General features: G+C 56.9%; 63 protein-coding genes and 1 tRNA gene (2 of these 64 only partly in view). 21 read left to right on the forward strand and 43 right to left on the reverse strand.

Features of this window, described 5'->3' with window-relative positions:
* Both ACP5PX_RS00350 and ACP5PX_RS00355 read right to left on the reverse strand, forming a co-directional pair.
* Positions 1-127: the 5' portion of a FaeA/PapI family transcriptional regulator gene (locus tag ACP5PX_RS00350; protein ID WP_428082830.1), read on the reverse strand. The gene continues 80 nt to the left of window position 1, outside the view; 127 of the gene's 207 nt are visible here — the first part of the coding sequence; its start codon is at positions 125-127; the stop codon falls past the left edge of the window.
* Between the two features lie 4 nt (positions 128-131).
* Positions 132-452, reverse strand: a complete 321-nt coding sequence (locus ACP5PX_RS00355) for an Sjogren's syndrome/scleroderma autoantigen 1 family protein (protein WP_428082832.1) — start codon at positions 450-452, stop codon at positions 132-134.
* A 67-nt stretch (positions 453-519) separates the two neighbouring features.
* On the opposite strand from ACP5PX_RS00355, the gene ACP5PX_RS00360 reads away from it, so the two are divergent.
* Together ACP5PX_RS00360 and ACP5PX_RS00365 are read left to right on the forward strand one after the other, a co-directional pair.
* Entirely contained in the window at positions 520-783 is a 264-nt protein-coding gene (locus ACP5PX_RS00360) for a UPF0147 family protein (RefSeq protein ID WP_428082834.1), read from the forward strand.
* A gap of 72 nt (positions 784-855) precedes the next feature.
* The gene (locus ACP5PX_RS00365; protein ID WP_428082836.1) at positions 856-1203 is read left to right on the forward strand and encodes a hypothetical protein; all 348 of its coding nucleotides are present in this window, start codon (positions 856-858) and stop codon (positions 1201-1203) included.
* A 5-nt stretch (positions 1204-1208) separates the two neighbouring features.
* Here the strand turns inward: ACP5PX_RS00365 and ACP5PX_RS00370 are convergent, their stop codons facing one another.
* Genes ACP5PX_RS00370 through ACP5PX_RS00385 form a run of 4 tightly spaced genes read right to left on the reverse strand, consistent with a single transcriptional unit; the run spans position 1209 to position 3883 of the window.
* Positions 1209-1790, reverse strand: coding sequence for a DUF655 domain-containing protein (locus tag ACP5PX_RS00370; protein WP_428082838.1), 582 nt, complete (start codon positions 1788-1790; stop codon positions 1209-1211).
* A 25-nt stretch (positions 1791-1815) separates the two neighbouring features.
* Positions 1816-2154 carry an RNA polymerase Rpb4 family protein gene (locus ACP5PX_RS00375; RefSeq protein ID WP_428082840.1) on the reverse strand — a complete coding sequence of 113 codons (339 nt, stop codon included), beginning with the start codon at positions 2152-2154 and terminating at the stop codon, positions 1816-1818.
* On the reverse strand, positions 2151-2447 hold the full coding sequence (locus ACP5PX_RS00380; RefSeq protein WP_428082842.1) for a 50S ribosomal protein L21e: 297 nt from the start codon (positions 2445-2447) through the stop codon (positions 2151-2153). The genes ACP5PX_RS00375 and ACP5PX_RS00380 overlap by 4 nt, the downstream gene beginning before the upstream one ends.
* Before the next feature lie 56 nt (positions 2448-2503).
* Positions 2504-3883 carry a signal recognition particle protein Srp54 gene (locus tag ACP5PX_RS00385; protein WP_428082844.1) on the reverse strand — a complete coding sequence of 460 codons (1380 nt, stop codon included), beginning with the start codon at positions 3881-3883 and terminating at the stop codon, positions 2504-2506.
* 52 nt (positions 3884-3935) lie between these two features.
* Between ACP5PX_RS00385 and ACP5PX_RS00390 the strand changes: the two genes are divergently transcribed.
* On the forward strand, positions 3936-4970 hold the full coding sequence (locus ACP5PX_RS00390; RefSeq protein WP_428082846.1) for a sugar phosphate nucleotidyltransferase: 1035 nt from the start codon (positions 3936-3938) through the stop codon (positions 4968-4970).
* 239 nt (positions 4971-5209) lie between these two features.
* Positions 5210-6514, forward strand: a complete 1305-nt coding sequence (locus ACP5PX_RS00395; protein ID WP_428082848.1) for an HD domain-containing protein — start codon at positions 5210-5212, stop codon at positions 6512-6514.
* A gap of 15 nt (positions 6515-6529) precedes the next feature.
* On the opposite strand, the gene tmk is transcribed toward ACP5PX_RS00395, so the two are convergent.
* From tmk to ACP5PX_RS00450, 11 genes are all read right to left on the reverse strand, one after another.
* On the reverse strand, positions 6530-7120 hold the full coding sequence (gene tmk, locus ACP5PX_RS00400) for a dTMP kinase (protein ID WP_428082850.1): 591 nt from the start codon (positions 7118-7120) through the stop codon (positions 6530-6532).
* A 46-nt stretch (positions 7121-7166) separates the two neighbouring features.
* Positions 7167-8336, reverse strand: a complete 1170-nt coding sequence (locus tag ACP5PX_RS00405) for a site-2 protease family protein (protein WP_428082852.1) — start codon at positions 8334-8336, stop codon at positions 7167-7169.
* Positions 8337-8353: 17 nt separating this feature from the next.
* Positions 8354-8917, reverse strand: coding sequence for a UbiX family flavin prenyltransferase (locus ACP5PX_RS00410; RefSeq protein WP_428082854.1), 564 nt, complete (start codon positions 8915-8917; stop codon positions 8354-8356).
* 48 nt (positions 8918-8965) lie between these two features.
* Positions 8966-10108 carry an isocitrate/isopropylmalate dehydrogenase family protein gene (locus ACP5PX_RS00415; RefSeq protein ID WP_428082856.1) on the reverse strand — a complete coding sequence of 381 codons (1143 nt, stop codon included), beginning with the start codon at positions 10106-10108 and terminating at the stop codon, positions 8966-8968.
* 40 nt (positions 10109-10148) lie between these two features.
* The gene (locus tag ACP5PX_RS00420) at positions 10149-10664 is read right to left on the reverse strand and encodes a 3-isopropylmalate dehydratase small subunit (protein WP_428082858.1); all 516 of its coding nucleotides are present in this window, start codon (positions 10662-10664) and stop codon (positions 10149-10151) included.
* Complete coding sequence (locus tag ACP5PX_RS00425) at positions 10664-11920, reverse strand: 3-isopropylmalate dehydratase large subunit (RefSeq protein ID WP_428082860.1); 1257 nt, start codon at positions 11918-11920, stop codon at positions 10664-10666. Before ACP5PX_RS00425 ends, ACP5PX_RS00420 begins: the two co-directional genes overlap by 1 nt.
* Positions 11921-11996: 76 nt before the next feature.
* Entirely contained in the window at positions 11997-13649 is a 1653-nt protein-coding gene (ilvD, locus tag ACP5PX_RS00430) for a dihydroxy-acid dehydratase (protein ID WP_428082967.1), read from the reverse strand.
* Between the two features lie 78 nt (positions 13650-13727).
* Entirely contained in the window at positions 13728-14714 is a 987-nt protein-coding gene (gene ilvC / locus ACP5PX_RS00435; RefSeq protein WP_428082862.1) for a ketol-acid reductoisomerase, read from the reverse strand.
* Positions 14715-14724: 10 nt separating this feature from the next.
* Positions 14725-15207, reverse strand: a complete 483-nt coding sequence (gene ilvN / locus ACP5PX_RS00440; RefSeq protein WP_428082865.1) for an acetolactate synthase small subunit — start codon at positions 15205-15207, stop codon at positions 14725-14727.
* Positions 15208-15216: 9 nt separating this feature from the next.
* Positions 15217-16890, reverse strand: coding sequence for a biosynthetic-type acetolactate synthase large subunit (gene ilvB / locus ACP5PX_RS00445; RefSeq protein ID WP_428082969.1), 1674 nt, complete (start codon positions 16888-16890; stop codon positions 15217-15219).
* 51 nt (positions 16891-16941) lie between these two features.
* Positions 16942-17697 (reverse strand): NMD3-related protein, encoded by a 756-nt coding sequence (locus tag ACP5PX_RS00450; RefSeq protein ID WP_428082867.1) that lies wholly within the window; start codon positions 17695-17697, stop codon positions 16942-16944.
* A 102-nt stretch (positions 17698-17799) separates the two neighbouring features.
* Here ACP5PX_RS00450 and ACP5PX_RS00455 point away from each other — a divergent pair, with 102 nt between their 5' ends.
* Together ACP5PX_RS00455 and ACP5PX_RS00460 are read left to right on the forward strand one after the other, a co-directional pair.
* A complete protein-coding gene (locus ACP5PX_RS00455) occupies positions 17800-19659 on the forward strand; it encodes a threonine--tRNA ligase (RefSeq protein ID WP_428082869.1) in 1860 nt (619 codons plus the stop codon).
* 2 nt (positions 19660-19661) lie between these two features.
* Positions 19662-20846, forward strand: a complete 1185-nt coding sequence (locus tag ACP5PX_RS00460; protein ID WP_428082871.1) for an MFS transporter — start codon at positions 19662-19664, stop codon at positions 20844-20846.
* Here the strand turns inward: ACP5PX_RS00460 and ACP5PX_RS00465 are convergent.
* The 3 genes from ACP5PX_RS00465 to radA all read right to left on the reverse strand — a co-directional run bounded on the left by ACP5PX_RS00465 (position 20803) and on the right by radA (position 23880).
* The gene (locus tag ACP5PX_RS00465; protein WP_428082970.1) at positions 20803-21996 is read right to left on the reverse strand and encodes a cofactor-independent phosphoglycerate mutase; all 1194 of its coding nucleotides are present in this window, start codon (positions 21994-21996) and stop codon (positions 20803-20805) included. The genes ACP5PX_RS00460 and ACP5PX_RS00465 overlap by 44 nt on opposite strands.
* An 8-nt stretch (positions 21997-22004) precedes the next feature.
* Positions 22005-22859 (reverse strand): ParB N-terminal domain-containing protein, encoded by an 855-nt coding sequence (locus ACP5PX_RS00470; RefSeq protein WP_428082873.1) that lies wholly within the window; start codon positions 22857-22859, stop codon positions 22005-22007.
* A gap of 88 nt (positions 22860-22947) precedes the next feature.
* Complete coding sequence (radA, locus tag ACP5PX_RS00475) at positions 22948-23880, reverse strand: DNA repair and recombination protein RadA (protein ID WP_428082875.1); 933 nt, start codon at positions 23878-23880, stop codon at positions 22948-22950.
* 136 nt (positions 23881-24016) lie between these two features.
* Here radA and ACP5PX_RS00480 point away from each other — a divergent pair, with 136 nt between their 5' ends.
* Positions 24017-24253 (forward strand): LSM domain-containing protein, encoded by a 237-nt coding sequence (locus ACP5PX_RS00480; RefSeq protein ID WP_428082877.1) that lies wholly within the window; start codon positions 24017-24019, stop codon positions 24251-24253.
* Here the strand turns inward: ACP5PX_RS00480 and ACP5PX_RS00485 are convergent.
* Both ACP5PX_RS00485 and ACP5PX_RS00490 read right to left on the reverse strand, forming a co-directional pair.
* Positions 24250-24519, reverse strand: a complete 270-nt coding sequence (locus ACP5PX_RS00485) for a hypothetical protein (RefSeq protein ID WP_428082879.1) — start codon at positions 24517-24519, stop codon at positions 24250-24252. The two genes, ACP5PX_RS00480 and ACP5PX_RS00485, sit on opposite strands and share 4 nt — an antisense overlap.
* 18 nt (positions 24520-24537) lie before the next feature.
* Complete coding sequence (locus ACP5PX_RS00490) at positions 24538-26301, reverse strand: ribosome biogenesis/translation initiation ATPase RLI (RefSeq protein WP_428082881.1); 1764 nt, start codon at positions 26299-26301, stop codon at positions 24538-24540.
* 67 nt (positions 26302-26368) lie between these two features.
* Between ACP5PX_RS00490 and ACP5PX_RS00495 the strand changes: the two genes are divergently transcribed.
* Entirely contained in the window at positions 26369-26638 is a 270-nt protein-coding gene (locus ACP5PX_RS00495; protein ID WP_428082883.1) for a hypothetical protein, read from the forward strand.
* Between the two features lie 66 nt (positions 26639-26704).
* On the opposite strand, the gene ACP5PX_RS00500 is transcribed toward ACP5PX_RS00495, so the two are convergent.
* The gene (locus ACP5PX_RS00500; RefSeq protein WP_428082885.1) at positions 26705-26959 is read right to left on the reverse strand and encodes a hypothetical protein; all 255 of its coding nucleotides are present in this window, start codon (positions 26957-26959) and stop codon (positions 26705-26707) included.
* Positions 26960-27014: 55 nt separating this feature from the next.
* On the opposite strand from ACP5PX_RS00500, the gene ACP5PX_RS00505 reads away from it, so the two are divergent.
* On the forward strand, positions 27015-27536 hold the full coding sequence (locus ACP5PX_RS00505; RefSeq protein WP_428082887.1) for a nitroreductase family protein: 522 nt from the start codon (positions 27015-27017) through the stop codon (positions 27534-27536).
* 7 nt (positions 27537-27543) lie between these two features.
* Here the strand turns inward: ACP5PX_RS00505 and ACP5PX_RS00510 are convergent, their stop codons facing one another.
* The 9 genes from ACP5PX_RS00510 to ACP5PX_RS00550 all read right to left on the reverse strand — a co-directional run bounded on the left by ACP5PX_RS00510 (position 27544) and on the right by ACP5PX_RS00550 (position 34692).
* Positions 27544-28317, reverse strand: a complete 774-nt coding sequence (locus tag ACP5PX_RS00510) for a pantoate kinase (RefSeq protein ID WP_428082889.1) — start codon at positions 28315-28317, stop codon at positions 27544-27546.
* Positions 28318-28480: 163 nt separating this feature from the next.
* Entirely contained in the window at positions 28481-29686 is a 1206-nt protein-coding gene (coaBC, locus tag ACP5PX_RS00515) for a bifunctional phosphopantothenoylcysteine decarboxylase/phosphopantothenate--cysteine ligase CoaBC (RefSeq protein ID WP_428082891.1), read from the reverse strand.
* 63 nt (positions 29687-29749) lie between these two features.
* The gene (locus ACP5PX_RS00520) at positions 29750-30232 is read right to left on the reverse strand and encodes a phosphopantetheine adenylyltransferase (RefSeq protein WP_428082893.1); all 483 of its coding nucleotides are present in this window, start codon (positions 30230-30232) and stop codon (positions 29750-29752) included.
* Positions 30233-30246: 14 nt separating this feature from the next.
* Positions 30247-31584, reverse strand: coding sequence for a glutamate-5-semialdehyde dehydrogenase (locus tag ACP5PX_RS00525; RefSeq protein WP_428082895.1), 1338 nt, complete (start codon positions 31582-31584; stop codon positions 30247-30249).
* On the reverse strand, positions 31581-32378 hold the full coding sequence (gene proB / locus ACP5PX_RS00530) for a glutamate 5-kinase (RefSeq protein ID WP_428082897.1): 798 nt from the start codon (positions 32376-32378) through the stop codon (positions 31581-31583). Before proB ends, ACP5PX_RS00525 begins: the two co-directional genes overlap by 4 nt.
* Positions 32379-33575, reverse strand: coding sequence for a nicotinate phosphoribosyltransferase (locus ACP5PX_RS00535; RefSeq protein WP_428082899.1), 1197 nt, complete (start codon positions 33573-33575; stop codon positions 32379-32381).
* On the reverse strand, positions 33572-34114 hold the full coding sequence (locus ACP5PX_RS00540; RefSeq protein ID WP_428082901.1) for a cysteine hydrolase family protein: 543 nt from the start codon (positions 34112-34114) through the stop codon (positions 33572-33574). The genes ACP5PX_RS00535 and ACP5PX_RS00540 overlap by 4 nt, the downstream gene beginning before the upstream one ends.
* Positions 34115-34183: 69 nt before the next feature.
* Complete coding sequence (locus tag ACP5PX_RS00545; protein WP_428082903.1) at positions 34184-34387, reverse strand: DUF2283 domain-containing protein; 204 nt, start codon at positions 34385-34387, stop codon at positions 34184-34186.
* Entirely contained in the window at positions 34375-34692 is a 318-nt protein-coding gene (locus tag ACP5PX_RS00550; RefSeq protein WP_428082905.1) for a hypothetical protein, read from the reverse strand. The genes ACP5PX_RS00545 and ACP5PX_RS00550 overlap by 13 nt, the downstream gene beginning before the upstream one ends.
* Positions 34693-34786: 94 nt before the next feature.
* Between ACP5PX_RS00550 and ACP5PX_RS00555 the strand changes: the two genes are divergently transcribed.
* The 5 genes from ACP5PX_RS00555 (at position 34787) to ACP5PX_RS00575 (ending at position 38578) form a co-directional block, all read left to right on the forward strand.
* On the forward strand, positions 34787-35851 hold the full coding sequence (locus ACP5PX_RS00555; RefSeq protein ID WP_428082907.1) for a M24 family metallopeptidase: 1065 nt from the start codon (positions 34787-34789) through the stop codon (positions 35849-35851).
* A gap of 52 nt (positions 35852-35903) precedes the next feature.
* The gene (locus ACP5PX_RS00560; RefSeq protein ID WP_428082909.1) at positions 35904-36110 is read left to right on the forward strand and encodes a DUF6485 family protein; all 207 of its coding nucleotides are present in this window, start codon (positions 35904-35906) and stop codon (positions 36108-36110) included.
* Positions 36111-36159: 49 nt separating this feature from the next.
* Positions 36160-36585: a CBS domain-containing protein gene (locus ACP5PX_RS00565; protein ID WP_428082911.1), complete on the forward strand. Its 426-nt coding sequence runs from the start codon at positions 36160-36162 to the stop codon at positions 36583-36585.
* An 81-nt stretch (positions 36586-36666) separates the two neighbouring features.
* Positions 36667-38100, forward strand: a complete 1434-nt coding sequence (gene proS / locus ACP5PX_RS00570; protein ID WP_428082913.1) for a proline--tRNA ligase — start codon at positions 36667-36669, stop codon at positions 38098-38100.
* Positions 38101-38332: 232 nt separating this feature from the next.
* A complete protein-coding gene (locus tag ACP5PX_RS00575) occupies positions 38333-38578 on the forward strand; it encodes a hypothetical protein (RefSeq protein WP_428082915.1) in 246 nt (81 codons plus the stop codon).
* On the opposite strand, the gene ACP5PX_RS00580 is transcribed toward ACP5PX_RS00575, so the two are convergent.
* The 3 genes from ACP5PX_RS00580 to ACP5PX_RS00590 are packed head-to-tail and all read right to left on the reverse strand — an operon-like array spanning position 38563 to position 40905.
* Positions 38563-39447, reverse strand: coding sequence for a carbohydrate kinase family protein (locus ACP5PX_RS00580; protein ID WP_428082917.1), 885 nt, complete (start codon positions 39445-39447; stop codon positions 38563-38565). The two genes, ACP5PX_RS00575 and ACP5PX_RS00580, sit on opposite strands and share 16 nt — an antisense overlap.
* Positions 39447-40520, reverse strand: a complete 1074-nt coding sequence (locus ACP5PX_RS00585; protein WP_428082919.1) for an inositol-3-phosphate synthase — start codon at positions 40518-40520, stop codon at positions 39447-39449. The genes ACP5PX_RS00580 and ACP5PX_RS00585 overlap by 1 nt, the downstream gene beginning before the upstream one ends.
* Positions 40521-40524: 4 nt before the next feature.
* Positions 40525-40905, reverse strand: coding sequence for a hypothetical protein (locus ACP5PX_RS00590; RefSeq protein ID WP_428082921.1), 381 nt, complete (start codon positions 40903-40905; stop codon positions 40525-40527).
* 79 nt (positions 40906-40984) lie between these two features.
* Between ACP5PX_RS00590 and ACP5PX_RS00595 the strand changes: the two genes are divergently transcribed.
* The gene (locus tag ACP5PX_RS00595) at positions 40985-41296 is read left to right on the forward strand and encodes a PadR family transcriptional regulator (protein WP_428082923.1); all 312 of its coding nucleotides are present in this window, start codon (positions 40985-40987) and stop codon (positions 41294-41296) included.
* On the opposite strand, the gene ACP5PX_RS00600 is transcribed toward ACP5PX_RS00595, so the two are convergent.
* Positions 41293-41889, reverse strand: a complete 597-nt coding sequence (locus ACP5PX_RS00600) for a CDP-alcohol phosphatidyltransferase family protein (protein WP_428082925.1) — start codon at positions 41887-41889, stop codon at positions 41293-41295. The genes ACP5PX_RS00595 and ACP5PX_RS00600 overlap by 4 nt on opposite strands.
* Positions 41890-41944: 55 nt before the next feature.
* On the opposite strand from ACP5PX_RS00600, the gene ACP5PX_RS00605 reads away from it, so the two are divergent.
* Positions 41945-42778, forward strand: coding sequence for a TIM barrel protein (locus ACP5PX_RS00605; protein ID WP_428082927.1), 834 nt, complete (start codon positions 41945-41947; stop codon positions 42776-42778).
* Here ACP5PX_RS00605 and hisS read toward each other — a convergent pair.
* Genes hisS through ACP5PX_RS00620 form a run of 3 tightly spaced genes read right to left on the reverse strand, consistent with a single transcriptional unit; the run spans position 42761 to position 47617 of the window.
* Complete coding sequence (gene hisS / locus ACP5PX_RS00610) at positions 42761-44029, reverse strand: histidine--tRNA ligase (protein WP_428082972.1); 1269 nt, start codon at positions 44027-44029, stop codon at positions 42761-42763. The genes ACP5PX_RS00605 and hisS overlap by 18 nt on opposite strands.
* A gap of 2 nt (positions 44030-44031) precedes the next feature.
* A complete protein-coding gene (locus ACP5PX_RS00615) occupies positions 44032-47298 on the reverse strand; it encodes an STT3 domain-containing protein (RefSeq protein ID WP_428082929.1) in 3267 nt (1088 codons plus the stop codon).
* Between the two features lie 58 nt (positions 47299-47356).
* Entirely contained in the window at positions 47357-47617 is a 261-nt protein-coding gene (locus ACP5PX_RS00620) for a hypothetical protein (RefSeq protein ID WP_428082931.1), read from the reverse strand.
* 85 nt (positions 47618-47702) lie between these two features.
* Here ACP5PX_RS00620 and ACP5PX_RS00625 point away from each other — a divergent pair.
* Positions 47703-47777: transfer RNA gene (locus ACP5PX_RS00625), tRNA-Arg, on the forward strand.
* Between the two features lie 515 nt (positions 47778-48292).
* Positions 48293-48556, forward strand: coding sequence for a hypothetical protein (locus ACP5PX_RS00630; protein WP_428082933.1), 264 nt, complete (start codon positions 48293-48295; stop codon positions 48554-48556).
* 123 nt (positions 48557-48679) lie between these two features.
* Here the strand turns inward: ACP5PX_RS00630 and ACP5PX_RS00635 are convergent, their stop codons facing one another.
* Together ACP5PX_RS00635 and hsp20 are read right to left on the reverse strand one after the other, a co-directional pair.
* Complete coding sequence (locus tag ACP5PX_RS00635; RefSeq protein ID WP_428082935.1) at positions 48680-49324, reverse strand: MBL fold metallo-hydrolase; 645 nt, start codon at positions 49322-49324, stop codon at positions 48680-48682.
* A 147-nt stretch (positions 49325-49471) separates the two neighbouring features.
* Positions 49472-50023, reverse strand: coding sequence for an archaeal heat shock protein Hsp20 (hsp20, locus tag ACP5PX_RS00640; protein ID WP_428082937.1), 552 nt, complete (start codon positions 50021-50023; stop codon positions 49472-49474).
* Positions 50024-50190: 167 nt separating this feature from the next.
* On the opposite strand from hsp20, the gene ACP5PX_RS00645 reads away from it, so the two are divergent.
* Positions 50191-51288, forward strand: a complete 1098-nt coding sequence (locus ACP5PX_RS00645; RefSeq protein ID WP_428082939.1) for a DegT/DnrJ/EryC1/StrS family aminotransferase — start codon at positions 50191-50193, stop codon at positions 51286-51288.
* Entirely contained in the window at positions 51269-52309 is a 1041-nt protein-coding gene (locus ACP5PX_RS00650) for a Gfo/Idh/MocA family protein (protein WP_428082941.1), read from the forward strand. Before ACP5PX_RS00645 ends, ACP5PX_RS00650 begins: the two co-directional genes overlap by 20 nt.
* 212 nt (positions 52310-52521) lie before the next feature.
* Here the strand turns inward: ACP5PX_RS00650 and ACP5PX_RS00655 are convergent, their stop codons facing one another.
* Entirely contained in the window at positions 52522-53292 is a 771-nt protein-coding gene (locus ACP5PX_RS00655; RefSeq protein WP_428082943.1) for a hypothetical protein, read from the reverse strand.
* The gene (locus ACP5PX_RS00660; protein WP_428082945.1) at positions 53292-53909 is read right to left on the reverse strand and encodes a type IV toxin-antitoxin system AbiEi family antitoxin; all 618 of its coding nucleotides are present in this window, start codon (positions 53907-53909) and stop codon (positions 53292-53294) included. Before ACP5PX_RS00660 ends, ACP5PX_RS00655 begins: the two co-directional genes overlap by 1 nt.
* A 203-nt stretch (positions 53910-54112) precedes the next feature.
* Here ACP5PX_RS00660 and ACP5PX_RS00665 point away from each other — a divergent pair, with 203 nt between their 5' ends.
* On the forward strand, positions 54113-54687 hold the 5' portion of the coding sequence (locus ACP5PX_RS00665; protein WP_428082947.1) for a class I SAM-dependent methyltransferase. 118 nt of this gene lie beyond the right edge of the window; 575 of the gene's 693 nt are visible here — the first part of the coding sequence; it begins with the start codon at positions 54113-54115; the stop codon falls past the right edge of the window.

The following is a 54687-nucleotide window of genomic DNA, read 5'->3' on the forward strand; positions in this document are numbered from 1 at the left end:
CCTCAGAGAGGTGGTAAAGATCGACGCGCAGCCTCACGATGTCGATGCCCGTCATTCGGGACAGCTCCTCAGTGGTAACCGGCGTTCCCGCTTCCTTCAGCGCCCTCAGGATCAACTCCTTTTTCACCCCATCACCCCTCCTTAAGCCTCTCCAGCGCCTCCAGGGCTGATTTTATTCTATCCAGCAGTTCTAAAGTCTTAGCGTGATCCGTCTCCTTGGCAAGCTGTTCAGCGAGGGCATCTATCTTTGCCTGCAGCGTCGCCCGGACCTTATCGAGCGCCTGGTCCTTGGTCTCAGCTACAGATTTCTTCGCCCGGCCACCGCAAACGGGACAAACCACCCTTCCCTGGTACTCAAACAGGGGACTCATGCAGCTGCCGCAGTGGACCGCCAACATCTTGCCTCCGGCCATCAGCATCTCCACGACCTTGGGTATGTCCTCCTCCTTCATGCTCTACCCCAAAACCCTTTATTTGGGCCCGGGATTAAAATTAGATGATTGAGCATGTGGCGGGGTGATGTCCGTGTCCTCAGAGGAAAAACTGAAGCAGGTTGCAGAGATGATGTCGCGTGTGGCCGAGGACACTACCGTTCCGCGGAACATCCGCAGGGCCGTTGGCGAGGCCAAGAATGCCCTTTTGAACAAAAGCAACGACGCCATGGTCAGGGCTTCAACTGCCATCTCGATCCTTGATGAGATAAGCAATGATCCCAACATGCCCGTTCACACCCGCACCCTGATCTGGAACGCCATCAGCATTCTAGAGACCATTCGCGAGTGAGGATGAAATTTGACAGCCCTTATCTGCACCTGCGAAAGAAGATAGGGCAAATGCCGCCTGAGGTGTTTAGTTATGACCATCGACATCAAGCCGCTGGTAAAACTAATGAAAAAGAGGGACCTCAAAGGCGCCAGAGACTGGCTCGAGGCAAACCGAGGCAAAATCGATCCCAATGATGAGTTCGCTAGGGGCTACCTGCTGGCGCTGCAAGGAATGGTCTCCGCGCTGGAATCCGGTGGCGAGCTCGCCGCCATCAACAAGGTGCTGGAGAAGAAATATTCTGGCGAGCAAATAGCCGAAATCATAAGCGAGACGAGGAGTAGGATCGCGCAAAAGTTCCGGCCGGCTGACGAACGGGGTTTCAACACCGCCTGGGTAGATATCCTCAGCGAACTTTCGGTTAAAAACCCTGAGGACTAAGTCCGCTAATCCTCCGTGGATTTCTTAGCCGGAGGACGGACGAATATCCGGTATTTGTCGACGCCCTGCAGCTCCATCACGATCCTCTTGGCGATCAGCGATTTCACGTTCACCAGACCTTTAACCCGGTTCTCTATATCGGCAAAGTCGACGAAGGGGCTCTTCTTCCTCTCTTCGATTATCGCCCACATCAGCTTCTTACCTATCCCAGGAATCAGCTCCAGCTGGTGGAAGCGGGTTGTCAGCGGCCCCGCCCTGTTGAAGAACTCGACAAAACGCTCGGGGTTTTCCTCGAGTAGGCTTTCCACCGCCGGCTGGAGCTCGGCCTTGGCTGCGGCGGTTAAGTCCTCATAGCCGATCCGGCGTTTTATCCTCTCGACCTTGTCCCGCTCACCCTTGCCAATGGAAACCCTTTCGTGCGGCACAAAGGTCACTCCCTTGAAGGGCACCACCTCCAGCAGCGTGAAGAAGGTGTCGCCGAGTATCTGGGCTATGGGCTCCCTCAGGTGAATGGGCCTGGGATCGTTAGGGTGGCCCTGAGGGAGAAAATCCAATACTATTCCCCGGTCCTCGTACTTTTTCTCCAAAAAACACGCCTCCGAGCCCGTTTCTTTAACCACTATACTTCTTAACTAGCTCGAGAACCTTGTTCGCTTCGTCGTCTTCGAGTTTAACCCTCTCCTTGGAAAAAATCAGCTCCAAATCCTCCTTGGTCTCCGGCATCAGGTCAACGATCGCCACGGCCAAGTGCTCCTTGATTTTATCCATCTTCAGAAGCTCCTCCTTAAGCTCTTGGGCCTCTTTCGGCTTGAGTTTGGCGAACTTTTGAGCATAATCATAGGTGAGCCTCTGCCAGTACTCCAGCTCTCCCTCCTTCTTGACCTTCTCCAGAATGCCAAGGACCTCAGGAAGGGACACCGGTTTCTCCTTCACCACACGTTTGCCGATCATGCCTCCACCAACCTAAGGTGTTCGGGACGGGAAATAATCTTTTTTATTGAGCCACCGTCGCGGACGTCCACAACATAGGCCCGGCCCCGCCTCTCGCTGATAACTCCAGTCCTGCCGTGGTAGCGCGGATGCGGCTGTCCCTTGACCACGCCGGGGTCCAAAATTATGGAAACCTTGCTGCCCACGGGAAGGTCCTGAACTGCACGGCTGACAGGAGATAGCCCCTTCTCACGGGGGTGTTTGGTCAGCTTCTTCCGACTCTTGCTTCTCAATCCCTTGGAACGCCCGGACATCTTCAATCACATAAGACGATTTTTTCCTGTCTAATTAAGTTGATTGTCTCGCCCGTTTAAGAGCCTTTTCCAGGGCCCTTCTCACCCGGCCCGTAACCAGACCGGAACAGCTTCCCCAGCTGTCCCATCCTCGGACCCCGGCCCTTGGCAAAGGCCTTGAGGAATCGCTTCATCAGCTCATACTGCTTCAAAAGCTCACGGACCTCGGTCTCGGTGGTTCCCGAGCCCCGCGCCACCCTGCGGATGCGGGAGGCATTCAGGATCTTGGGGTCCTCAAGCTCCTGCGGGGTCATCGACTGCATGATGTACTTAAACTTCTTCAGCTTCTCCTCCCCCACCCTCATCTGCTCCTCGGGCAGGGAGACCCCTACTCCGGGAATCATCTGCATGATCTTTCTCAGCGGTCCCATCTTGCTCATCGCCTCCAGCTGTTCGTAGACGTCGCGGAGCGTTATCTTGCCCGCCATCATCGCCTTCACGTCCGCTGGCTTCAGCTTTTCCTCCTTGGTCACCTCCTCGATTTTCTGCAGCAGGGTTTCAAGATCACCCATCCCGAGCAACCTAGCCACGAATTTCTCCGGCACGAATGGTTCGAGGTCTTCTATGTGCTCCCCGACGCCGATGAACTTTATCGGTGCCCCGGTGGCCGCGACGGCAGAGAGGGCGCCGCCGCCCTTGGCCGTGCCGTCCAGCTTGGTTACCAAGATAGACCCGATGGGAGTGGCCTGCTTGAACGCCGACGCCTGCTCCTTCGCCTGCTGTCCTATGGTGCCGTCGATGACCAGCATTATCTCATCTGGTTCCACGGCACGGGCAATCTCCTGCATCTCCTGCATCAGCGCCTCCTCGCGGCGATGTCTGCCCGCGGTGTCGACGATGATGAGCTCCGAGCGCTCCTTCTTGAAGCGCCTGACTCCCTCCTTAGCCAAGACTATCGGATCCGTTGACTCCGGATCTCCGAAGACCTCGACGCCTATCTGCTGGCCGAGCTGCCTCAGCTGCTCATAGGCCCCGGGGCGGTAGGTATCGGCACAGACTATCGCCGGCTTGTATCCGCGCTTCTTGAAGTAGGCAGCAAGCTTGGCAACGGATGTGGTCTTGCCGCTGCCCTGGAGGCCGACCATGAGGAGGACCTTCGACCTGCCCGCCTCAAGCTGGAGCGGCGCGGGTTTTCCCAAGAAGGCTGAGAGCTCCTCATAGACAATTTTGATAACGTGCTCCTTGCGGCTCATCCCTGGAGGCAGCTTTTCCTCAAGCGCCCTTTTCTCTATCCGCTTGGTGAGGTCCAACACCAATTCAACGTTGACGTCAGCTTGAAGCAATGCCCGCTGGATCTCTCTGACCAGCTCCTTAACCGCCCGCTCATCCACATGCGCCGCGCGAGTTATCTTCTGCAGGGCGCCATGCAGTGCCTTTCCCAGCTGTTCCAGAACCATCGGCTCACTTCTCTAAATTCTCTCATGAAAGATAAATAAACATAGCAACTAAATGTTTCCCGGTGATGGCACGAAGGCGCTGATCCTCGCCGGCGGTTTTGCCAAAAGGCTGGGTACCATTGGAGAGCTGATGCCAAAGGCGATGATCATTGAGAAAGGGGACACCATCCTGAACCATTTGGTCAATAAAATCCGCGCCGTGAATCTGGAACCGATTATCTCGACCAACAAAAAATTTGAGAAGTTTTTCTCCGGGTACCAGAACGTCATCGTCGAGGATGCCATGGCCGAGGAGCAAAAACTCGGGGCCGTCTCCGCAATCTGGAACGCGATTGAAAAGATGAAGATTGAGGAGGACCTCATGGTGGTCTGTGCTGACAACTACTTCTCCTCCAGCTTCGAGGGCTTCGTCTCTAGCTATACAGGAGAGCCACTCGTGGGCATTTACTACGTGGGGCGGAACCCGGAGATGAAGCCTGAAGAAATGGCCACGGTAAAATTCAATGGCAGTGAAAATTACCCACCGCCTGCGTCCAGCTTTTTCTTCACCGATTTTAAGGAAAAGGTCACCCCGCCCCTCAGCAGTTACGTTAGCACGGGTGCCTATATCTTTCCCAAGCGCGTCTTTCCCGTCCTCCGCGAGTTCTGCCGGAGCGCCAAACAGGACGCACCAGGATTCTTCATCCAGCACCTGATGCAACGAGGGGAGAGGGTCAGGGGCTATCTGTTCGGGGGCGAGTGGTATGATGTTTCCCACAAGAGCTACCTGCAGGCATTTCGCGAGGCGAGGGTGGTGAAAAACGACGACCGCTACATCGTCTGCGACCGGCCGCTCGGAGGCAATCTGGTGCTCTCGATTACCATTCTCCACGCCGGCAAACAGACGACGGGCCACTCCCATCCCGTGGGTGAGGTTTACTTCTTCATCGAGGGTGAGGGGGAGCTAGAAACCAACGGAAACAGACGGCGGGTGAGAGAAAAAGATGTGGCGACCATTGCCCCGAATGAGTTCCACCGTGTCTACAACACGCGGGACAAGGACCTCGTTTTCATCTCGGTTTTTGAGAAATACGGTGAAAGAGGATAAAATTGTCTGTGGCAAAAATATCTTTTGAAAAATGGTCTGAAAATCTCGAAGATCCGTAGGAAGGGCTTTGGCCCATCTGCCAGGTGATGGAATTAAAAAGGATTCCTTGGTCGAAAAGAAATTATTTCCTTAACCTAATGTGTGCAGAATCCGACTTAACTATTTTTAAATCGGAACAACCGGCCCCGCTCAAGTTCTCACAGATAGCTAAATAGCTCCAGCAATAGAGAGAATTTCATATGATGATCAAGTACATCCGGGACCCGATACACGGTTACATCGGCATAACTGATGTGGAACGCCGGATAATTGACACCTGGCCTGTCCAGCGTCTCCGCGGGATAAAGCAGCTCTCAATCGCATCGCTCGTCTATCCCGGCGGCGAACACACCAGGTTTTCTCACTCGCTGGGCGCCATGCATGTGGCGGGCCTGATCGCTGACTCGCTGAAAAAAAGCGTTGAAATCTCAGAAAATGATTGGCAGCTTGTCAGGCTCGCCAGCCTTCTTCATGACGTTGGTCACGGTCCCTTCTCGCATTCCTACGAAGAACTGATTGCGGAAAAGCGCGGCCTCAATCACGAGCAGATGGGAGCAAGAATCGTGAAGGAGAGCGAACTCGCCGACGTGCTGAAGGACTGCGGCTACAGCCCGGATGAAATCGTCGATCTCGCCTTTGGCAAGGCGAGGAAGCGAAGCGACTATCTGCACCAGATAACGGCCAGCCAGGTTGATTCTGACAAGCTCGACTTTCTGGTCCGGGACTCCTACTACACCGGCGTCGAATACGGTCGCATCGACATCAACCGGCTGATTCAGGCGATGGACGTCTACGGCAACGACATCGCCATTGACCTAAAGGCGCTCTATGCGCTCGAGGCATTCATGATAGCAAGATACGAGATGTTCCTCGCCGTCTACTACCACCACGCCGTAAGATCCGCGGAGATCATGCTCCACAAGGCGATGGGCCACGCTGATGAAATCATCGGGCTGACTTCATTCACCGATGTTAACGAGTTCCTGAAGATGGACGACGGCTATGTGGCAACCAAACTGAGGGAGCTTAACCCCGCCGACTTTAACGATCCTGAAAAAAGACGGCAGGTCGAAAAGGCCAAGGAGATAATGAGGATGCTGGACAACCGAAAGCTCCTCAAGGTAGCCTACCAGCGAGATGTTCACGTCAAGGACGCCTACGTGGCAAAATTGCTGAGCGACAAAAACGTGAGGCGGCAGAAGGAGCAGGAGATTGCGAGGCTGGCTGGCGTCGAGAACGATGATGTGGTGGTGGACGTGCCAACGCTGGACTCCATTCCTTATTATCCTCGTGAAATCGATCCTATGGAAATCCCTGTTTTCACCTACATCGGCGGAAACAAGGAACTAGTGCAGCTCTCAAGGTACTCGCGGTTGATCAACGTGCTGAAGGGATACGTCGACATAATCCGGGTCTACACGAGCCCCAGCCACAGAAATAACGTTGAAAAAGCCGCTGGCGAGGTCTTCAAGACGCTGCCCTTTTCCGCCCAGATAAACATGTAGTTTGTCTGAAAAAGGTCAAAGCAGATTTTCCACCAATTTTCTAATTTCCGCCTGGACCTCCCCGACGGGGCGGTTGCCATCGACCACCTTCATCCGGTATAACTTAGCGATGCTCAGATAGGCCTGCCGGACCCTTCGCTGGAGCTCAAGGTTGCTTTCAAATTCATCGAGCCTGCGCGAACGATTAATTCTCTGACTCGAAACCTCCGGTGGAACGTCTATCAGTATCATCAGGTCCGGATCCGGGGCCATCTCGTTTATCTTCATTACCCACCTGAGGGGAAGCCCACGGGCCGACTGATAGGCCAGCGAAGAGGCCTTGTATCTATCGGAAATAACAATCTTGCCCGAATTCACAGCCGGAGCTATAACCTGCTCCACATGCTGCAACCGGTCGGCGGCGAAGAGAAGGGCCTCAGCGGCCACGGGCAACTTAAGATTCCCTCGCAGGGCCAACTTTATTATTTTCCCGATCGGGCCTCGAGTGGGCTCTTCGGTGACCAAGACCCCATGACCCATTCTTCGCAACCAGCTGGCGAGCAATCTTGCCTGGATGCTCTTACCGCTTCCGTCCAAGCCCTCGAGGCAAATGAACTTCCCCTTCACCCAAGCACCAGAGCAAAGTCTTCTCCGAGGGATATGTATTTATCGCCTAAGCCACGGGCAGAGGCAGGCAGAGGACAAACACCACCAATGCCGCCGCCGCTAAAATTTTATGGCGCGTCGACAGCGGCGAAACATCGTCCAGGGCCCCGGGATGATAGCCCCGGAAGAAAACCAGAATCAACAGACCCCAGACGAAAAAGATCGGCATCTCAGGGAAGGCCAGTCCGAGCAGCATCAGCAAAAACCCCAGCATCCGGGTCAGTATATAGTGGCGCTGCCCGCCCAGGAGCGCCCGGGCGATGTGCCCTCCATCAAGCTGTCCCACCGGAATCATGTTAAACATCGTGAGGAGCATTACCACCCAGCCGGAGAAGGTCAGCGGGTTGAGCTCAAAGGCGCTGGTGAACCTGCCCAGGGTTACCAGCTGCAGCAGGCCGAACATTACCGGAACAAACGGCAGCGGATTTTCCAGTGAACTCGGGGTTGAAAGCGATAGGCCGATGAAGGTTATTATCGCCGAAAGAACAAAGCCAGTGATGGGCCCTGAGGCGCCCATCTCAACCAGCGCCTCCTTAGTTGGTATGGGGCTCTTGATGTTGATAACCGCTCCAAATGTCCCCAGCGGGAACGGTGGCGGAGCGGGAATGAAGTAGGGCAGTGTTGAAGCAACCCTGTTGTGCCAGGCCGAGAGCTTATGGCCCATCTCATGAGCCACCAGCATGGCCAAAAGGGAAGCGGAGAAGAGAGCTGCGCTTCCAAGGGAGCTCTCAAAGAGATAGTATCCCGCAACAAAGGTCGATGCCACCGTGGCGGCGAAAAGGGCCAAATTGACCACGGGGCTGCCGCCGCGGACAGGAGGGCTCCTCACCAGCGCCAGCTTTAGTTCGCCCTCCTGCACACGCATCACTGGGAGGTAATTTTCCTTTTTCAGAACCCGCAACAGATAGCGAAAGCCGCTGCGGGGATTACGCGATGACACCTCCATTTCAATCCTGTCCCTCCGCCCCACCATGTCCAAGATCTCAAATTTCTTTGTAACCTGTTCCAGCATCCTGACCAGCCAATCAGGCGCTTCCTCAGCAACAACCTTGAAACTGCCGCCGCACCTAGGACAGCCCCCCGGAATTATCTCACCGACTTTGCGGGCCGACATCCGATAATCGCTATACTGGCACTCCGTGCACTCAAATCTCTTTATCGGGGGCAGTTTCCCCATTTCATCACCCGCATCGATCACTCGCCGGCACCGGACCAGCGAGGATACAGCCCGTGATCGATGCCAAACATCTCCAAAACTCTTCCTACGATGAAGTCCACGAGGTCCGATATCTCCTTGGGTCGAATGTAAAAGGCCGGAGCTGCGGGCAGGATAACGGCCCCCGCCTGCCTGAGCTTTACCATGTTTTCCAGATGAATCAGGTTAAGAGGAGTCTCCCGCGGAACCAGCACCAGTCTCCGGTTCTGCTTGAGGGTCACGTCGGCCGCACGGGTGATCAAATCGTGGGAAATGCCGTTGGCGATTTCACCCAGTGTTTTCATGCTGCACGGAATCACCACCATGCCGTCGACCTGATAAGACCCGCTTGAAGGAGGCGCCTCCAGGTCATCCGGAGAATAGCTCCGTGCGGAAATTTTACAAAGATCTGCAGCAGTTTTTCCCGTCTCCATCTCCAGAATTTTTTCCGCGTTTCTTGAAATGATGAGCTCCGTCTCTATCTCCAGATTTTTACACGCCTCGAGAAATCTCAACCCGTACAGGGCACCGCTCGCCCCAGTCAAAGCGACAATTAAACGCATATTTTCACCACTAATATCTTTACTGAACTAATATAACCGCCACCTGCGTCAATGCTGGGCGACCACCTGTTCAACCTTTCGCACCACTTCATCGCCAACTTCAGAAGTGCTCGATTTTCCACCAAGATCATAAGTCCTGACCTTCCCCTCCTGAAGCACTTTGACGACGGCCGCCTCGATGACGTCCGCGAGGCTCTGCTCACCCAGCTCCTCAAGCATCATCTGTCCGGCTAAAATCGTGGCTATCGGGTTGGCCACATTTTTCCCTGCATGCTTGGGTGCCGAACCGTGAATGGGCTCGAACATGCTGACGCCGTCGGGATTGATGTTACCGCCCGGCGCCAAGCCCAAGCCCCCCTGAATCATGGCGCCGAGATCGGTGATGATGTCTCCGAACATGTTTGGGGTCACCACCACCTGATACCATTCGGGATTCTTCACGAACCACATGGTGATGGCATCCACAAAGGCCAACTCGGTTTCAATCTCGGGATAATCCTTAGCCACCGCCTCGAAGACCTCTCGCCAGAGCCCGTAAACATTGGTGAGCACATTGGCCTTGTCTACTGAGGTTACGCGCTTTTTCCCCTTCCGCCGTGCCAGCTCAAAGGAATAGCGGATAACTCTCTCCGTCCCCCTCCGGCTAATGACCCCGAGCTGATAGGCAATCTCATCCCGATCCACATCGATGTCCAGATTAAATTTCGCCTCATAGAGCGACCTGATGAGGTCTAGCTCGGCCTTGGACTTGCCCCAGGCCCTTCCGCCCAGAGCCACGTAAAAGTCCTCGGTGTTCTCCCTGACGACAAAGAAATTCACGTGCTCAGGGCCCTTCCCCACCAGCGGGCACGGGACTCCCGGATAGAGCTTAACCGGGCGCAGATTTACATACTGGTCGAAGTAAAAACGGAGCCGCAGCAGTATCCCCTGCTCCAAGATTCCAGTCGGTACCCTAGGATCGCCCAAGGCCCCGAGGTAAACCGCGTCCATCTGAGACAGTTCCCTCAGCGCTTCTTCAGGGATCAACTCCTTAGTTCTGAGGTAGTGTTCGGCACCGTAGGGGAACTCCACAAAATCAAACTCGACTCCGCCAACCACATCGGCCGCGGCACGAAGGACCTTCACGCCCTCCCGAATGACCTCGGGGCCAACGCCGTCGCCCGGAATGACCGCGATTTTGTATTTCCTCAAAACCTTCACCGGAACAATTTCAATGCGGGACCTCTTAAGCTTAAACCGCAGATTTTTTCCCCATGTTGCCGCTTTTCCGTCCCATCCTTTTGAGGTAAGGCAACAGGCCCCCGGCCCGAAGGATTTCCATGAGAAAATCAGGGAGCGGCTCGGCCTTGAATTTCTTGCCCGTTCGGGTGTTGAGCACCTCACCCTTGCTGATGTTCACCTTGATACCATCGCCCGTCTTGAAGCCCCGCCGCGCCTCCCGGGAGACCAGAACCGGCAATCCTTGATTTATCGCGTTCCGGAAAAATATCCGGGCAAATGACTCCGCGACCACGGCGGCAATTCCCGCTCCCCGCAACGCGATGGGTGCGTGCTCCCGGCTCGAGCCACAGCCAAAGTTCTTTCCAGCCACGATGACATCTCCTTTTCTGACCTTGGCGGCGAACTCGGGATCCACCGCCTCCATCACGTGCTTCGCCAGCTCCTTTGGATCCCGCTGGACCAAATAGCGCCCAGCGATGATGTCATCGGTTGAGATGTTGTCCCCAAAGACCCAAGCCCTGACCATCACACATCCCTCGGATCAGTTATCTCCCCCTTCAGGGCCGAGGCGGCCACCGTCGCCGGCGAGCCGAGATAGACTTGGGCCTCGGGGCTGCCCATGCGTCCCCGGAAATTCCTGTTGGAAGAGGAGATGCAGACCTCACCGGGCCCGAGAATTCCTATGTGTCCGCCCATGCAGGCTGCGCAGGAAGGCGATCCCACCATGGCACCGGCCCCGACGAACTTTTGCAGCAACCCCTTTTCCAGCGCCTCAAGGTAAACCTCGCGCGAGGCGGGTACGACCAACATCCTCACTCCCCGGGCTATTTTTCTACCCTTCAAAATTCTGGCGGCCTCGATCAGGTCTTCAAGCCGGCCGTTGGTGCAGCTGCCTAAAAACGCCTGATCCACCTTTACCCCGGCCACCTCGCGCACAGGGCGCACCTTATCCACGTGGTGAGGTATGGCCACCTGAGGTTCGATTCGAGACAAATCGTAATCTCTCTCCTCCACATAGCTCGCGCCCGGATCGCTGTAAATTGCTTGATAATCCCATTTGGCCCTGCCTGCCAAATATCTGGCTGTAATCTCATCCGCCGGGACAATCGCGGTCTTCGCCCCCATTTCCACCCCCATATTGCACATCGTCATCCTTCCACCAACGCTAATGCCCTTCAGACCATTGCCGGCAAACTCGATGGCGCGGTAATTGGCGCCGTCCGCCCCGACATCACCCACCAGCCTCAGCACCACGTCCTTCGGGAGGACCCGGTCTCTAAGCCTCCCTTCAACTTTTATGAGCATACTCTCGGGCACCCGGAACCAAAGTTTCCCTGTGGCAAACACCGCGGCCATGTCCGTGGAACCTATTCCCGTGGCAAAACAGCCAAAGGCACCATAGGTACAGGTGTGGGAATCGGCTCCGACGATAAGTTCACCAGGAAGCGCGAAACCGTGTTCCGGCAGCACCTGATGGCAAACGCCCTCATTAACATCAAAGAAGTTCTGGATGTTATTCTTCGCCGCAAACCTGCGCAGCCTGATGTGCTCCTTTGACGCCTCAATGGATATCGATGGCGCCTGGTGATCCAAAACGATTACCACCCTTGAGGGATCCCAGACGCCCTCGACTCCAATCTGCTCCAAGGCCTCAATCGTGATGGGTCCGGTAATATCATTAATCATGGCCACGTCGACCCGGGCCTCAACTATCTCGCCCGGAGAAACACTTTGACGCCCTGACGCCCGGGCCAGTATTTTCTCGGCAATCGTCATCGGCATAAAGTTCCAACCAGATTAAGTGGCTCAAACTTTAAGTTTTATTGTAGTTATCACACAACGACAATATTTTCCAAAATCAGATTCTTATGGCCCCCTCTGCAGCCGAAGTGACCACCTGGGAGTAATGGCCCAAATATCCCGTCTTTATTTTAGGCGGACGCAACTTTACCTTGGCCAGCCTTTCCTGAAGCTCTTCTTCTGGAACCAGTACCTCCAGCCGGCGGCGCGGGATGTCGATCAAGATCTTATCCCCTTCGGCAACGGTCGCAATCGGACCCCGCTCGGCAGCCTCGGGCGAGACATGCCCCACCGCCGCTCCACGTGTGCCTCCGGAGAATCTACCATCAGTCACCAGAGCCACTGAGTCAATTAATCCCAGTCCGGCTAGGGCGGAAGTGGCCGCAAGCATCTCACGCATTCCCGGACCTCCCTTGGGGCCCTCGTACCGAATAACAACCACATCACCGCGCCTGATCTTGCCGGACAGTATCGCCCTCACGGCGTCCTCCTCGCAATCGAACACCCGGGCCGGCCCCGTATGCCGAATCATTTTCGGGCTCACGCCAGCATACTTTATCACGGCTCCACGGGGGGCCAAACTGCCGAACAAAATCGCGATGCCGCCCTCGCGATGGTAGGGTTTTTTCAGCGGCCTGATTACCCCATTGTTCGGCATCCTGACGAACTTCAAGTTATCTCGGACACTCCTGCCGGTGACGGTGAGCGGTGAGCCCCGGACGAGATTACTGAGCCTCTTCAGGACTGCAGGTATTCCCCCAGCCCGATCCAGATCCAGCATCGTGTTGGGACCGCTGGGCCTCAGGCTGCAGATGTGTGGCGTCCTTCGGCTCAATCGGTCAAAGAGATCCAAGTCCAGCTTGATCCCGGCCTCGTGGGCGATTGCCGGAAGATGGAGCACGGTATTCGTCGAGCCACCAATGGCCATGTCCACTATCACCGCATTCTCAAAGGCAGGCTTGGTCATTATTTTTCTTGGAGTTATCCCAAGACGAAGCAAAGTCAAAACTTGAGAACCGCTTTTCTTAGCCAAGATGAATTTTCTGGAGTCGACGGCGTGGGTGGTGGCCATTCCGGGAAGAGACATGCCCATCGCCTCGGTGAGACAGGCCATGGTGTTGGCTGTGAACAGTCCGGCGCAGGAACCGCAACCAGGACAACAGCGTTCCTCAATCAACCGGGCCTCTCTTTCACTCATCTTGCCAGATTTAACCGCACCGACGGCCTCGAAGGCGCTGATCACATCCAGCTTCTGGCCCTGCCACTCTCCCGGCAGCATCGGTCCACCGGTGACCATTATCCCGGGGATGTTCACCCGCGCCATGGCCATAAGCATCCCGGGGACGATCTTGTCGCAGCTGGCCACGCAAACCACGGCATCAAATCGGTGGGCCTCAAGCATCAGCTCCACGCTGTCGGCGATTATCTCCCGCGAAGGCAGCGAATAGCACATGCCGCGGGTGCCCATCGAGATACCGTCACAGATAGCAATCGTGTTAAACTCAAATGGGGTCCCGCCGGCCTCCCGAATCCCTGCCGCCACAGCCTCCCCCAGCTGTCGCAGGTGCAGATGTCCCGGAACGATGTTGGTGTAAGAGTTGGCTATGGCGACAAACGGTCTTTCAAAATCACTATCACTCAGCCCATCCGCCCGCAAAAGAGCTCTACGAGGAAGGCTCTCTAAACCGGTCACCACCTCTCGGCTGCGCAGCTTCATCGGTCCTGCCTCCGAGTAGGCTTCACGTTCTCAATATAAATTTCTGGCGGTTCAGTAACTGGGGATAAAGGATTACTTCTCGATTCCAGCCCACTTTCTCAGCTCTCTTCCGACCTTCTCGACCAGATGCTTCTTGCCTTCCTCCCGCATCCTTCGCAGGTTCGGCAGGCCCGCCTTGCTCTCCGCAATCCATTCCTTGGCAAACTTTCCGCTCTTTATCTCCTCAAGCATTCTCTTCATCGTTTTCCGCGCTCTCTCGTCGATTATCCACTTGCCCCTGGTGCGGCCGCCGTATTCCGCGGTGTTGCTGACGGCCTTCATCATGCCCTCAATACCGTGCTCGTAGACTAGGTCGACAATCAGCTTCAGCTCGTTGATGCATTCGAAATAGGCTATCTCCGGCTGATAGCCCGCCTCGACCAAGGTCTCAAAACCGGCGATCATCAGTTCGGAAACTCCGCCCACCAACACAGCCTGCTCACCGAAAAGGTCCGTCTCCACCTCCTCCTTGAACGTGGTTTCAACCACACCGATTCTAGTCAGACCCGCCCCTTTTGCCATTGCCAAAGCTATCTTCTTTGCCTTTCCGCTGGCGTCCTGCTCCACGGCCAGCAATCCCGGCGTTCCGGAACCGCGCTCGTACATCTGCCGCAACATTGCCCCCGGCGCCTTTGGGGCGATCATGATTACATCCACGTCCTTGGGCGGCACTATCTGCTTGAAGTGGATGTTGAATCCATGGCTAAAGCAAAGGACCTTGCCCGGGCTTAGGTGCTGCTGGATATGCTCTCGATAGACGTCCGCCTGATATTCATCCGGGATTAAAATGTGGACGATGTCGGCACGTTTGGCAGCTTCTGGGATGTCGTAGACCTCAAAGCCATCCTGCTTGGCCTGCTCATAGCTGGCGTCCTTGATGTTGCCGATGATCACCTTGCAACCGGAATCCCTGAGGTTCTTGGCCTGTGCCTGACCCTGATTTCCATAACCAATGATGGCTATCGTCTTCCCCTTCAACGGAGAAATATCCGCATCCTTGTCATAGTAAATTTTCGCCATGTTATCCCTCTTAAGTTGTCTCTCGGGATATAAGAACCTGACCGGAACGGGCGACTTCCTTCAAAATCTCTGGCCCCAGCTCCTTGACCACCTTCTCAATGTGCTCATGAGTGCCGCTGAGCTCGATAATCAAGACGTTTCCCTTGTTCTCCAACACCTTACCACCGGCGCTCTCAACCTGCTGTACCACCTTCCAGAGCTGGTCCTCGTCGAGCTTTCTCGTCTTCAACAACGCGATTTCCCGAGCAATGCTACGCTCAGGATCGATCACCTCGACGTCGATTATCGGCTCGGCTCGAAGAAGGATTCTGCGCATGAACTCAGCCATGCGATCGTCGGCTTGAAAGGTCAAAATAACTCTGGCTAAGCCGGTGGGTTCGATTCCTACCGTGATTGAGTCGAGGTTAATCTGTCGCCTGGTAAAGGATCGGGATATCCTCATCATGACCCCGGGGACATTCTGACAGAGCACGGAAAACATTCGCGTCTTCATCACTAACACCTATGTCAATATTGGTTCATCAAGCCTTCCCCCGGCTGGTACCATGGGCAACACGTGCTCATCGGGGTCAATCGGGATATCCAGAATAGCCGGCTTTCCGCAACTCAGCGCCTCCCGCAGCTTCGGTGCTATCTCGCTGGGCCTCGAGGCGCGATCACCCCAAGCGCCGTAGGCCTTGGCAAGCTTCACGAAATCAGGCACCCTACCCAAACAAACTGCCGAACGCCGTTTCTGGTAAAAAAGGTCCTGCCACTGCTTGACCATGCCCAGATAGCGGTTGTTGAAGATGCAGGAAACTACATTTATCTTGTTTTCCACAACAGTAGCCAGCTCTTGGGAATTCATGAGGAAACTGCCGTCGCCGGCTATATTTACCACATCACATTCGGGTCGCGCAATTTTGACGCCCATCGAGGCGGGAAATCCGAACCCCATCGTCCCCAACCCTCCGGAGGAGATGAAATGCCGCGGTTTTTTGACAACGTAAAAGTGAGCCGCCCACATCTGACACTGCCCCACCTCGGTAACGATTATCGCGTCATCGCTGAGCACGCTCATGATCTCCTTAATAACCCGCTGCGGCTTGGTGGGAACTTCATCATAATCCATCCTCGGGGCTAGCTCCTCCCGCATCTTCTTCATCTTTTGCAACCAATCACTGGTCCTTCCCCGCTTCACCTGCAATTTGAGACCTTTGATTATCTCGGTGAGCGTGCGCTTAGCATCACCGATGATCGGCAAGTCCACGCGAACGTTCTTCCCCAGCTCAACCTGATCGATGTCGATGTGAATAATCTTGGCCCGTGGAGCAAAGTGACGGACATCACCGGTGGCGCGATCGCTGAACCTGACGCCCACACCCAGCAGGACATCGCATTCGCTCACGGCGAGGTTGGCCGCCATCCGGCCGTGCATGCCGAGCATTCCCAGCGCCAGTGGGTGGTCCTCGGGAATCACGCCCTTACCCATCAGCGATGTCACCACCGGAGCTCCCAACAGCTCGGCCAAAGCGACAACCTCTGCCGACGCCGAAGACCAGATGACGCCGCCGCCGGCATAAATCACCGGCTGCTCGGCTTCTACCAACAGTTTAACCGCCTTCCGAACGTCTTCAGGATCTGGATCCAACTTTATCAACTTGGGATAATCCACTTGGGCGGGAATATTCAGGTCCGCCTCGCTCACCTGAACATCCTTGGGCAGGTCAATATGCACCGGACCCGGCCTTCCCGTGGTGGCTGTTTTGAAAGCGAGGCGGATAATGGTGGGAAGGTCGACGATGTTGCGAATGATGAAGTTGTGTTTGGTTATCGGCAGCATGATGCTCAGCATGTCGGCCTCCTGAAAAGCGTCACTGCCCAGCACGGAGTTCGGCATCTGCCCTGAGATGGCGACCACGGGGGAGCTGTCCATGTAAGCGTTGAGAATTCCGGTGGTCAGATTGGTTGCCCCGGGGCCAGAAGTGGTCAGACAAACCCCTGGCCTACCTATGGCGCGGGCATAGCCATCTGCAGCGTGCGCTGCCGCCTGCTCGTGCCTAGTCAGGATATGGCGAATTTCGGTCTCATCATACAGGGCATCATAGGCCGGGATGATAGCACCGCCTGGGATGCCAAAGATATCCCGCACGCCCTCCGCCTTCAAGGCTTCAAACAGCGCCTTGGCACCAGTCATTTTGGCCATAGACACCAGCTATAAAGTTATTATTCAATTGTTTATAAACAACTACATAAATCTAGCTAAAAAGGAAACGCGATATTTTTTCCGCCCGTCCCTAGTCTGTCCGATGAGCTTCGCGCTTTCGGTGATGGTGATACCAAACTTCTCCTTCAGCTGGGAGGCTATCCTTCTTCCCAGATTTACGGTACTGAGGTAAAAGTCAATTCCGCCGGGCTGTTCCTTGATGTCGGCGATAAAGTTCATTGGGTCAACTTTAGCCGACTGAACAACGATTTTTTTCACCTCTTCCCGAACCGCCATTTTCATTGCTTGGGAAGGGAAATCACGCAGCTGCAAAATTGCCTCATGATGCTTGGCTCTTTTCAACCGGCAGGTGTCGCAAGTGGTGTATTCCAGGTTCAGTTTTAGGGCGAGCTCCTCAAGCTTGGTTTCCCTCTGCTGGGAGTGAACCCTGCCTGCGGCACGGATCTTCACGAGGCCAGATTCCAAAAGTGGTTCTACCTCAATCTGGACCTCCGGCACCTCAACAGGTCTTAGAAGGCGCTTCCCTGAATCGGTATAGCTAATCACGCGAATGGCATCAATTACCGCCTCCTGCACCGCTTTTTTAACCTCCCCGTAGTCCAGAGGATGCCATCTTCCCCTGAGCCGGTAGGCCCCACAATCTCTGCAGACTACCACCCCAACTTCAGCCGGCGCCTGCAGCAACGGGAGGTCTAAAAAACAGCGCTGGCACAGGCCCAGCAGCAATGGCCCGGCATCTTCCTCCAGAGCACCGCATTTGTAACAAAATCTCTTCATAGACACCGATTCAACTCTGTGTCCTCAAACATTAAACGCTGCCTCAGCGGCTAAAAACGATAAATTATTAAATTTACAAAATCAAGTTCCCGCGGTGTTGGTTTGCAGCTACTGCTAATCCACGCAGACTACCTTAAGTTCGAGGTGAAACAGCCGACGCCTGCTGCCGAGGAGATCAGGCCCGAACAGCGCTCGGGAGAAATTAAAGACGTGCTTGTCGTCTTCTCGGCCGCAGAGGAAGCCGATGAGGCCCACGTCGAGCAGGTGGCTAAAAAAGCTGCGGAGGAGGTCTTTAACATTGCCCAAAAGGTTGAAGCCCAGCGGGTCGCCATTTATCCCTACGCCCACCTGAGCTCCTCCCTCGCCTCGCCAAAGCTGGCCATCCGTTTGCTTGATGCCACTGCCGAGCAACTCCGGAGCCGCGGGCTCGAGGTCCACCGCCTGCCCTTCGGCTGGTACAAGGCATTTACCCTCAGCTGCAAGGGGCACCCGCTGTCGGAACTATCGCGAACCATCACCGCTGAAGTCCAGGAAGTCGCAGAAGCCGCTGCCGAAGAGGCAAAAAGCAAATGGTTGGTCCTGACACCGGAGGGCAAGGAGTACCCGTTAAACCTTTCCGAAATAGAAGCCTGCCCGCCGCTGACGAACAGCCCGTTGCTCAAACAGTACCTGGTAAGCGAAGAGCTGGGGCAAAAGCCAGGAGGCGAACCCGCGCATATCAAGCTAATGCGGCGGCTGGAACTCGTAGACTACGAGCCAGCCAGCGACACCGGCCACTTTCGCTTCTACCCCAACGGTGCCTTGGTAAAGGGGCTGCTGGAGGACTTCGCCGCACAGATCGCGGCTGAAATCGGTGCCGTCAGGATTGAGACCCCGGTGCTCTACCGGGCAGACGAGCCGGATATAGCTGAACAGGCGGCCAAGTTCTTGCAGAAGGACTACAAAATCAAGCTGCCCAACCGGACCTTAATACTGAGGTTCTCCGGAGACTTCGGACTTTTCCGGATGATGAAAACCACACTGATGACCTACAAACAGATGCCGGTGCGGATCTTCGAGCTCTCTCCCTCCTACCGACTGGAACAGAGTGGAGAGACCGTGGGGCTGAAGCGGCTCAGGGCCTTCACCATGCCCGACATCCACTGCTTCTGTCTCGACCTGAAACAAGGTCTGGAGGAGTACGAACGCCTCTTTGAAATTTATGTTAAGATGGTCAGATCAATCGGGATTGAGTACGCGGTCATCTTTCGTGTGGTCGAGGATTTCTATCACCAGAACCGAAAGTTCATCGCCCGTCTGCTTCGGCTGGTCAGTCAGCCAGCTTTGATCGAGCTGCTCGCCGAAAGAAAGCACTACTGGGTCCTGAAGCATGAATTCCAGATGATCGACTCTGTAGGTGGGAATGCCCAGCTCTCCACCATCCAGCTCGATCTAGAGGACTCGGAGAGATATGGCATCCGCTATGTTGACGAAAAAGGGGAAAAACGGGGTTGTGTAATCCTGCATTCCTCCATCGGTTCCATCGAGAGGTGGATTTACGCGATACTTGAGGAGGCCGCCAAGGATCAAATGGCTGGAAAGGCGCCCTGCCTGCCACTCTGGCTCTCGCCCACGCAGGTGAGGCTGGTGCCGCTCGCCAGCCGCCACCTTGATTTCTGCCAAAAAATCGCCGGGGAGCTGGAAAAGCTCCAGATAAGAGCTGACATCGACGACCGGGATGAGTCCGTTTCAAAGAAGGTGAGGGACGCCGAGAGGGAGTGGGTGCCCTATGTTATCGTCATCGGCGACAAAGAGCTGGAGGCGGAGAAAATCCCGGTCAGGGCCCGCGGGCAGAAGGAACTGAAGTGGCTGGCGGTGGCGGAACTTGCAGCCGAAATCAAGCAACTGACCAAGGGGATGCCATTTAGACCACTCGCGACGAACCGGCTGCTGTCGCTGCGGCCCATCTTCTTTGGCGGATGATTATGCAATCTGGGCGAGTCGCCGCCATCAGTATAATCACCTTCGGCCTCATCAGCCTTTTCGGAGATATCATCTACGAAGGCTCGAGAAGCATCATCTCGCCGTTTTTGCTTGGCTTCGGCGCCTCCGCCTTCATCGTCGGGGTCGTCTTGGGGTTGGGAGAGTTCCTCGGCTATGCTCTCAGGATTGTTTTCGGTGTCCTCTCTGACAAGACCAGATCCTACTGGACAATCTTCATAGCCGGTTACTCGCTGCTGATAGCCGTGCCGCTGCTGGCATTCGCAGGGAGCTGGCCCTTGGCGATGTTTCTAATCCTAGTAGAAAGGTTATCCAAGGCAGTGCGGTCGCCGGCCCGGGATACTGTGTTCTCCTACGCCACTAGAGGGGTGGGCAGCGGCAAGGCCTTTGGCATTCACGAACTTCTGGACCAGATTGGGGCGGTAACGGGACCGGCTATCGTCGCCGCAGTGCTCTTCACGACCGGCCAGAACTTCAACTCGGCCTTCTCCATCCTTTTCTTGCCCTACCTCCTCATGATCATCGTGGCCCTCTACGCCTATGTCAAACTGAGGCCGCTGGTGGGGATACCGATCGCAACGAAAAAAAGAGCTGCCCTCAGGGGACTTCCTCAGGAATTTATCATCTACGCGGTGGCGGTGGCGCTGAATGCAATGGGCCTGGTTTCAATCGGGCTTATCCTCTACCGGGTTTCGCCGGAGGTCTTGCCCTGGCTCGTGGCGCTCATCTACCTGCTCGCACAAGCCGTCGATGCCGTGGCAGCACCGCTTGCCGGATATCTCTACGACCGGATGGGAAGAAAGCTGCTCTATCTTCCCTTCGCGCTTTCAGTGGCCCCTTCCACCTTAATCTTCATGCCCGGTCTTGAGTTCGTGCTGCTGGCCGCGATTTTATTCGGTGCCATCTTCGGCATGCATGAGTCCATTTACCGGGCCGCGGTGGCGGACCTCACCCCGATGGAGCTGAGGGGATCGGCCTACGGGGTCTTCCACACCTTTTACGGGTTGGGCCTTCTCATCAGCGGGGCCGTCTTCGGCTTTTTAATGGACAACGATTTGGCCCAGGTGGCGATCCTGTTTTCCGTCCTGACCCAAGCCTCAGCGATGTTCCTGCTCCGAAAAACGCTCAGGGCGTCGGCGCAGAACCAAACGACAAAAACAACTTCATGAAATTTTTGCCCTCAATCAAACCAAGAGACCCCTTTCTAGCATCCGCCTCGGTGAACCTCAGCCCGTCGCCCTCGAGACCAGAAGCGAGTATGGTGAACGGGACCGGATCGGAGGTATGGGTTCGAACCTTGATGGGTGTGGGATGATCCGGCAGAACCGCAACGACGATGTCTCTGCCCTTCTTGAGAATCCTTCCCACAAGCCTCCGGTCCAGGTCCTCGATGGCCTTTATCTTCTTCTCGGCGTCGCCCGCATGGCCAGCCTCGTCGGGCGCCTCAACGTGAACAAAAACCAAATCCGCACTCTTCAGGGCTTTCAGCGCGTAATCGGCTTTACCTTCATAATTGGTATCATAGTAGCCCGTCGCACCAGGAACCTTGATGATCTCCATGCCTGCCCAAGCCCCGATGCCGTTGATCACATTCACCGCCGAAATAATGGCGCCCTTCACCCCGTATTTTTTCTCAAAGGGCTCCAGATCGGGGCGTTTACCGGGGCTCCAGAGCCAGACCATGTTGGCAGGTTTCTGGCCCATTCTGACCCTCTTTAAGTTTACCGGGTGGTTGGCCAAGATGTCCCTTGAAGCCAGCATAAGCTTGTTCAACTCTCGAGAAACTTTGTCCCGAGATCTGATGAGATGCTTCGAAATCGGTTCACCGACGATGTCATGAGGTGGAGAACACCCTCCTGTTGCCTTGGCATTGCGAAGGACGAAGATGTGTCGATAGCTCACCCCCAAATGGAACTCTCCTAGACCAAGCTTTTGCAACTCGCGCAGCAGCTGCGCGGCCTCATCGGTGGTGATGCAACCTCCGGAATAATCGATAAGCCTGCCGTCCTTCTCCGTCACCAAATTGCATCGGAAGGCGACGTCGTTGGGCCCGAGGTCGAAGCCCATAGAACCGGCTACGAGGGGACCACGCCCGGTGAAGTATCTTTTCGGATCGTAACCCAAAATGGACAGGGCGGCCACCGCAGAATCCTTGGACATCCCCGGAGGAATCGTGCTGACCAGACCCACTTTGCCCTCGCTGGCCAAACGATCCAGGTTGGGTTTCTCGGCCACCTCCAATGGCGTCCTACCGCCGAGCTCCTCCACCGGATAGTCGGCCATGCCATCTCCGACGACTATAATGAACTTTTTCTTCACCAACCGGTTCACCTAAAGACCAGCAGTTCCTCCTCGTAACGTCTGCCGTCGTAATAGCTGCCCTTGGAAAGCCGCAGCAGCTTCTTTCCGGAAAGGTATTCCACCAAAAGCCGGTCAACCTCTTCCAAGGGCTGATCACCCTTTAACCAGCTAAGCGGGACGTTGACGTTGACCGGGCGCGCTGGCAGCGTGTGCCGGGTCGTTTTTGGGGGAAAAACGGTGCCCGCCAAGGCCGTTCTGACCACCTCCTCTTTGGTCGTCCGTGGAACCAGCAGGGCGGCAGGGCACTTTCCCGAGCGGACCTGCCACTCAGCATCATGCTCAATCTCATATCCTATGTGAAGTCCCTGTGCTTCGGCGGCGGATTCAAAGCGTTTGACCCAGCGGTAGCTCTCCAAGATGTCGGTGTTCGGCACCCGGATCAAATAGCAGTTCCTCGCCGTGAACAGGGCGGCGGTGGCCTTTCGGGCCTCAAGCTCCTTTAAAGCCGATTCAAGCGAGGAGAGTTCGATGCCAAGCCCAAGAGACCTAAAAATTTCCAAAAGTCTCGAGTCACTCACCCAGTCCCGAATAACTCGGTACCAGCAGCCGACCTGAATCACCGGGCTGCGGTAATCGACCAAACATGCGGGCAGATAGCGGCAACCCAGCTCCTTCAGAGCGGCAACTCGATGCATGCCGTCGAGCACTACCGAAGTATTCCGGTCAACGATGACGGGGCTCCTCACCTCGGCGTTTTGCCTTATGTCCTGAACCAGCTGATCCAGCATCCGAGGAATTATCTCCTCGTGGATGTAGACTCCATTGACAGGACTAACACCAATCTCGATTTCCAGACCCTGAGCCTCAATCCTGAATCCCAACTCATCACCAATAGCATAGAAGTCTCCCCTTTCAAAAAGATAATGGAAAGAAATTGCTGCCGAAATGGCGCCTGAGATCGGCAAAATTTTAGTCCCTTATTCCAGCCTCAGTTATCTGGAAGGTTGCACTCTCCGGAGGCAGGCCAGGATGATCTATCAGCTGCGCCGTTCTCATGTTGGCCTTGCTCTTCCTGAGGTAAACTCGAGCGGTGACTGCGTGGCCCAGCACGTGACCGCCAACCGGTTTTGTGGGGTCGCCGAAGAAAACGTCCGGCCGCGCCTGCACCTGGTTGGTCACGAAGACCGCCATGTCGTTGAGCTCGGCCAGTTTGTGCAGCTCCGCGATGTGGCGTCCCAACTTCTGCTGCCGCTCCGCAAGCGCCCCTCTCCCGCAATATTCGGTGCGGAAAAGTGCCGTGAGTGAATCTATCACCAGCAATCTCACACCGTCCTTCTTGGCAATTTCGGCGGCTTTCTCGGCCAAGAGCATCTGGTGATCCGTCGTGTGTGCCCGAGCCACGTAGATTCCGTCAAGTATCTTTTGAGGATCCTCGCCCAGAGCCATCGCCATCTGGGAAATTCTCTCCGGCCTGAAGGTGTTCTCAGTATCTATATAAACCGCCTTTCCACCAAGACCTCCCTGCTCCGGCGAAAGCTGCACGTTGACGCAGAGCTGGTGAGCTACCTGTGACTTCCCAGAACCAAACTCGCCGAAAAACTCCGTCACTCCCTGCGTCTCGATTCCTCCGCCAATTATCCTGTCAAGGCACTGGCTGCCCGTGGTGACGCGGCCGAGGTGCTTTCTTCTCTCCAAAACTTCTATGGCCTTTTCGTAACCCATCTTAGACGCGTCCCGCGCCGAGTTGATTACCTTCATCGCCACCCTCAGCCCTATCTCGGCGGCCTCCATCAGGTCCCCGGCGGTTGCCACGGCGATGCTCTCAATGGAGTCGTAGCCGGCCGAGCGCAGTTTTTCCGCAATCGCGGGACCTACTCCGTCAAGTTCCTCAAGTTCAACCATCTTGGTCACCCTAGTTCAATCCCTCACCTTCCCATTCAAGCGGCTTTCGAGGAGAGGGGTCGCCGAAAGTATTGCCAAAGGACCTGGAAAAGACAAAGTTTTAGAAGGTGCTGATATCATTACCTTAGGGGCATTCATGGAAGGAGAGGCCGAATCCCAGGAAGTCGAAACCATCGCCGGCATTGAAAAGCTGCTCAACTCGGTAATCTTGATTACGGCGAAGGATGGACGAAAATTCCGCGGCAGGTTAACGAACTACGACGAACATATGAACATGGTTCTGGAGGATGCCGAGGAGCTGACGGAAAAGGGGCCGGTAAAACACCAGTTCGTCCTGCTAAAGGGTGGAAACATCTCGGAAATATCGACCTAAACTGCCTTGACGACCTCCATCGCCCTGAAGCTCTCTAACACCCTTTTGCCGTTATCGGTCAGCTGGTAAATGCCCTCGGTCTCCATCACCAATCCCCGAACCATCAAAGCGTTGAGGTGCGCCTTCACCGGCCACCAGTCCTCGGAACCGTAAAGCTCCTTAAGCTCCCGAAGCTTTAGGCCTCCCTTATTAGCGATGATGGTGAAAACCTTGCCAACGCCTGCCTCGTCGGCCTTCAGCCAGTTAATGTCCTCGGCAACTCCCATACCACCACCTTAACTTTATCAATGAAGATAAAAGTACTCGCCCTTGGCCCTCTGTTCTCGATCCAAGGCGCTGCCAAACTTGTTGGCCCTCGGTCTCCCGGTCTGGGGATCCCTCCGGAAGGTCACGCCAACCTCCTTCAAAAACAGGTTCATGCCCTCGCGCATCTCCATCGGGCCGTGGGTGTGCCCCTGGTTGCTGGGCTCACCGGTGAATACCAGCAGCCGATCCGAGATATAATCAATGCTGAGGACATCGTGGTCGACGACGAAAGCTGCCGCCTCCCTCCTCTCCATGGTCCTTCTGATGCACTTGGACATGTTCAGACGCTGTTCAACATCAAGATAGGCGCTGGGCTCGTCAAGCAGGTAAAGGTCGGCCTGCCTTCCCAGACAGGCGGCTATCGAGACCCGCTGGAGTTCGCCTCCGCTCAGGCTTTTCATCTCCCTTTCCAACAACGGCTCAACTTCCAAAGGCTGCAGGATGTCGGGGCCAAACGAGGGGTCAAAGCCACCAAGTTGCTTGTGCAGCCATTCCCCCACTGTGCCCTCAAAATCCGCCTTCAGGTACTGGGGCTTATGTGAAACGGAGAGGTTTATGTCAATCTTGCCGGAGGTGGGTTTGACTTCGCCCGCCAGAATGCGGACAAAGGTGGTCTTTCCCACCGCGTTCGGCCCCACGATGCCGATCACCTCGCCCGAATAAACATCGCCCGGCGAAACCTCGAGCCGGAATCCCTTGAAGACCTTGAACATTCTAGGAAAGCTGAACAACAATTTGCCGCTTGGCCGCGCCTTCGAAAGCGGCCTCAGCTCAAATTTTATGGGCTCTCGTCTGAACATTACATTCTCCTCATGAAGATAGCCGTCGAGGAAAACATTTATCCCGACCCTGACGCCCCGCGGTGACGAGACGACGCCGTAAACTCCGGGCCTGCCGTAGAGGACATGAACATAATCAGAAACATAGTCCAACATCGCCAAATCATGCTCCACAACCATGACCGCCTTGCCGGCTTCGGCCAGAGACCGGATCACCATCGCCGCCTTGAGACGCTGGTAAACGTCGAGATGTGAGCTGGGCTCGTCAAAGAAATAGATGTCGGCATCGCGTGCAGCCGCTGCCGCTATCGCCAGCCGCTGCATTTCCCCGCCGCTCAACGTCCTCAGCTCCCGGCCGAGGAAATCCTCGAGCTCCAAGGCACGAATTAGGTCCTTCATCACGTCGCGTTCGTCAATCCTCTCCAGCAGCTCCAACGGCTTTCCCTTAACGGCCTTGGGCAGATCGTCAACCGCCTGAGGTTTGTAGATCATCTTGATTTTATCGATCCTTTTGAAATGGTTCTGAAGTTCCGATCCCTTGAAGAACTCAATCACTTCATCCAGCGCCGCCGCCTCCCTGCCGAGGTTGGGCCGCAGACGCCCGGCCAGAATCTGAAGCGCCGTGGTCTTGCCCACCCCGTTCTGGCCGACCAGACCGGTGACGCTGCCGGCGCGCGGAATCGGCAGCTCAAAGAGGGCAAAGCCGTTGGGCAGGTAACGGTGGACGCAACGCCCCTCCAGCTGGCTCGGCAGGTTGATGATGTAAATCGCCTTCAGCGGGCACTTGTGCACGCAGATCCCGCAGCCGGTGCACAGCTGCTCCGATATCTCCGGCCGGCCCGTCTTTTCATCGATTACTATCGTCTCGTCGCCGGTCCTGACGCCGGGACAGTAGCGATGGCATTCCAGCGAGCACTTCTTAGGCTGACAGAAATCCTGTCTAATCACCGCCAATCTGGGCATGGCCAACCCCTAATGGTATTGCACTAACTTTTAAAAGAATCACGCCTTAATGAGCATTGGTGAAAAATTGCGGACGACGTACCTGCTGGGAATCATCATTTTCCTCGTCGTCGTGCTGCCGCTGGTCGGATTGATATTCGGTGTTGGATGGATCCGGCTGGCCGCTCAAATTATCCTGACAATCGTGCTGGTGGTGGTCATCGGTGCCACCGGAGTCTTCGGCTACATCTGCATCAAGGCCCAAGCGAGAAAGTGGGGTGCGGGGCTGATCTTAGTCGCCATCATCTGCCTGTTGCTCATCTTCTGGCTCTGGACGGGGAAGCCGCTTTTAATTTAAATCAAATCTGCCTCGCACATTGGGCTTGTTCTCCGGCCCAACGCTGCGGTAATTAATGGCAACTGTTTACTCCGTCTTATTCCAAAATTCGGCGTTGAGCTGTTTGGCCCTGTCGTTGAGCTTCATCATGATGATGTCGCGCGCCTGGGTCCGCTCCAAGTCGCTTTCAAACGATGAGCTCAGGCTCTCGAGCCTAGGCCTAGCAAAGATCTCAAATGCCAAGTTAATGTCCCGGTCGGTGAGGGGACCGTCCTTGACCTTGTCGGCGAGGAACTCCGCCGTCTTCTGAACTATCCAGTCCAGTTCGGAGGACTCAATCATCAAATTCACCCAAAGAAATTTTAACGTCTTTTTATAAAATTACTTCGGCGATTGAATGGACGTCTTCGAGGCAATTAAAGGGCGCCGGAGCATCCGCAGCTTTAAACCGGATCCCGTCAGTGACGCTGACCTGGAGAAAATTCTGGAGGCCGGAATCTCCGCCCCCAGCGCAGGAAACTGCCAGCCGTGGGAATTCGTCATCGTGAAGGACCCAAAGAACAAGCAGAAGCTGGTCCAAGCCGCCCGGGGTCAGAGCTTCTTGGCCGAGGCATCCGTCGTGATAGTGATCTGCGCGGACATCAACCGAACCGCCAGCCGCTACGGCGAGCGGGGTAGGAACCTATACTGCATTCAGGACACCGCGGCTGTAGCCCAGAATATCCACCTCGCGGCCTATGCGCTGGGCTACGGCACTTGCTGGGTCGGTGCTTTCGATGAAAACGCGGTTGCCGCGGCCATAAAGGCTCCACCGGGGGTCAGACCGCTGATCATGATTCCGATTGGCAAACCTGGGGAAACGCCGAAGCCGACGCCACGGGTACCTTGGAAGGAAAGAGTACACCGGGAAACTTTCTGAAAGTGGTTCAGCCATCAAGATAAATATCGGCGACCATGACGGATTCCGGAGCCAGCGCCTCTGAAAAGGACCTGCGGACGAGATCGACGTTTTCACCGCGGGCGAGGGCAAAGACCGCGCGGCCAATCATAACCTGACTGGCTCCGACGGCTCCCGACTTCTCCGCTGTTCTAATCAAGTCCATCAGCTCACCATCGAGGAGTCCCAGATTCTCGGCGAATTCCTTCGAGGCGGAGATGAAGGTAAGGATATCCGGACGCGCTAGAACTTTATTTAAGGCCAGAGTTCCCTTTTCTCGGGCGCGACTTCTGAATTCGGCTTCGCTCAAAAGATCCTTTGAGGGGATGGGGCCCAACGTGGCGCAGACAACTTTAACCCCGCGAGGCACCCTTATCCTCCTCCATCTTCCAAAGGGAGGCGCTCCGGGCTCAATTCCGATGACCAGCCCTCCGAAAGCCTGCGCGCCAACATCACCCAGCCCCGTGTAGCAGAGGACCTCGGCCACGTGGGCCGCGGCTACCAGCTGGGCCCTAGAAAACCGCAACCCCAAGGCCTGGGCTAGGGAAAAGGCGGTTCCTAAGGCCCCGGCCCCGCTCGCCCCATATCCTGCGCCCACCGGGACCTGGCAGCGATGTTCTACCTTGACTCGAAAGTTGCCTGCAACCCGGTTCAGAATTTGCTTGACCACCGCCAGCGTAGTCTGGGCGTTTGGCGCTGGCCGGCCGTCGATGAACACCCTCACTTCAGTCCGGTCTGAGTTTTCAACTTCAACTTTGGTCATCACCCCGAGATTCAAACAGGGGCCACAGTTCCTGGATCCGGTTCTCTCCGGCGTGCCGGCGTCACAGGGCTGAAAAAAACCGGAAATGTGCGCCGGGACAAAAACTGACGCGCTTGAATTCTGCTTTCGTGATTTCAATCCTGCCAGCTCGATCACCAGCATCTCAGGATTTGGCAATGGCTAGATCCAAGATTACGCCCGCAATCTCCACCTTCGTCGCCTTCATCTTTCTCCAGCCCGACTTCGTGACGATCAAGACCTCATTGGTGTCGGTGCCGAAGCCCGCGCCCGGCCGACCAACGTCATTTGCCACCACCAAATCAAGTCCCTCGCTCAGCTTGGCCTCGGCGGCGCGAAGGAGCTCCTCATCGCTGACGTTGTGCTCCGTCTTGAAACCAACCACGAAGGAGTGAGGAGATCGCTCTCGGACTCCCGAGAGGACCCGGGGGGCGGGTACCAGTCTCAGCGTCACTGGCTCGGTGTGCCTGAGCTTGCGCCCTGATGGACTCTCCACGACGAAATCCTGAGGTGCCGCCGCGGAAACCACGATGTCAGGCTGCAGCTCCAGCTCCCTGATAAAGGCGTCTCGCATCTCCTGAGTCGTCTCCACCCGAATCACCCTCACTCCTGCCGGCGGGACTTCGGTTCCCGGGCCATAAATGAGGACCACGTCGGCCCCCCGCGCTGCCGCCGCGCGGGCCACGGCCAGGCCCATTTTTCCCGAGCTCCTGTTGGCGATGACTTTGACGGGATCTATCGGCTCGAAGGTGGGTCCCGCCGTGACCAAAACCCTCCGGCCGAATAGGTCTCGAGGCCCCAGTGCTCCAATGACAAACTGAACTATCTCGGCAACTTCGGCTATCTTCGCCCGGCCCTCCTCAATTCTGGGACCGAGAACTTGAACTCCAACTGAGCGAAGCCGCGCCAAGTTCTGCTGGAGGAGCTCATGGGCAAACATCGAGGCATGCATGGCGGGAACCACCACCACGGGCTTTTTCAACCCAAGGGCCACCGAGACGACGGAGGTCACGGTGGTGTCGTCGATGGCAGAGTAGATCTTGCTGATGGTGTTGGCGGTGGCGGGAGCGACCAAAATCAGATCCGCCCACTCCGCCAGCTCCACGTGTTCCAGCCTGCCGGTCAGCTTGACGACGACCTCGTTACCGGTGGCCCAGTGCATCAGCTCCGGGGTTATCAGCTCGGTGGCCTGCGGAGACATGCAGGCACGCACCTCGGCCCCGTGGCGCATCAGCTCCCGGGCCAGCTCAGGGCACTTCACGGCGGCGACGCTGCCCGTGATGCAGAGGGCAATCCTTTTGCCCTTGAGCTCGAAGCCCTTTGTGCCTAAAATATCCTTTGAGGGGTGCATGAGTTCACCGCTACATTCCCTCGCGGTTAAACGTTGTTTGGTCCGCAATTTAAAGCTTAGTCGCTAAATTGTGGAGTGGTTCAGCCTTTTGCCGTGCGGGTCGATTTCACCGTAGCGGATCCTCAGGGATGAGATCGGCTTGCCGTCCTCGGCTAGGACGAAGGGCACCTCCACTATCTCCAAGGGATTCAGGCCCTTCGAAATCCTGATCCTGTTTATCTCCTCGGCCCTCTTCCGCGTTTCCGGGCTGACGACTATCGCGTCAATGTTCCGGTCACTGACCGCGGTTCCGTAGGGGTCCGACAGGATGGTGATCTCCGTGCGCCCCAGCCAGCCCCGACTATGCAGTTCATTCAGAAGCCTCCACAGCCTGATGGCCAGTGGCTGGACGCCGGCGGAATCCTTCTGGAGCAGCTGCCGCATCTCATCAGAGCAGATGCCTACGGTGACCTGCTCCCCAACCTCGTAGGCCTTGGAGATGATGGCGAGGTGTCCATTGTGCAAGTAGTCAAATGTACCGCCCACCACGACCTTTCGGAACTTCAAGCGATCACCGGCCTCTAGAACTTCTGCACCACATCGAGCCATCTTTTTTTCAACGGACGGTGGGTAAAAGGCTTGGCCTTCGCCCCCACATAATCGGCGACCACATGGCCCTCGCCGAGCAGGTAGTATTTCCAAGTGGTCAGTCCCTCCAGTCCCACCGGGCCGCGGGCGTGGATTTTGCCGGTGGAAATGCCGACCTCGGCCCCGAGTCCGTAGCGGTAGCCATCGCTGAACCTGGTCGAGGCGTTGAGCATTACGCTGGAGGAGTCGACCTCGGTGAGAAAGCGCAGGGCATTTTTCCCGTTCTCAGTCACGATGGCATCGGTGTGCTTGGAGCCGTAGGTGTTGATGTGATCGATGGCCTCCTGGATGCTGTCGACGATTTTAATCGAGATGATCAGATCCAGATACTCGGTACGCCAGTCCTTCTCCGTGGCGCGTTTGGCCTGGGGAAGGATCTTTCTCACCCTTTCATCACCTCTGATCTCCACCCCGGCCTCAGCGTAACGTTTACCCAGCAGCTTCAGAAACGGCTCGGCGATGGCACGGTGAACCAGTATCGTCTCCACCGCGTTGCAGACGGCCGGATACTGGACCTTGGCATCGTAGCAGATCTTCACCGCCTTCTCGAGGTCGGCGTCGGCGTCCACGTAGATGTGGCAGAGCCCCTCGGCGTGACCCAGCACGGGGATGCGGGTGTTGGCCTGGATGTACTTGATGAACTCCTTGCTCCCCCGGGGCACCAGCAGGTCGATGTACTCATCCAGCTTCAGCAGTTCTCTGACCTCGCTTCTGGCCTCAATCAGCTGCACCCATCCCTCCGGAATCCCGGCACTCTCGCTGGCTTCCCGGATGACCCTGAAGAAGGCCTCGTTCGAACGCCGGGCCTCACTGCCCCCCTTGAGCACCACCGCGTTTCCGGATTTCAGGCAAAGCGCTGATATCTGCGGCAGCACATCGGGCCTGGACTCAAATATCGCCCCGATGACGCCGATGGGGCAGGAAACCTTGTAGAGCTCCAGGCCTTGATCCAGTTCAACCGCATAAAGGGTTCGGCCCACCGGATCCTCCAGCTTGGCGACGCTCTGAACCATCTTGGAGATGTCCCGCAGCTTTTCTTCGGAAAGCTTGAGCCGCTGGACTAACGCCATCGAAATGCGGCCGCTCTTCAGAAGATCCTCGGCCTCCCTCAGGTCCACGGCATTGGCCCGCAACAGCTCCTCTCTGTTCTCCCAGATGGCCGAGGCGATCCCGAGCAGGGCCTCGTTCTTGACCTCGGTGGCGATGTTGGCCAGCTGCAGCGCCGCCCTTCTGGCCGCGGCCGCTTTTTTGATGACCTCACCCATCTTCATCTCACCGGAAGAAACAGGGTTCCAATTTCCTCCCCATCCAAAATCCGCTCCAGAGCCTTATCCTCGCTGCTGCTGGCGATTACCACGGGGATGCCCTTCGCGGTCGCCATTCGGGCCGCCTTGATCTTGGTGAGCATGCCGCCGAAGCCACGGGAGGACCTGGCCACGTACCGCTCCACGTCCGCGGTTCCGTCAACTGTAGTAATCAGCTTGCCGCGGTTGCCCTTCCCGGAGTAGCCCATATAAAGGCCATCGACATCGGTTAGTATCACGAGCAGGTCGGCCGAAGCACCTATCGCAACATAGGCGGAGAGGATGTCGTTGTCACCCAGCCTGATCTCATCTGAGGCCACGCTGTCGTTTTCGTTGACTATCGGGACCACGCCCCACTTCATCAGGGTGGAGAGCATGTTTCTAAAGTTCCGGTAGCGCCTGGGGTCGTTGAAGTCCTCCGCCGTCAGCAGAATCTGGGCGACCGGCTGCTGATATTCGCCAAAGTACTTGGAGTAGACCTGCATCAGCATACCTTGACCCACCGCCGCGGTCGCCTGCAACGCGGGGATTCCCTTGGGCCGGCCGTTGAGGTTGAGGCGCCCGATGCCGGCTCCGATGGCTCCGGAAGAGACTAGGATGACCTCCTTACCCCGCGTCCGCAGCCCCATCACGTTGGAGACCAGACGGCCAATCTTTTCCGGGTCCAACCGGTGCTTCTCATCAGTGATGCTGCTGGTGCCTATCTTGACCACAATCCTCTTCGCCTTGGCCAGTAGCTCCCTCGCCGATCTTCCGTCCATTTAATCCACCATTGGGATTCTATTTAGCTGCGACAGCACATAAGACCTTATCTTGTCGACCGATTCCTCTCCAGCGACGATCTTCCCTTTCTTTATCAGCGGTTGCAGCAGCGGTGAAGTTTTACCGTCGCAAACGGGACAACGCGGTGGCCGTGCCCCGGCGGGGAGAACCACGTCCTCCAGACATTTACGGCATCTCCACACCTGCTTTCTCCCACCCAGCTTTCCCCGCTTGGCCACGGGCCTTCCATTTATCTCGACGATGTCCATCGCGAAATCTATCGTCGGGGCATTGCTCAGGGAAGTTCCAATTCCAAAGCCGTCCACCCCGGCTTTCACCAGCTCGGTGATGTTCCGGTCGTTTATCCCGCCCGAGGCCAATATCTTCACGTGGCGATAGCCGCGAAGGTCAAGCTCCCATCTGACCTCCCGGATAATCTCGGCGAAATTTCCTCTCCTTGAACCCGGCGTATCCAACCTGACTCCCCAGAGGTTTTTGCCCAGGGCCTCCGCGGCCATGATGGCCTCGGCCTTCTCGTCAAAGTAGGTGTCCACCAGCGCCACCCGGTTCACCTGGCGCGGGATCACCTCGTCAAAGGCCTTCCACGCCTTCACCTGATCGCCGAAGACAATGATGAGTGCATGGGGCATGGTGCCCATCGGTTCCTTCCCGATCCTCTTGGCGCCGGAGAGGCTGGAGACCCCGTCGAAGCCACCGATGTAAGCGGCCCGGTCTATCATCGGTGACAGCGCGGGATGCACGCGCCTGATGCCGAAGGAAACCAGCAGCTTTCCCCAGGCCAGCTTTCGCAGCCGGGCGGCCATGGTGGCCACGCCCGACGCCTGACAGATCAGACCCAGCATCGGCGTTTCCAGCTCACAGAAATTTCCGTAAGGGCCCTCGATGACGATGACCGGCAACCTGTTCCCGTAATGGTCATGCGGATGAAAAATGGTTCCCTCGGGTATCGCTTGGACATCGACTGGACAGCCCTCGAAGAGGGTGGCCACCTCATCCAAGCCGCAGATGACGCCCCAAGGCCAGTTCTCGGGTAGACCACCCGCCGTCACCTCGGCCACGACCCTCGTTCCTTCCAAGCCCTTTGCCTTCAAGACCTGGCTCGTCCGGACGAAGTAGATGTCGGTGGTCGCGCCCTTTTTTATCTCCTCATCCGAGGCCACGTTGAAGGTCCTCATCTTTCCCACCCCTTGATTATCTCCTGGGAATTTGTGATTTTCGCGCCGTAGATCTTTCGCATGTAATCCAGAGAGCGTTCTTTGGCTCGTCTGTCCGGGGAGGCCACGCCGTCCTCAGAAATCACCACCTTGTAGCCGTTGAAGAAGGCCCCGGCGGCGGAGTGCTGGATGCAGATCTCGGTGACCACTCCGGTGAGCACCAGCACCTCCACACCCTTTTCCCGGAGCAGCTTTCTCAGCCTCGGGACCTGAAAGACATCGTAGGTGTGTTTGGAGATGATGGGTTCGCCCTTGATCGGCTTCAGTTCCGGAATTATCTCCGAGCCCTTGCTGCCAGCCATCGCGTGTTCTCCCCAGATGCGGAGCTCGGGATCTCCGGGTCGATGGGCGTCGCGCGCGTGAATCACGAGGACCCCCCGCGCCCGGGCGGAGGCGAGGAGCTGCTGTATCCGGGGCACGATCTCCAGCGCGCCCTTGAAGCCAAACTTCCCCGTCACGAAGTCGTGGATCATATCGATTACGATCAATGCCGCCTTCAAAAATTATCCCCAATAATGATAGTCTCGCTAAATAAATAGCACAGATTATTAGCCAGAGCAAGAGGGAAATTACAACTTTCGATCAACCCGTTTGGAGAACTCCAGCACCGTGAGGCCGACGATCCGGCGCTTGCGATACCTGATTATGATGTCCTTTCCCGTCAGCTCTGAATCATCCGCCGTGGAGATGCCGCCGAAGCTGAGGTAGAGGACATCCTGGGCGCGGTCGTAAAGGACATCGATGTCCTCAACGTTTTTTATTACCGCTTCCACAGAATTAGCCTCCGTTCCAACATTTTCTCCATTCTCTTCGTCACAAAGACCGTGCTGACGCCTTCGCCCTCGCGGTAGGGGACCACCAGCCATCCGCCGCGGGAGGGTCCATCACCCGTTCTCTTGACTGCGAGGTTCTCACCATATCTCCCCGCGAGGACGAAATCCGGCTCGGCGACCGCGGCGACCACGGCCTGATCCAGCCGCTCCAGCCTAGCCATCTCCGGATGCCTGCTGAGGACAACCCGAAGCGTGACGAGGTCCAGATTGACGTCGTTGTCGAACACGGATTGAACTGTTACCAAGCGACCCGCCAATGATTTTGGCGCCGGTCATTTATAAGCCACGAGCAACCGCTCATTATTTTATCGGGAAAACTGACTCATTGATGGGTCTGGTGTGAAAAAAATTGAGAGGCTAAGGGAAGAACTCGGCAGGCGCGGGCTGGACGCCTACCTCGCCATCAGCAACACCCGCTACCTGGCTGCTACCACTGCTGCCAAGGCGGTGATCGTGCCGGCCGACGCTGAACCGGTTTTGGTGTGCAGCCGGCTGGAGCTGGAGCGGGCCCGGCGCGAGAGCCGAATCAGGGACATTCGGGCCTTTTCCAGCTGGAGGGCGCCGCTGCAGCGCGGCGAGAGGGTCTACTTCCTGGAACTGTGGCAACTCTTGGCCGAGGTTCTTGAGGAAATCGGTGCCCGGGCGGTGGGGTACGACAGCGGGGAGAGGAACTTTATCCGGAAAATCCGCCGCTGCCACGAGGCCAGCTATCTGTGGTCTCCCGAGGTCATGCAAGAGCTGCGGATGATAAAATCCCCTGAGGAGCTGAAACTGCTGCGGCGGTCAGCGGAAATAGCGGTGCTGGGGATGAACCGGGCCGCGGAACTGATCGAGCCCGGTGTAACTGAGCTGGAGATTGCTGCCGAGGTGGAGTACAGGATGAGGCGGGCGGGATCCGAGGGCACACCCTTCCCGACCATCGTGGCCTCGGGAGACAATTCTTGGCTGCCCCACTCAACCGCGACCTCGAGAAAGCTGAAGGAGGGGGAACTCGTCGTCGTGGACTTGGGCGCGATATTTAACGGCTATACTTCCGACATGACGCGGACCTTTGCGATTTCACCGAACCGAAGGCAGCTCCGGATTCTGGAGACGGTCAAGGCGGCCCAGCGCGCCGCATTGAGGAAAATCAAGGATGGCGTGAAGGCGAAGCTGGTTGATGCCGCGGCCCGAGAAACAATCCGCCGGGCGGGCTACGCCAAATTCTTCAATCACGGCACCGGGCATGGGGTGGGGCTGGAGATACATGAAGCTCCGAGCCTGTATCCCTCCTCGCGGGACATCCTCCGCAAGGGGATGGTCCTCACCGTCGAGCCCGGCATCTACATCCCTGGAGTCGGCGGGGCCCGCTGGGAGGACACGGTGCTGGTGAAGGCCGAAGGGCACGAAACGCTGACCTGTTGACCCGGGCCGACAAAATTTTAATCCCGAAAATCGGTTTACTTTTGTGAGCCCCATGAAGAGGCCTTGCAACTTGGAGAAGAACAAACAGGACTGCAGCTGCACCTACGAACCCTGCCCGAGAAAGGGCATCTGCTGCGAGTGCCTCAGGTATCACTGGGAGATGCAGGAGCTACCCGCCTGCCTCTTCCCACCGGAGATCGAGCGGACCTATGACCGGTCGCTGAAGACATTTCTGGAGTACTACAAAGAGCGAGTTTAAGTAATCCTAAGACGATAAAGACAATGGGCTTTTGGAGGATGGTGATGGGATGAGAGAGGTTGTGGGTAATGCTAGAGCTCCTAATATCGGCACGGTCCCGGTTGAGGAAATCATGACCAAAAATGTCATCACCGTTGAAACCGAGGAGCCCGTCTTCAGCATGGTCAAGAAGATGATAAACAAAAACGTTGAGTGCCTTCCCGTGACCAAGGCGGGCAAGCTGAAGGGACTGATCACCTTCCGCGATGTTATCAGGAAGGTCGTCTACGAGGGGAAGGACCCTAAGAAGATCAAGGCCAAGGATGTGATGACCAAGTCGGTGGTGACCTGCTACAACGACGCCACGGTGCTGGACGTGGTAAAGCTGATGAAAAACAAACGGCTGCGGAGAATACCGGTCATCGACAGGGAGGGGAACCTGGTCGGGCTGGTCACCAACTTCGATCTAGCTATCATCGGCTGGGACGTGGATTAGAATTCTGCGGCGGGATTTTTCCCACCCGGTGGCCTCAATAATTACTTAAAGCTCAGACGGCGATTATCGGAGGGTGGTGGCTTGGTGAGGAGGGAGCGCTGGCGGCAGGATTTCAGCGGTTGGTTCAGCGACATCCTGCAGGAGGCGGACATCATGGACACCCGCTATCCGGTGAAGGGGCTGTACGTCTGGAGGCCCTACGGGATGAAGCTCCGCAATCTGGTTTTTTCGCTCCTGAGGCGGCTCCATGAGGATTCCGGACACGAGGAAGTGCTCTTCCCGCTGCTGATCCCGGAGACGCTGTTCCAGAAGGAGGCCGAACACATCCGGGGCTTCGGGGGACAGGTCTACTGGGTGACTCACGGCGGACACCAGAAGCTGGACGTCAGGCTGGCCCTGCGCCCGACCTCGGAGACCTCCATGTATCCAATGTTCGCCCTCTGGATCCGGACCCACGCCGACCTCCCGATCAAGGTCTACCAAGTCGTCAACGTCTTTCGCTATGAGACCAAGATGACCAAGCCACTGATCCGGCTGCGCGAGGTCACCACCTTCAAGGAGGCCCATACCGCCCACGCCACCGCCGAGGAGGCCGAGGCCCAGGTCAGAGAGGCCATCGAAATTTACCGGAGATTCTACGAGGAACTCGGCGTCCCCTACGTGATCAGCAAGAGGCCGCCCTGGGACACATTTGCGGGCGCCGTTTACTCCATCGCCTTCGACACCGTCACCCCGGACGGGAAGGCGCTGCAGATCGGCACCATTCACAACCTGGGGCAGAACTTTGCCAAGGTCTACGGGCTGAAGTATGAGGGGGTGGACGGCAAGCACCACCACGTCTACCAGACCTGCTACGGCATCTCGGAGCGAGCGGTAGCGGCGACGATCATGGCCCACGGCGATGACGGCGGCCTCTGCCTGCCGCCGCACGTGGCCCCGATCCAGGTGGTGGTCATACCAATCCCGTTCAAGGAAAAGGAAACTCCGGTGGAGAGGGTTGCTGCCGAGGTGAAGGAAGAGCTCACGGCCGCGGGCATCCGGGCCCACCTCGACGATCGCGACCTCCGCCCGGGCAACAAGTTCTACCACTGGGAGCGGCGGGGGGTGCCGCTCAGGCTCGAGATCGGGCCCAAGGATGTGGAGAAGGAGCAGGTCACCGCCGTGCGCCGCGACACGGGTGAGAAGATCACCGTCGCCAGAAGTTCACTGCAAACTCAGGTGGAGGAGATTTTGCAGCAGATTGCCGAACACCTCCGCGGGCGGGCCAAAAAAATGCTCGAGGAATCGGTCCGTGTTGCCGCGGACCTGAAATCGGCCAAGGAGCTGCTGAAAAAACAGGGGGGCATCGTCAGGGTCCCGTGGTGCGGTCGCGAATCTTGCGGCAAACAGTTGGCGGAAAAGGTCGAGGCGGAGATGCTCGGGGAGGAGATCGACAACAGGCCGGCGCAGGATGCCAGATGCCCGATCTGCGACCATCCGGCCACCGGGAACGCGCTTTTGGCTAAAACTTACTAAGAATTTTTGGCAGGGGGTGGACGTATATGCGTCGCTCACCCCTGGGTGGACGTATATGCGTCGCTCACCCCTGGGTGGACGTATATGCGTCGCTCACCCAACTTCGCCAATATTCCTCAAAATTCCACAAAGCCGTTGAAACTGGCCAGAATTTGCGTCGAAAATTCTGAACCAGCCAGCGAATGTTTCGTTCCTGTTTATAACGCCTCCACCAAAATCACGGCGGAGCGCTATGCGTCTTGATAAAATAAAATACCTGGTCATCTGGGACAAACCCGGCATCAGATCGGAACCGGGCAGATTTTACCGGAGGATAAAAACCGAGGGAGCAACTTTCATCCAGCGAAGCGTCTACGGCACGAAAACTCTCGAGAAAGCGCTGAACCTGGCCGTTCTCCTCCAGCGCCGTAAAGTCAACGTCCTGATTTTTCAGGCGAGGTGGATTAACCTCAGTCCTCACCATCAACCCAAGCGCTGAACGGCCTCCAGAATCTCCGGCTCGGTGGGAAAGCCCGTGGGCCCCTTGTACCTGATCTTCAACCCTGCGGCTGCGGTAGCAAATTTCGCCGCATCCATAACGTCCCGCGTGGCCAAGTACCGGGTGAGAAAAGCCGCCCCGAATACATCACCCGCCCCCGTCATGTCCCTGACCCCGACCTTGAGCGGGTCAATCCTGGTAAAGCCCTCGCCGCTCAGGACCAACGTGGGCTCGCCACCCCGAGTGACGATCACGATCCCCGGCCCCATCTCCTGAACGCTGCGCATGCCCTCCTCGACGTTCCCACGGAGAACCACCGCCTCCTCCCTCCCCAGCTTGACGATGTCAACGTGCCTGAGGAACTCGGAAAGGTCCCTAGGCCTGACCCCAACCCGGCCATCGGCTCCGATAACCCGCAGAATCCCCTGCGGGTCAAGCATCACGAAGTTGGACTCCCTCTTGATGAACCTCAACAGCTCCGGAGTGATCTCGTTGGCGATCGGTGAAACGTAAAAGGCCTTCGCATCCAGGTAGCTGCCCGGGACATCCGCAGGGGTTATCGGCGGGGCCACATGCTTGCAGACCTGGGTCCGGTTACCCTGCTCATCGTACGTGTTCTCAAAGGTGGTCGTGTGCTCTCCGGCGACGTAGATCCCCTCGGTGTCCAGTCCGAGCTTGCGGTAGATGGGCGGGAACTTCTCGGTGAAGTCGATGCCCACCTTGGAGACGAGGCCCACCTCCAGCTTCAGGGCGGCGAACTGCAGCCCGGAGTAGGTCGGTGCGCCGCCGAGGACGTTCTCCACCACACCCCAGGGAAAGACGTTCACGTCCAGCGCCACATGTCCCACAACCACAACATCCGGTGCCATCAATTATCCCTCCTTCCCGCGATGAAATCCTCCACCGCCTGCCTCGCCCGTTCGTCGGGTATCTGGACCGGCGGGTGCTTGAAGAAGTAGGCGGAGACCCCGATCAGCGGCCCGGCGATGCCGCGGTCGAGCGCCAGCTTCACCGCCCTGATGGCGTCGATGACCACGCCGGCGGAGTTGGGCGAGTCCTCGACCGAAAGCTTGACGTCGATCGTCAGCGGGATGTCACCGAACTTGCGCCCGCGCAGGTAGATGTAGCAGACCTTGTTGTCCTTGAGGAAGGGGACGTAGTCGCTGGGCCCGATCCGGAGCGGCACCTCGTAGGGGACCTGGCTGGAAACCGCCTCGGTCTTGCTCACCCGCTTCGAGCTCAGCCGCTCCTCCTCGAGCATGTTCAGGAAGTCCGTATTGCCACCGATGTTCAGCTGGTAGCTCTCCTCCAGCTTGACCCCGCGATCGATCAGGAGCTTGGCCAGGACCCGGTGCAGTATCGTCGCCCCCACCTGCGACTTGATATCGTCGCCGGCGCAGGGCAGCCCGGCCTTCTTAAAGCGCTCACCCCATTCCTTTCCGGAAACGATGAACTCAGGGATACAGTTGATGAAGCCGCAGCCTGCCTCGATCGCCTGCCGGGCGTAGTGGCGCGAGGCCTCATAGCTACCCACAGGGAGATAGCTCACCAAGATGTCGGCTTTGGCCCTCCTGAGTTCCTCGGCCACGTCCACGGGCTCCTGCGTTGGGTCCACGGGAACAACCGGCTTTAGGTACTTGCCGAGACCGTCCAAAACCGGACCACGCTTGACCTCCACGCCCAGCCTCGGCACCTCGGAGAATTTTTTGGTGCAGTTGGGTGGAGCAAAGATGGCCTCAGAGAGGTCCCGACCCACCTTATTGGCATCGACATCGAAGGCGGCGACGGGTTTGATGTCGCGGATGTGGTAGCCACCGAAGTTCACGTGCATCAGTCCGGGGACAAACTGGTCCTCCTTGGCATGCTTGTAGTACTCCAAACCCTGGATCAGCGACGAGGCGCAGTTGCCCACGCCCACAATGGCCAACCTTATCTCCGCCACACCATCACCCCAGCACCTCAACCAACTTGAAGAGGTAGAACTTCCCGCCCCTCTCCAGCGCCAGGCCCACCTCGGCGTTCCCCCCACGGTGCCGGAGCAGCTCCTCCAGCTGGGTGCCCCTGATGAGGTAGTTCTCCCCCGACTTGACATCGAGGAACAGCCGCTTCCCCTCCCTCTCCACGAGGACGTCGATCGGCCTTCCCTCGGGGCCCCCGGGCCGCCAGCCGCGGGAGGCCAGGAGCTGCGTCAACCGTCTCCCGGCGAGCTTCCACCGGCGGGCCTTCGTCTCCCCCAGCCGGGAATGGCAGGAGGGACAGCGCAGCGGCGACCCGCGCGGCCGCCACTCGTAGCCGCAGTTCTCGCAATGTAAATTTGTTACAACCATATTTCAACCTCTGAAATATATCTAAAAAATTAACTATTTAAGGGTTGCTGACCATTTAATTCTGGTCCTTCCTATGGCCATGGCGAGGATAAAGCGCAAGACCACGACCGAGATGATCTGGCCCTATTTCCTCAAGTTGCTCAAGGAGCGGCCCATGTACGGCTATGAGCTGCGCCAGGAGGCCCAGAAAAGGTTCGGCTGGAAACCGCCCACGGTGACCTCCTACCTCGTCCTCTACAGCCTGGAGAAGGGCGGCTACGTGACGGTGTCCTGGAAGGAGCAGCGGGGCAAGCCGGCGCGGAAGTACTACAAGATCACCAAGAAGGGGGAAGAGCTCCTCCAGGAAGCGATAGACTACTTCAAGGAGACCTACACTAAGCTCGCCGCCTAGTGCAGCCGCTGCCGCGTCACCCACAGCCGCTGCACGACGGTCAGGTTCGCGATCACCGCGATAACGACCACCGCGTAGGGGGTCAATCCCAGCAGCGCTCCGATCGCCAGGATGATCATCCGTTCCGCCCGTTCGGCAAACCCCACGTCCAGCCGCCCCGAGCCCGCGGCCTCGGCCCGGGCCCGGGTGTAGCTGACCATGAAGCTGCCCGCAATCGCCAGCAGACACCAGGCCCAGCCCCAGCCCAGCAGGATCTCAGGCTCGGCAATCCGGTGGTTGATCAACGCGTAGCTGATGCCGGCGTAGAGGAGGAAGTCCACGTAGCGGTCGACGACGGAGTCCAGCACTCCACCAAAGGCGGTCTCCTTCTGCAGCAGCCGGGCCACGGCGCCGTCGATGACGTCGAAAAATCCCGCCACCAGCAGCAGCACTCCGGCAAGCAGCTGCTCGCCCCAGGCGAAGAGGAGGGCCGCGACGACGCCGAAGATCAGCCCCACCATCGTGAGCATATTCGGGGTCAGGCCGCTGCGGGCGAAAACCCTGGCCAAGGGAGTTATCCAGCCCTTCGCCCTCTCGCGGATCCGGCTCAGCATCCCGACGCCACCAGCGGAAGCTTTTTTCTCCGCCGCCATAAGGGTTTTGGAGACCATGATATATTTAGGCCCCGCCGGAGTTCCAATCTCGAGCAAGGACCGCAGCACCCTCGGCGGCCTGAGGCGGGTCGCCGAGCTGAAGCTGAACGCGATGGAGATCGAGTTCGTCCGCGGCGTGGCGATGAGCAACCAGACCGCGGAGGAGGTGGGCCGGCTCGCCCGGGAGCTGAAGGTCGAGCTCTCCGTCCACTGCCCCTACTTCATCAACCTCTGCTCGACCGACAAGAGGAAGCTCGAGGCCTCGAAAAAGCGCATCCTCGACTCCGTGGAGCGCTGCTACCACATGGGCGCCCGGATCGCGGTCTTTCACCCGGGCTTCTACGGGTCGCTCACCCCGGAGGCGGCCTACGAGATGGTGAAGGAAGCCGATCGAGACATGCTGGATAGGATGAAGTCGATGGGCATCAAGGGGGTGGCGCTGGGCCATGAGACCACGGGCAAGGTCAGCGCCTTCGGCTCCCTCGAGGAGCTGGTGAGGCTCTGCAAGGAAATCCGCGGCTGCGAGCCCGTCGTCGACTTCGCCCACCTCTGGGCCAGGAACGCGGGGAAAATAGACTACGGCAGGATCTTTGACCAGCTCGAGCCGTTAAAGCTGAAGCACCTGCACACCCACTTCACCAGCATGGAGTGGACGCCGGCGAAAGTTCCCGGGGCGGGGAACGAGCGGCGCCACCTGCCGATCTCCTTCGACCAGCCGCCCGTGGACCCGCTGGTCCGGGAGGTCCTGAGGAGAAACCTCGACATCACGATCATCTCGGAGTCACCGGTGCTGGAGCAGGACTCGCTGGTGCTGAAGCAAAAGTTCGAGAAATTAGGCTTCAGATTTTAGTGCTCGCGGCAGCTCCTCGCGGGGGACAACCTCCTGTTCCCCGGTGATCATGTCCTTGAGGATGACCCGGCCCTGCTTCAGCTCCTTGGGCCCAACGACGACGACCCGCTTCACCCCGATGGCGTTGGCATATTCCATCGCCTTGGTGAACTTCCGCCCTACGAGGTCGATGTCCGCCGCCAGCCCGGCGCGGCGCAGCTCGGTGACCACCCTCATCGCCTCGGCGCGGACCTCCTCGTTCACCGGCAGGACCAGGCAGTCCAGGCGGTCCCGGAGCGGAACCATGCCGCGCTCCAGCAAAGTTTGCGCGATCCTGTCGATTCCGAAGGCGACCCCAACCGCGGGCGTGGGCTCACCCCCGAGCTGCTCCACCAGCTCGTCGTAGCGGCCGCCGCCCGCGACCTGGACCCCGCCCAGGTAGGCCTCGAAGACGAAATCGGTGTAGTAATCGAGGCCGCGGGCGATGCCCAGATCCAGGGAGAAGTTTTTGACGCCCAGCGAGGGGAGGTAGCCGATGATGGCCCGGAGGTTCTGCAGCGCCGCCGTGGCCCTTGGGATCTTCCGGAGCAGCGGTGCCGCCTGCTCCAGAATCGAAACCTCACCGCGCAGGGAAATGAGCTCCCGGAACAGTTTTTCCTCCGCGGGCTTGATCCCGGCCCTTCCGATCTCCTCGCTGATCCGCTTCTCCTCTTTGGAATCCACCGCCCTGAGGATGGGGTCCTGAGCTTCACCCTTCACCCCGGCGTGGGAGAGGAGCTCGCGCAACAGGCGGATGTGGCCCAGCCTGAGTTCGAAATCCGCGAAGCCGAGATCCTCCATGACGTGACCGGTCAGCGCGGCGATCTCGGCGTCGGCGGCGGGGTCGGCGGTGCCCAAGATCTCCGCGCCGGACTGGAGGAACTGGCGCCAGCGCTTCGACTGCGGCTCCTCGTAGCGGAAGCAGCTGCCGAAGTAGTAGAGCTTCACCGGCTTCGGCCGCGACCGGAGCCGCTGGATGTAGACCCGGGCCACAGGGGCGGTGATCTCGGGCCGCAGGGCGAGGTCGCGCGACGACTTGTCCTTGAAGGCGTAGAGCTGCCTCACCACGCTGGAGCCGCTTTTCTTGGTGAAGAGCTCGAGGTGCTCGAAGATCGGCGTCTCAATCTCCTCGTAGCCGTAGCGCTTGAAGACCTCCTCCATCCGGCGCATGACGTGGCGGATGCTCTGGAGCTCCTCTCCGAAGAGATCCCGGGTGCCGCGCGGCGCCTGCACGCTCAACCGCCTCCAACGGTGAGGGTCCAGACCGGAGAGGCGTTCTCGTTCCCGGCCTGGTCCAAGGCATACACCTTCCAGTAGTAGCTCCCCGGGGATAAATCAAACGGCAGGGTGAGGCTCGTGGCGCTGGTCAGGTTGTCCAGCATCGGCGAACTGAAGTCCTGATCGTTGTCCAGAACCAGCCGGTAGCTGGCGGCGCCCAGGACACTGGACCAGGAGAAAGTGGGGCGGTTCTCCGTCAGCGTGGCGTGGTTCGATGGGGCCAGCGGTTCCGGCGCCTCAGGGGGGATGGTGTCGATGGTTAAGGTCCAGACGGGGGATGAGGCCAGCTGCGAGCCCACGACCGAGACCACCTTCCAGTGATAGGTGCCGTCAGGCAGGGGCTCGGGCGCCGTGTAGCTCCGGACGAGGCCGAGGGTAAAGAAGATCTCGGGTGAGCCAAAGTTGGGGTCATCGTCGACCACAATCCGGAAGTTGTCGGCCACGCCTCCCGACCACCGGAAGGTGGGCTGGGCGGTGTTGACGCTCCCGTCCTTCTCCGGCGAGACCAGCGTCGGCGGCTGCGGCGGCAACCTGATGGTGAACCGGCCCTGGGACCAGCTGCTCTGATTTCCGGCGGAGTCGATAGCCCGCACCCGCCAGACGTAAACCCCGTTGTTCTGGAAGGTGAAGGCGAGGTTCTCCGCCTCCAGCAGGTTGTCGACCAACAGCTGCCCGGGATCGGCCTCGTTGTAGACCTGTACCTGATACCTCGCCCCGGGCTCGGACGGGGACCAGCGGAAGGTGAGCTCAAACTGGGAGAAGACCGCGCCCTCCTGCGGTTCGATGAGCTGCGGGGCTACGGGCGGTGCCGTGTCCAAGGTGAAGCTGGCGGCCTCCGACCAGCCCAGCAGCTTTTCTTCCTTGTAGGCGGCGACGCGCCACCAGTAGCTGCCGTCGGCCAAAACAACCGCGGGCGTGTAGCTCGGCTGCGTGGTCTCGGCCTGAACGACGACGGAGCTGAAATTCTCGTCCCGGGCGAGGACGAACTCATACCTCGTGGCGCCTATTCCCGAGGTCCAGCGGAACTCCGGGGTGCTGTCGTTGATCAGGGAACCGCCGGTGGGGTAAATGGGTGAAGCGGTGTGGTTAACCTTGAGCACCGCCACGATGCCGTTGCCGCTCAGGTAGGCCAGGCTCAGGTAATCGGGCAGCGGGGCATAGCCGCCGTAGACGCGCGCGTACAGCGGCGGGCTGGTGTAATAGGGCTCGCCGAGGAAGGCGAGGATCTGGTCCAGCGAGGGGGTGTTGGTCCAGCTGGGCAGGTAGATCCGCAGCACCCGGGGGATCTGGACGTTCTCCCAGAAGTTGAAGCGGAAGTTGGTCAGGTCCCCGGTCTGGCTATAGTAGAAGATGACGACGCCGGCGCAGTAGCGGTTCTCGCCGTCGCCGCGGGCAAAGGCCTTGAAATCATCGAAGCTGAAGAGGATGTTCTCGCTGGCGAAGTGGAAGACGAGGTAGTTGTCTTCAAGCGTGACCCGCTGGCTTTTCTCACCGCTGTCACCAGCCACCGTGTCCAGCATGCTGAGGTACTGGTAGGCGTGGAGGATGAGGTAGTCTATCCTCACGCCGTAGTTGTCGCGGTAGGTCTCCAGATAAAAGGCGAGTTCACTGGCGTCGAGGCCCGGGAACCGCTGGATGTCGGTCCTGCGGCCGTTGATGGTATAGTGCTGCCGGAGGAAGGTGCCCGTGGAGTCATTCACCGTATAGATGTAGTCCGGGGGCTTCACTCCCAGCTCGTTCTCCCACTTTCCCATCTCTCCCAAAATCTCCGCACCATCTACAACTGTGGGCCTCCTAGCAGCAGCCGCAACTAAGTGGCCATAAGACCATTCCACCGCCACCACCGAGTTCTCCGCGGTGTTGGTCTTTAACCAGCTGGAGGCTTCTATAAGACCTTGATCCAGACCCTGCTGACCATACCACTCGGGCGGGGGGACCGTGGCCCCCGCATAGTTGTAGGCGTTAACGACAAAAGGTGAAACAAAGACGACGACCAAAGCACCCACGAGGATGGGATTTTCAGCCTCCTTTAGCCAGCGGCCGACAGAGGGGTAGAAATAGGCTCTCTGAATTAGCTTGAGGAGGGCTGCAAAACCGACGCCGGTGAGGACCGGGACCAGCGGCCACCACTGGCGAACGAACCTGGCCGGGCCCACCCCGGGGTAGACCATTGCCACCAGAACTACCAGCCAAGCGATGACCAGGATCTCCCAATTTTTCCTCGACCAGAAAAACTTCGCCAGAGCCAGCGCAAACATGAGAACCATAAAAACGGTCAGGATGCCATTGTTATAGAAAACGCTCAGCGTCTCGGTGATAGGCCCTGCGGCTCGAGCCTCGGTGGCATAAGTTGGCAGAGTCACGCCGCTGCTCCCTCCGATCTTAAGATATCCCAGCAGCATCTGGAAATAACCGACCCAGAAATCGGGCCTCTGTTTTCCCAGGATCACGTAGATTACGCTCATCACCGACAGCATGATGATCACCCCGACTATCGGCCAGAGGTGATCCCGGAGGGTGGACTTGAACGCCCCGAAGACATCCGAAAATCTGCGAACCAGCCTCTCAAAAAATCTGAACAAGAGAAGGAGGATGACTCCACCGAGGGGGACGGCGGCGAAGTAGAGGGATCCTGCCCACGCTAGGGAAAAAAGGCCAAAGGAAAGACCGGCAAGAACGGCCTGCTTGAGAAAGTCCCCCTTTGAGGCCTTGAAGACCTTGATGGTGAAGAAGGCCGCGGTCAGGGTGAGAAGATTCACTAAGCAATCGCGGTCGAAAGAGCCCACCTTCATCCAGTAGATGGTGTCGGTCATCGTCGCGGCGAAGAAGACCGCGGCGGCTCCGGCAACGTCCCCTCCCAGCTCCCTGCCGATGAGGAAGACGGGGATCAGCGAAAGGGCGAACATCAGCGGCCCCCAGAACTTGACCACATCCATCAGGGTTACGCTCGGGTCAACCGCGTGGACGCCTTGGTAGAGCATCACCGCGAGCAAGGGTTGCAGCTGCTCGTTGAATGAAACGGGTAAGCCGTAGGGGGCATGGGAAAGCGGGTTGTTGTCGACGAGTGTGCCCTTATTTAAGATCTCAACGGCGACATTGTAGACCCAGCCGCTGTCGGAGGTGGTGAGGGTGTCATGCTTCTCCCCGGGAACCATGAGTATCGTGACGGAGAGGACCATCATCGAAACCAGATAGGCAACGATGAGCCATCTGCGATAGTTCAAATTGACACCCAATAAGTTTAGAAGGAACAGCGCTTAAAGGCTACGAGTCGTGGACCGTTCACTCGGCTTTCTCGGGCTGACTCTCCTCGGATGTCTTCGGCGCGGGCGGGGCCTCCTTGGTGGTCACCATGATCCAGCCCAGCCAGAATCCCAAACCGCAGACCACGAGGATGCCCGCGGTCACCGGCAGCGCGAAGGCCAACGCGCTACGCGCCCAAGCACTTGGCCCACCGCTGATGTAGCCGAAGTAAATGTGCGCAATCGCCACCACAACCGTAGCGATACAAAGCAAGGCTCCTAAGGGTCTAGTCGCTGCCACTCAACCACCACTTCAAACATCATTTAAATGCTCCTTTTAAATAACTTTCTAACGGATTCATAAGCAGCGGCGACAGAATCTCAGCGGGCCCGTGGCCTAGCTAGGATAGGGCGGCAGCGTCCTAAGCTGTAGATCGTGGGTTCGAATCCCACCGGGCCCGCCTTTCCGATTACCCCATTTCTCACCTCTTCTGACTAAGCGCGCTATTTCTCTAATCCCGATCTCTGACGCTTTGGCCTCCTGGGCCTCATTCCCGGCGATGAAAAATCCAACTGGTATGGGTCGGTCGTGAGTCCCTTGCTCGGCTGTAGAGGAGGATTCGAGCTGCATTAGAAAAAACAACGGGATGAAGCTGCCCATCTCGCTCCGAAGATTGAAATAAGTTGTGGAGGGATAAAGATTTGTATAAAAGTTTCCCCCATACTAAACTACTCGGCGTTAAATTGTCGCTAAAAAAGCCTTGAGGACAAGGAGAGGCTAACTGGGTTCCCGCTGGTCAAGAACTTTCTGCGTTATCGGCCGGAGTAGAGCCGGCAAAACTTATTTCTTAGATGATCTGATCCGGAACAAAAAACCCTCAGCGATGAGGATGATCTCTTCATCAACTTTGAGGACTATCCAGTTTCCTCCCTGGAAATCGGAGACGTATTCAACGCGCTGGGGCTCCACGAAGAGATGTACGGCAAAGAGCCAGAGTTCATCTTTTTAGATGAGGTTCAGGAGGCTGAAAAAATGGGAAACTCTGGTTTACTCCCTGTTCGAGAAAAAGAGATACTTCATCTTCATAACCGGTTCCTCTTCAAGCCCCTGGGTAGGGAAATCGCTACCCAAAACAGAGACAGAGGCGTTTCAACCGGCGTCTTCCCACCGTCCTTTTGGAGCTCCCGGCAGACAAAGGCGAGATGCCCCAGGAACCGCTTTCGACCGAACGCTCAATAAAGGGGTTGGGTGAAAATTGCCCCTATCCGCGACGCTTTCCCACAGATTTAAAAACGCGATATTCTCTCCAGATACGCGGGATTGAACGGCGCTGAACCCCATCATGCTGGAGCGCTCCGGAGCTCACGGCCAGGAAAGCACCCAGATTTCAGACTGTGCGGGTAGATTCTCCGGCTTGATCTCGAACTGGCTCGACTTAACCTGCCTTACGTTTTTCTTCCCCTTCAAAAACTCCTCCACCCCGTGAATTCCTACCTTCAGGCCCGGGATCCGGTAGTGCATCGGCACCGCTATTCTGGGGGAGATTTTCTCCAGAGTTTCCGTGGCTCCGCGGGCATCGATCGTGTAGACGCCGCCCACGGGAACGAAGAGCAGGTCCACTCCGCCGATTTCCTTCACCTGCCGGTCCGTGGGCACATGTCCAAGGTCACCCAGATGGCAGATCCTGAGCCCTCCCATCTCCACGACATAGAGGGTGTTCTCGCCTCTGAGCTTTCCGCCCTTCTCATCGTGATACGTCCGAACGCCCCGGACTCTGACTTCCCCCACCGTCCTAACCCCTGAATCCTTCGCCACAATTCCGCCCGGCCTGAGAACCAGATTGGCACCGTCGGCATGGTCAAAATGATCGTGCGAAATCAGTACCAGGTCCGCCTTGACCTGCGGGGGCTCGAGACCGATGCCCGTGCCGTTGTGCGGATCGAAAACTACCGTTTTACCATCGCTGACCTCAAAACAGGCGTGACCCCACCACTTCACCTTCACCATCGAGACACCGCATACATTGTGGGTTTATGGAAAAATAAAAATTACTGATATTAGGGGCAAAGTATGAATTAACTGGTGTTCCCAATAATGCCGCTATGCCACGGCCTCAATGGCTCCGGCCTTGACCTCAGCGTTTTTTGATGTCGGTCACTTTATGACCACGCGCTCTCCAGACGGGCCTTTTTCCTCCGCTCGTTTCAGGATGACGTCGAGCAGACCGTTGATGTAGCTCGCCTCGGCGCTCTTCGGGTCGACCCTGCCGGGCAGCTCCACCTCCTTGAAATACTTGACCTCGCCACGCGCTGCCGAAACGGTGAGCCGGTCCTCGCTGACGCGCAGGTCGATGTCCTCCTTCCTCACTCCGGGAAGCTCGATGGCCACCCGGATCTCCTCCTTGGAGGGGATTACCTCGACCAGCGGTTCACGGTAAGCGCTGGGCGCCGGGTAGGGAAGACCCCGCCTCAGGTTGCCGAAGGTCCTGATCTGGGGCTTGCCATCCGGTCCCACGGTCATCGAGTACCCGTAGATGACGGGGCCGAAGACCCTCTCCACGGAACCGTCGGGGAGCTTCTTCTCCTTGATGAACTCCTTGGGCATCGCCGCCGAGAACTCCCGGAACATCTCCTCGATGGCCCGGTCGATTTCCCGGAAGAATCTGGAGAAAGGCCGCCGTTCGAACCAATCCTCAAACCAGTCCATCGAGACCACCCAATTTATGATCTTCCTTTTCCCACTTTATCTTTTTCTCCGGTATGCCAAGCATCTGATAAAACGAATTCGATTGATACCAAATTGGGGATCCAATTTATCGCACTGAGGAAAGCTATTAAAACAGCTGAACTAATTGCGTCTGGAAGTGAGATTGAATGATACCTGTATGCGAACCCAAGTTGGGAACGAAAGAGCTTGAGTATGTTATCGATTGTATAAAGACCAACTGGATTTCCTCCAAGGGGAAGTACATAGACGAGTTCGAGCGCAGGTTCAGCGAGTACTGCGGGGCTAAGTACGGAATTGCGACCTGTAACGGAACCGCCGCTCTCCACCTTGCCCTTGCCAGCATCGGCGTTGGCCCGAGTGACGAGGTAATCTGCCCTTCATTTACGATGATCGCGACCGCCAACTCGATAACCTATACCGGAGCGAAGCCGGTCCTCGTTGATTCCGAACCCATGACGTGGAACATTGACCCCTCCAAGATTGAGGAAAAGATAACGGACCGAACCAAGGCAATCATGGTGATGCACACCTATGGCCACCCGGTCGACATGGACCCTATCCTCGAGATCGCGAAAAACCACGATTTATATGTAATCGAGGATGCTGCCGAAGCCCACGGTGCCGAGTATAAAGGTAAAAAAGTGGGTGCACTTGGTGATGCCGGTTGCTTCAGCTTTTACGCCAACAAAATCATCACCACGGGGGAGGGGGGGATGGTGGTCACCAATAACGAAGAGATAGCCAAGATGTGCCGGCTGCTCCGTGACCAAGCTTTTGAGCCCAAGCGCTTTGTCCACCGCTATATAGGTTTCAACTACCGCATGACTAACCTGCAGGCTGCAATCGGGGTGGGCCAGATGGACCTCATAGACGAGTCCGTCGCCACGCGCCGGCGCAACGCCATGCTCTACAATTCGCTACTGAAGGATGTTGAAGGGATAATCCTGCCTCCCGAGGCTCCTTGGGCAAAAAACGTGTACTGGATGTACACGGTACTTGTGGACGACTCCTTCGGCATGAGCAGGGATGACCTCATGGTCTACCTGAAGGAGAAGGGAATCGACACCCGCTCGGCCTTTCATCCGATCCACCTACAGCCGGTCTACGAGAAGCAGTATGCGGGGGAGAGGTACCCGGTGGCCGAAGAGCTGGGAAGAAAGGGGATAAACCTGCCCTCTGGAAACACGCTGACCAAGGACCAGATCAAGTACATTGCGGAGACCATTGCATCTGCCAGAAGGTGAAAATGTGACCGACCTGTCCTTTGCCGTCATCGGCTGCGGGAGCTTCGGGTCGCGTAGGGTGAACGCGCTAAGGAAAATCGGTGCAAGGATTGTCTGCTTAGTAGATATCAATGAGGAGATGGTATCAAAGATGGCCCGAGACGTGGGTTGCGAGTATCACACTGACTACCGGGAAGCTCTGAAGAGGAAGAATCTCGACTGCGTGGTGGTGGCAACACCAAACAAGTTCCATGCCCCCATATCGGTTGCCGCGATGGACGCCGGAAAGCACGTGCTCTGCGAAAAGCCCCTCGCTAGGAACCCTGAAGAGGCGCGGGCGATGGTCGAGGCCGCAAAGAAAAACGGTGTGTTTCTTAAAACGGGATCAAACCTCAGGTATTTCTCAAACGTGAGGAAGGCCAAAGAACTCGTGGAAAGTGGGACGATAGGAAAACCTCTCTTCGTAAGAGGATGGATCGGACACGACGGAAAGAAGGTCCTGCACACCTGGAACGTGGACAGGGAGATGGCGGGAGGAGGGACGGTGCTCGACAACGGCGCCCATATTCTCGACCTCTTCCGATGGTTCATGGGCGACTTCTCGGTGTGCACCGGTCACGTCGCGACGCTCCACATGCCCATCGAAGTGGAGGACAACGGCATGGGAATCTTTAGGGCCGAGGACGGGAGGATGGCGTTCATCCAGTCTTCGTGGACAGAGTGGTCGGGGTACATGTACATGGAGATGTACGGAAGCGAGGGATCCGTGATCATAGACAACAGAGGGGAGAAAGCAGTGAACAGTGGTAAATGGGTAGTGACCAGCACGACAGTCCTCACGGCGAAGGACGGGTCGCGCCAGATCTTCGACTACTCCGCCGAGCCGCCGCAGTCCTACGAGCTGGAGCTGAAGGATTTCATCTCATGCGTGGAAGGCGGACATCAGCCCATGGCGAGCGGCCACGACGGGATGAAGGTCGTTGAGATGGTCCAGGCGATATACGAGTCCTCCAGGCTTGGGCGCGCGGTGAAATTGCGATAGGTGTGAATTTTAACTTTGCCTGCTAGAAAACTCCCCAAGCAATGGAGCCGACGTGAAATAAAGCCTGTGAAGACAGGAGTTCCTACACCATTTTTGCCCCTGATGAAAGCAGGATTGGTCCGCGAGTTAAGTTGCAAGTTGCGGGGGAATGCTAACTTCGTTGCAGACGCCACTATGCCCTCGATGCAGTTTACTCTTTTATATCTGGCTCTTCAAGACAACGCATCTAGTATTTGGCGGATGTTCCTTCTCACTAACCCGGATTTTAGGCCGCTGCCAAAGAGAGTTTCCGCTATAAATTCCGAGGTCTCCTCCTCAAGCAACCCCTCGATACCTCGGCTTGCGAGTTCAACCTTCCAAGCCTCCTTTTTTAGTAGTTCCAAAATTTTTGCTGAGGAGTAGAAAAGCAGACCGTAGATGTCGCACGCATCCTTCATCCTCTTTTCCTTGGTCTCCCTTTTCAGGAAGGAATCCAACTTCAAAAGTAGCAGAAAGTCCTCCTCCGGAACAAAAACTTTCAACCCCTCAATTGTCATGGGCCTCGTCGCTTTTCTTTTTATCATTTTTGCGACGATTTCATTCGGCCACACTCCGACCGCATCACTTTCCCCATTACCCAACACATCGAGGAACACATAAATCAGCTCAAACGAATGTTTCCTTCCTGCCTCGTCTTCGCTCAGTTTTCTCATGGAATCCCTTTCTAAGATCAGCGTGTACCTGAACCTATATTCGCCAGGGATGAAGCCGATCTTCCTTATGGCGCGCGCAAACTGTAACGGAAAATTGCCCCTGCAGTCGAGAAAGACATCTATGTCGCGCGATCCCAAAAAATCCCGCCCAGTGGCTCTAACAAAATTCTCATTTATCGTAAAGTGTACCGCCCACCCGCCCACAGGACCGAACTTTGGGGTTGGTCCGAGTTCGCCAAGAAGTTCTAGCAGGATCTTTTTTGAAGCCCAAGTCTCCATGGGATCGTACATCAGACCCCCAGCCCTACAACTTTTGCCAAGTACTTGGCGGCCTCGCGCTCCCTCCCCCCGCAACTGTAAAGGTCTGAAAAAAGCAGAAAATTTGAAACCACCTTGATTCCCCTTATCTCTTGCATGCCGTAAAAAGGATTTAGGTCGGAAAAGATTAGGTGGATGGTACCTTTTTGGGATGGGTGTATCTGATTTCTCTCTAAGATCTCGTTCCATCTCTCTATCTGCTCCTCCGCGACATACACGTAGACCTCGTTTGGCACTACGTAAGGTGCTATGAGCTCCGCCCCGGCTAGGTGCGTGTACGCATACGAGAGCTCGTCAGCTGCTAACTCGGCTATTTTCTTGATCAGGTACTCAGGCCTTTCTAAGGCCTCAAAGTTAACCATCTTCAAGGACTTCAGAGGGCGCGCGTACGCGATGAGATATACCATCTCCTCGTTTATCACCTTAATCCTCGGTCTCCTCCGCACGTAGCCCAGTCTCTCCAATTCATTGATGTACCTAGAGCATCTAGACAGGGAAACCTGTGCTTCCCTAGAAAATTCGCGCAGGGAAAGACTTTTTTTGGTGTTAAGCAGAACGTGGATAACGTTCAATGCTGAAGTAGGCAACATTTTCTTCCTTTTTTTTATTTGCCTTATATATGTTCTAATTACTTTAAATATGTTCCTCTTAATTTAAAAAATTTAAAAAAAATGGAAAGAGAATTTCAAGGAGGTGGATTGAGTCAATTTCATTTCCTTCTGGAGATTGTTGCTCGGTAGATAGGCTGAGAAAATTTATGAGTATACACAGCGGCTAAGATAAATGGTAGCAAATGATCGAAAGCCTAAGAAGAGTGGCCAGCAAAACGCTTTACGTCAACATGCAGAAAATTCTTTCGCTCGCTGAAGAGAAGAAAGGCTGCAATTTTCTAGACATCGGATGCGGGGGGGGAGAATTTACCCTGGACTTTGCCCGCAAAATAGGAGCATCAAATATATACGGCGTGGAAATCTCAAAAACAAAGATTATAGAGGCTAAGAAAAGGGGAATAATAACAAAAAGAGCGGACGCGAACAAAAAGTTGCCCTTCAAGGACAAATTTTTCGATGTGATTCTCTGCAATCAAGTGGCTGAGCACTTGTTTGACCCTGACACTCTTTTTGAAGAGATTTACAGGATAATGAAAGATAATGGATATGCGATAGTTTCAGTTCCAAACTTGGCCTCGCTACACAACCGTATTCTTCTGCTTTTGGGCTTTCATCCAACCTCGATATCGCCCAGCACAAGGTTTGCATTCGGTAACCCGGACCGTGGCAGGATAATTTATCCTTTCGAGCGCCATATCACCGCATTTTCACCGCGGGCGCTGAAGGAGATGCTGGAACATTACGGGTTCAGGGTCGA

Source organism: Hadarchaeum sp. (SeqCode), from assembly GCF_049969415.1.
Taxonomy (GTDB): Archaea; Hadarchaeota; Hadarchaeia; order Hadarchaeales; family Hadarchaeaceae; genus Hadarchaeum.

Excerpts from the sequence above, each read along its gene's own strand:
- coaBC (WP_428082891.1), bottom strand. The coding sequence starts at position 29,686 with ATGCACCCCTCAAAGGATATTTTAGGCACAAAGGGCTTCGAGCTCAAG.
- ACP5PX_RS00630 (WP_428082933.1), top strand. The coding sequence starts at position 48,293 with ATGTACGGCAAAGAGCCAGAGTTCATCTTTTTAGATGAGGTTCAGGAG.
- ACP5PX_RS00590 (WP_428082921.1), bottom strand. The coding sequence starts at position 40,905 with ATGGTTGTAACAAATTTACATTGCGAGAACTGCGGCTACGAGTGGCGG.
- ACP5PX_RS00525 (WP_428082895.1), bottom strand. The coding sequence starts at position 31,584 with ATGAAGATGGGTGAGGTCATCAAAAAAGCGGCCGCGGCCAGAAGGGCG.
- ACP5PX_RS00660 (WP_428082945.1), bottom strand. The coding sequence starts at position 53,909 with ATGTTGCCTACTTCAGCATTGAACGTTATCCACGTTCTGCTTAACACC.
- ACP5PX_RS00600 (WP_428082925.1), bottom strand. The coding sequence starts at position 41,889 with ATGCTGAGCCGGATCCGCGAGAGGGCGAAGGGCTGGATAACTCCCTTG.
- ACP5PX_RS00565 (WP_428082911.1), top strand. The coding sequence starts at position 36,160 with ATGAGAGAGGTTGTGGGTAATGCTAGAGCTCCTAATATCGGCACGGTC.
- ACP5PX_RS00425 (WP_428082860.1), bottom strand. The coding sequence starts at position 11,920 with ATGCCGATGACGATTGCCGAGAAAATACTGGCCCGGGCGTCAGGGCGT.
- ACP5PX_RS00575 (WP_428082915.1), top strand. The coding sequence starts at position 38,333 with ATGCGTCTTGATAAAATAAAATACCTGGTCATCTGGGACAAACCCGGC.
- ilvC (WP_428082862.1), bottom strand. The coding sequence starts at position 14,714 with ATGGCGAAAATTTACTATGACAAGGATGCGGATATTTCTCCGTTGAAG.
- hsp20 (WP_428082937.1), bottom strand. The coding sequence starts at position 50,023 with ATGGACTGGTTTGAGGATTGGTTCGAACGGCGGCCTTTCTCCAGATTC.
- ACP5PX_RS00390 (WP_428082846.1), top strand. The coding sequence starts at position 3,936 with ATGTTTCCCGGTGATGGCACGAAGGCGCTGATCCTCGCCGGCGGTTTT.
- ilvN (WP_428082865.1), bottom strand. The coding sequence starts at position 15,207 with ATGAAGACGCGAATGTTTTCCGTGCTCTGTCAGAATGTCCCCGGGGTC.
- ACP5PX_RS00485 (WP_428082879.1), bottom strand. The coding sequence starts at position 24,519 with ATGGGAGTTGCCGAGGACATTAACTGGCTGAAGGCCGACGAGGCAGGC.
- ACP5PX_RS00635 (WP_428082935.1), bottom strand. The coding sequence starts at position 49,324 with ATGGTGAAGGTGAAGTGGTGGGGTCACGCCTGTTTTGAGGTCAGCGAT.
- ACP5PX_RS00365 (WP_428082836.1), top strand. The coding sequence starts at position 856 with ATGACCATCGACATCAAGCCGCTGGTAAAACTAATGAAAAAGAGGGAC.
- ACP5PX_RS00560 (WP_428082909.1), top strand. The coding sequence starts at position 35,904 with ATGAAGAGGCCTTGCAACTTGGAGAAGAACAAACAGGACTGCAGCTGC.
- ACP5PX_RS00375 (WP_428082840.1), bottom strand. The coding sequence starts at position 2,154 with ATGATCGGCAAACGTGTGGTGAAGGAGAAACCGGTGTCCCTTCCTGAG.
- ACP5PX_RS00385 (WP_428082844.1), bottom strand. The coding sequence starts at position 3,883 with ATGGTTCTGGAACAGCTGGGAAAGGCACTGCATGGCGCCCTGCAGAAG.
- ACP5PX_RS00420 (WP_428082858.1), bottom strand. The coding sequence starts at position 10,664 with ATGGTCAGGGCTTGGGTCTTTGGGGACAACATCTCAACCGATGACATC.
- ACP5PX_RS00395 (WP_428082848.1), top strand. The coding sequence starts at position 5,210 with ATGATGATCAAGTACATCCGGGACCCGATACACGGTTACATCGGCATA.
- radA (WP_428082875.1), bottom strand. The coding sequence starts at position 23,880 with ATGGTTGAACTTGAGGAACTTGACGGAGTAGGTCCCGCGATTGCGGAA.
- ACP5PX_RS00405 (WP_428082852.1), bottom strand. The coding sequence starts at position 8,336 with ATGGGGAAACTGCCCCCGATAAAGAGATTTGAGTGCACGGAGTGCCAG.
- ACP5PX_RS00450 (WP_428082867.1), bottom strand. The coding sequence starts at position 17,697 with ATGAAGAGATTTTGTTACAAATGCGGTGCTCTGGAGGAAGATGCCGGG.
- ACP5PX_RS00380 (WP_428082842.1), bottom strand. The coding sequence starts at position 2,447 with ATGTCCGGGCGTTCCAAGGGATTGAGAAGCAAGAGTCGGAAGAAGCTG.
- ACP5PX_RS00480 (WP_428082877.1), top strand. The coding sequence starts at position 24,017 with ATGGAAGGAGAGGCCGAATCCCAGGAAGTCGAAACCATCGCCGGCATT.
- ACP5PX_RS00355 (WP_428082832.1), bottom strand. The coding sequence starts at position 452 with ATGAAGGAGGAGGACATACCCAAGGTCGTGGAGATGCTGATGGCCGGA.
- ACP5PX_RS00490 (WP_428082881.1), bottom strand. The coding sequence starts at position 26,301 with ATGCCCAGATTGGCGGTGATTAGACAGGATTTCTGTCAGCCTAAGAAG.
- ACP5PX_RS00500 (WP_428082885.1), bottom strand. The coding sequence starts at position 26,959 with ATGATTGAGTCCTCCGAACTGGACTGGATAGTTCAGAAGACGGCGGAG.
- proB (WP_428082897.1), bottom strand. The coding sequence starts at position 32,378 with ATGGACGGAAGATCGGCGAGGGAGCTACTGGCCAAGGCGAAGAGGATT.
- ACP5PX_RS00595 (WP_428082923.1), top strand. The coding sequence starts at position 40,985 with ATGGCGAGGATAAAGCGCAAGACCACGACCGAGATGATCTGGCCCTAT.
- ACP5PX_RS00605 (WP_428082927.1), top strand. The coding sequence starts at position 41,945 with ATGATATATTTAGGCCCCGCCGGAGTTCCAATCTCGAGCAAGGACCGC.
- ilvB (WP_428082969.1), bottom strand. The coding sequence starts at position 16,890 with ATGACTGGTGCCAAGGCGCTGTTTGAAGCCTTGAAGGCGGAGGGCGTG.
- ACP5PX_RS00505 (WP_428082887.1), top strand. The coding sequence starts at position 27,015 with ATGGACGTCTTCGAGGCAATTAAAGGGCGCCGGAGCATCCGCAGCTTT.
- ACP5PX_RS00360 (WP_428082834.1), top strand. The coding sequence starts at position 520 with ATGTCCGTGTCCTCAGAGGAAAAACTGAAGCAGGTTGCAGAGATGATG.
- ACP5PX_RS00655 (WP_428082943.1), bottom strand. The coding sequence starts at position 53,292 with ATGTACGATCCCATGGAGACTTGGGCTTCAAAAAAGATCCTGCTAGAA.
- ACP5PX_RS00460 (WP_428082871.1), top strand. The coding sequence starts at position 19,662 with ATGCAATCTGGGCGAGTCGCCGCCATCAGTATAATCACCTTCGGCCTC.
- ACP5PX_RS00410 (WP_428082854.1), bottom strand. The coding sequence starts at position 8,917 with ATGCGTTTAATTGTCGCTTTGACTGGGGCGAGCGGTGCCCTGTACGGG.
- ACP5PX_RS00535 (WP_428082899.1), bottom strand. The coding sequence starts at position 33,575 with ATGAGGACCTTCAACGTGGCCTCGGATGAGGAGATAAAAAAGGGCGCG.
- ACP5PX_RS00580 (WP_428082917.1), bottom strand. The coding sequence starts at position 39,447 with ATGGCACCGGATGTTGTGGTTGTGGGACATGTGGCGCTGGACGTGAAC.
- ACP5PX_RS00645 (WP_428082939.1), top strand. The coding sequence starts at position 50,191 with ATGATACCTGTATGCGAACCCAAGTTGGGAACGAAAGAGCTTGAGTAT.
- ACP5PX_RS00510 (WP_428082889.1), bottom strand. The coding sequence starts at position 28,317 with ATGACCAAAGTTGAAGTTGAAAACTCAGACCGGACTGAAGTGAGGGTG.